The organism is Lactiplantibacillus plajomi (genome assembly GCF_005405405.1).
In the GTDB taxonomy this organism is placed as follows: domain Bacteria; phylum Bacillota; class Bacilli; order Lactobacillales; family Lactobacillaceae; genus Lactiplantibacillus; species Lactiplantibacillus plajomi.
On record NZ_BJDZ01000003.1, the window covers coordinates 1 to 57,671 of the forward strand.

The 57,671-nt window shown below is 50.6% G+C and carries 48 protein-coding genes and 1 riboswitch; of the genes, 18 read left to right on the forward strand and 30 right to left on the reverse strand.

Annotated features, from left to right (window positions below; translation table 11 throughout):
• Window positions 1-206: 206 nt before the first annotated feature.
• Complete coding sequence (locus FFM82_RS13490; RefSeq protein ID WP_170178170.1) at window positions 207-362, reverse strand: hypothetical protein; 156 nt, start codon at window positions 360-362, stop codon at window positions 207-209.
• A gap of 194 nt (window positions 363-556) precedes the next feature.
• Window positions 557-1,270, reverse strand: a complete 714-nt coding sequence (locus tag FFM82_RS01390; RefSeq protein ID WP_137644082.1) for a glucosamine-6-phosphate deaminase — start codon at window positions 1,268-1,270, stop codon at window positions 557-559.
• Window positions 1,271-1,693: 423 nt separating this feature from the next.
• Between FFM82_RS01390 and greA the strand changes: the two genes are divergently transcribed.
• Complete coding sequence (gene greA, locus FFM82_RS01395; protein WP_137644083.1) at window positions 1,694-2,164, forward strand: transcription elongation factor GreA; 471 nt, start codon at window positions 1,694-1,696, stop codon at window positions 2,162-2,164.
• 126 nt (window positions 2,165-2,290) lie between these two features.
• Here greA and FFM82_RS01400 read toward each other — a convergent pair whose 3' ends face one another.
• Together FFM82_RS01400 and FFM82_RS01405 are read right to left on the reverse strand one after the other, a co-directional pair.
• Window positions 2,291-3,124, reverse strand: a complete 834-nt coding sequence (locus FFM82_RS01400; RefSeq protein ID WP_170178171.1) for an aldo/keto reductase — start codon at window positions 3,122-3,124, stop codon at window positions 2,291-2,293.
• Window positions 3,125-3,145: 21 nt separating this feature from the next.
• Window positions 3,146-3,622 carry a glutathione peroxidase gene (locus tag FFM82_RS01405; protein WP_137644084.1) on the reverse strand — a complete coding sequence of 159 codons (477 nt, stop codon included), beginning with the start codon at window positions 3,620-3,622 and terminating at the stop codon, window positions 3,146-3,148.
• Window positions 3,623-3,775: 153 nt separating this feature from the next.
• A riboswitch (TPP riboswitch) is annotated at window positions 3,776-3,870 on the forward strand.
• A gap of 102 nt (window positions 3,871-3,972) precedes the next feature.
• Here FFM82_RS01405 and FFM82_RS01410 point away from each other — a divergent pair.
• From FFM82_RS01410 to FFM82_RS01420, 3 genes are read left to right on the forward strand one after another with little or no spacing between them, the layout of a single operon-like run.
• Window positions 3,973-4,560 (forward strand): ECF transporter S component, encoded by a 588-nt coding sequence (locus FFM82_RS01410; protein WP_137644085.1) that lies wholly within the window; start codon window positions 3,973-3,975, stop codon window positions 4,558-4,560.
• Between the two features lie 18 nt (window positions 4,561-4,578).
• The gene (locus FFM82_RS01415; protein ID WP_137644086.1) at window positions 4,579-6,000 is read left to right on the forward strand and encodes an ABC transporter ATP-binding protein; all 1,422 of its coding nucleotides are present in this window, start codon (window positions 4,579-4,581) and stop codon (window positions 5,998-6,000) included.
• Window positions 5,990-6,649 (forward strand): energy-coupling factor transporter transmembrane component T family protein, encoded by a 660-nt coding sequence (locus FFM82_RS01420; protein WP_137644087.1) that lies wholly within the window; start codon window positions 5,990-5,992, stop codon window positions 6,647-6,649. The genes FFM82_RS01415 and FFM82_RS01420 overlap by 11 nt, the downstream gene beginning before the upstream one ends.
• Before the next feature lie 56 nt (window positions 6,650-6,705).
• Here the strand turns inward: FFM82_RS01420 and FFM82_RS01425 are convergent, their stop codons facing one another.
• Window positions 6,706-8,226 (reverse strand): ABC-F family ATP-binding cassette domain-containing protein, encoded by a 1,521-nt coding sequence (locus FFM82_RS01425; protein ID WP_137644088.1) that lies wholly within the window; start codon window positions 8,224-8,226, stop codon window positions 6,706-6,708.
• Between the two features lie 311 nt (window positions 8,227-8,537).
• On the opposite strand from FFM82_RS01425, the gene FFM82_RS01430 reads away from it, so the two are divergent.
• Window positions 8,538-8,921: a CrcB family protein gene (locus tag FFM82_RS01430; RefSeq protein WP_137644089.1), complete on the forward strand. Its 384-nt coding sequence runs from the start codon at window positions 8,538-8,540 to the stop codon at window positions 8,919-8,921.
• 3 nt (window positions 8,922-8,924) lie between these two features.
• Entirely contained in the window at window positions 8,925-9,284 is a 360-nt protein-coding gene (locus tag FFM82_RS01435) for a fluoride efflux transporter FluC (RefSeq protein WP_137644090.1), read from the forward strand.
• A 48-nt stretch (window positions 9,285-9,332) separates the two neighbouring features.
• Here FFM82_RS01435 and FFM82_RS01440 read toward each other — a convergent pair whose 3' ends face one another.
• Both FFM82_RS01440 and FFM82_RS01445 read right to left on the reverse strand, forming a co-directional pair.
• Window positions 9,333-9,527, reverse strand: a complete 195-nt coding sequence (locus FFM82_RS01440) for a small multidrug resistance protein (RefSeq protein WP_137644091.1) — start codon at window positions 9,525-9,527, stop codon at window positions 9,333-9,335.
• Window positions 9,528-9,646: 119 nt separating this feature from the next.
• A complete protein-coding gene (locus tag FFM82_RS01445; protein WP_137644092.1) occupies window positions 9,647-10,834 on the reverse strand; it encodes an acetate/propionate family kinase in 1,188 nt (395 codons plus the stop codon).
• 108 nt (window positions 10,835-10,942) lie between these two features.
• On the opposite strand from FFM82_RS01445, the gene FFM82_RS01450 reads away from it, so the two are divergent.
• On the forward strand, window positions 10,943-11,818 hold the full coding sequence (locus tag FFM82_RS01450) for an NFACT RNA binding domain-containing protein (RefSeq protein WP_137644093.1): 876 nt from the start codon (window positions 10,943-10,945) through the stop codon (window positions 11,816-11,818).
• An 80-nt stretch (window positions 11,819-11,898) separates the two neighbouring features.
• Here the strand turns inward: FFM82_RS01450 and FFM82_RS01455 are convergent, their stop codons facing one another.
• From FFM82_RS01455 to FFM82_RS01465, 3 genes are all read right to left on the reverse strand, one after another.
• The gene (locus FFM82_RS01455; protein ID WP_137644094.1) at window positions 11,899-12,120 is read right to left on the reverse strand and encodes a hypothetical protein; all 222 of its coding nucleotides are present in this window, start codon (window positions 12,118-12,120) and stop codon (window positions 11,899-11,901) included.
• Between the two features lie 259 nt (window positions 12,121-12,379).
• Complete coding sequence (locus FFM82_RS01460; protein ID WP_137644095.1) at window positions 12,380-13,372, reverse strand: aldo/keto reductase; 993 nt, start codon at window positions 13,370-13,372, stop codon at window positions 12,380-12,382.
• Between the two features lie 82 nt (window positions 13,373-13,454).
• Window positions 13,455-14,078: a histidine phosphatase family protein gene (locus FFM82_RS01465; RefSeq protein ID WP_137644096.1), complete on the reverse strand. Its 624-nt coding sequence runs from the start codon at window positions 14,076-14,078 to the stop codon at window positions 13,455-13,457.
• Window positions 14,079-14,455: 377 nt separating this feature from the next.
• Between FFM82_RS01465 and serC the strand changes: the two genes are divergently transcribed.
• The 5 genes from serC (at window position 14,456) to FFM82_RS01490 (ending at window position 20,159) form a co-directional block, all read left to right on the forward strand.
• Complete coding sequence (gene serC / locus FFM82_RS01470; protein WP_137644097.1) at window positions 14,456-15,532, forward strand: 3-phosphoserine/phosphohydroxythreonine transaminase; 1,077 nt, start codon at window positions 14,456-14,458, stop codon at window positions 15,530-15,532.
• 14 nt (window positions 15,533-15,546) lie between these two features.
• Entirely contained in the window at window positions 15,547-16,716 is a 1,170-nt protein-coding gene (locus FFM82_RS01475; protein WP_137644098.1) for a 3-phosphoglycerate dehydrogenase family protein, read from the forward strand.
• A gap of 183 nt (window positions 16,717-16,899) precedes the next feature.
• The gene (locus FFM82_RS01480; protein WP_137644099.1) at window positions 16,900-18,564 is read left to right on the forward strand and encodes a peptide ABC transporter substrate-binding protein; all 1,665 of its coding nucleotides are present in this window, start codon (window positions 16,900-16,902) and stop codon (window positions 18,562-18,564) included.
• A gap of 172 nt (window positions 18,565-18,736) precedes the next feature.
• A complete protein-coding gene (locus tag FFM82_RS01485; protein WP_137644100.1) occupies window positions 18,737-19,174 on the forward strand; it encodes a GNAT family N-acetyltransferase in 438 nt (145 codons plus the stop codon).
• Window positions 19,175-19,316: 142 nt separating this feature from the next.
• Window positions 19,317-20,159, forward strand: coding sequence for a helix-turn-helix domain-containing protein (locus tag FFM82_RS01490; protein ID WP_137644101.1), 843 nt, complete (start codon window positions 19,317-19,319; stop codon window positions 20,157-20,159).
• A 278-nt stretch (window positions 20,160-20,437) separates the two neighbouring features.
• Here FFM82_RS01490 and FFM82_RS01495 read toward each other — a convergent pair whose 3' ends face one another.
• The gene (locus FFM82_RS01495) at window positions 20,438-23,038 is read right to left on the reverse strand and encodes an MSCRAMM family protein (protein ID WP_137644102.1); all 2,601 of its coding nucleotides are present in this window, start codon (window positions 23,036-23,038) and stop codon (window positions 20,438-20,440) included.
• 1,154 nt (window positions 23,039-24,192) lie between these two features.
• On the opposite strand from FFM82_RS01495, the gene FFM82_RS01500 reads away from it, so the two are divergent.
• Window positions 24,193-25,098 carry a LysR family transcriptional regulator gene (locus tag FFM82_RS01500; protein WP_137644103.1) on the forward strand — a complete coding sequence of 302 codons (906 nt, stop codon included), beginning with the start codon at window positions 24,193-24,195 and terminating at the stop codon, window positions 25,096-25,098.
• Window positions 25,099-25,216: 118 nt separating this feature from the next.
• Here the strand turns inward: FFM82_RS01500 and FFM82_RS01505 are convergent, their stop codons facing one another.
• Window positions 25,217-26,896: a glycoside hydrolase family 13 protein gene (locus tag FFM82_RS01505; protein WP_137644104.1), complete on the reverse strand. Its 1,680-nt coding sequence runs from the start codon at window positions 26,894-26,896 to the stop codon at window positions 25,217-25,219.
• 441 nt (window positions 26,897-27,337) lie between these two features.
• On the opposite strand from FFM82_RS01505, the gene nhaC reads away from it, so the two are divergent.
• Entirely contained in the window at window positions 27,338-28,735 is a 1,398-nt protein-coding gene (gene nhaC / locus FFM82_RS01510) for a Na+/H+ antiporter NhaC (protein WP_137644105.1), read from the forward strand.
• A gap of 181 nt (window positions 28,736-28,916) precedes the next feature.
• Window positions 28,917-29,831 (forward strand): NADP-dependent oxidoreductase, encoded by a 915-nt coding sequence (locus FFM82_RS01515; protein ID WP_137644106.1) that lies wholly within the window; start codon window positions 28,917-28,919, stop codon window positions 29,829-29,831.
• 84 nt (window positions 29,832-29,915) lie between these two features.
• Here the strand turns inward: FFM82_RS01515 and FFM82_RS01520 are convergent, their stop codons facing one another.
• A complete protein-coding gene (locus FFM82_RS01520) occupies window positions 29,916-31,874 on the reverse strand; it encodes a sucrose-specific PTS transporter subunit IIBC (RefSeq protein ID WP_137644107.1) in 1,959 nt (652 codons plus the stop codon).
• A 150-nt stretch (window positions 31,875-32,024) separates the two neighbouring features.
• Here FFM82_RS01520 and FFM82_RS01525 point away from each other — a divergent pair, with 150 nt between their 5' ends.
• Window positions 32,025-33,455, forward strand: coding sequence for a sucrose-6-phosphate hydrolase (locus tag FFM82_RS01525; RefSeq protein ID WP_137644108.1), 1,431 nt, complete (start codon window positions 32,025-32,027; stop codon window positions 33,453-33,455).
• A 16-nt stretch (window positions 33,456-33,471) separates the two neighbouring features.
• Window positions 33,472-34,461: a LacI family DNA-binding transcriptional regulator gene (locus tag FFM82_RS01530; protein ID WP_137644109.1), complete on the forward strand. Its 990-nt coding sequence runs from the start codon at window positions 33,472-33,474 to the stop codon at window positions 34,459-34,461.
• Window positions 34,462-34,658: 197 nt separating this feature from the next.
• On the opposite strand, the gene FFM82_RS01535 is transcribed toward FFM82_RS01530, so the two are convergent.
• The 10 genes from FFM82_RS01535 to FFM82_RS01580 form a co-directional block, all read right to left on the reverse strand.
• Window positions 34,659-36,932, reverse strand: coding sequence for a glycoside hydrolase family 65 protein (locus tag FFM82_RS01535; RefSeq protein WP_137644110.1), 2,274 nt, complete (start codon window positions 36,930-36,932; stop codon window positions 34,659-34,661).
• A gap of 24 nt (window positions 36,933-36,956) precedes the next feature.
• Window positions 36,957-38,063: an ABC transporter ATP-binding protein gene (locus tag FFM82_RS01540; protein WP_137644111.1), complete on the reverse strand. Its 1,107-nt coding sequence runs from the start codon at window positions 38,061-38,063 to the stop codon at window positions 36,957-36,959.
• Between the two features lie 101 nt (window positions 38,064-38,164).
• Window positions 38,165-39,496 (reverse strand): alpha-amylase family glycosyl hydrolase, encoded by a 1,332-nt coding sequence (locus FFM82_RS01545; protein ID WP_137644112.1) that lies wholly within the window; start codon window positions 39,494-39,496, stop codon window positions 38,165-38,167.
• A gap of 36 nt (window positions 39,497-39,532) precedes the next feature.
• Window positions 39,533-40,369: a DUF1189 domain-containing protein gene (locus FFM82_RS01550; protein ID WP_225425574.1), complete on the reverse strand. Its 837-nt coding sequence runs from the start codon at window positions 40,367-40,369 to the stop codon at window positions 39,533-39,535.
• Between the two features lie 27 nt (window positions 40,370-40,396).
• Complete coding sequence (locus FFM82_RS01555) at window positions 40,397-41,278, reverse strand: sugar ABC transporter permease (RefSeq protein ID WP_137644113.1); 882 nt, start codon at window positions 41,276-41,278, stop codon at window positions 40,397-40,399.
• A 4-nt stretch (window positions 41,279-41,282) separates the two neighbouring features.
• On the reverse strand, window positions 41,283-42,572 hold the full coding sequence (locus FFM82_RS01560; RefSeq protein WP_137644114.1) for an ABC transporter permease subunit: 1,290 nt from the start codon (window positions 42,570-42,572) through the stop codon (window positions 41,283-41,285).
• 111 nt (window positions 42,573-42,683) lie between these two features.
• Window positions 42,684-43,943, reverse strand: a complete 1,260-nt coding sequence (locus FFM82_RS01565) for an extracellular solute-binding protein (protein ID WP_137644115.1) — start codon at window positions 43,941-43,943, stop codon at window positions 42,684-42,686.
• 257 nt (window positions 43,944-44,200) lie between these two features.
• A complete protein-coding gene (locus tag FFM82_RS01570) occupies window positions 44,201-45,871 on the reverse strand; it encodes an alpha-glucosidase (protein ID WP_137644116.1) in 1,671 nt (556 codons plus the stop codon).
• A gap of 15 nt (window positions 45,872-45,886) precedes the next feature.
• Complete coding sequence (locus tag FFM82_RS01575) at window positions 45,887-46,837, reverse strand: LacI family DNA-binding transcriptional regulator (RefSeq protein WP_137644117.1); 951 nt, start codon at window positions 46,835-46,837, stop codon at window positions 45,887-45,889.
• A gap of 33 nt (window positions 46,838-46,870) precedes the next feature.
• Window positions 46,871-47,890 carry a LacI family DNA-binding transcriptional regulator gene (locus FFM82_RS01580; protein ID WP_137644118.1) on the reverse strand — a complete coding sequence of 340 codons (1,020 nt, stop codon included), beginning with the start codon at window positions 47,888-47,890 and terminating at the stop codon, window positions 46,871-46,873.
• Between the two features lie 223 nt (window positions 47,891-48,113).
• Here FFM82_RS01580 and FFM82_RS01585 point away from each other — a divergent pair, with 223 nt between their 5' ends.
• The gene (locus tag FFM82_RS01585; protein ID WP_137644119.1) at window positions 48,114-48,632 is read left to right on the forward strand and encodes a folate family ECF transporter S component; all 519 of its coding nucleotides are present in this window, start codon (window positions 48,114-48,116) and stop codon (window positions 48,630-48,632) included.
• Window positions 48,633-48,692: 60 nt separating this feature from the next.
• Here the strand turns inward: FFM82_RS01585 and FFM82_RS01590 are convergent, their stop codons facing one another.
• The 7 genes from FFM82_RS01590 to FFM82_RS01620 all read right to left on the reverse strand — a co-directional run bounded on the left by FFM82_RS01590 (window position 48,693) and on the right by FFM82_RS01620 (window position 57,654).
• Window positions 48,693-50,207 (reverse strand): flavocytochrome c, encoded by a 1,515-nt coding sequence (locus FFM82_RS01590; RefSeq protein ID WP_137644120.1) that lies wholly within the window; start codon window positions 50,205-50,207, stop codon window positions 48,693-48,695.
• Window positions 50,208-51,203: 996 nt separating this feature from the next.
• Window positions 51,204-52,742, reverse strand: coding sequence for an FAD-binding protein (locus tag FFM82_RS01595; protein WP_137644121.1), 1,539 nt, complete (start codon window positions 52,740-52,742; stop codon window positions 51,204-51,206).
• 138 nt (window positions 52,743-52,880) lie between these two features.
• Window positions 52,881-53,522: a TetR/AcrR family transcriptional regulator gene (locus FFM82_RS01600; protein ID WP_137644122.1), complete on the reverse strand. Its 642-nt coding sequence runs from the start codon at window positions 53,520-53,522 to the stop codon at window positions 52,881-52,883.
• 16 nt (window positions 53,523-53,538) lie between these two features.
• Window positions 53,539-55,158 carry an ABC transporter permease gene (locus FFM82_RS01605; RefSeq protein ID WP_137644123.1) on the reverse strand — a complete coding sequence of 540 codons (1,620 nt, stop codon included), beginning with the start codon at window positions 55,156-55,158 and terminating at the stop codon, window positions 53,539-53,541.
• Between the two features lie 5 nt (window positions 55,159-55,163).
• Window positions 55,164-56,078, reverse strand: a complete 915-nt coding sequence (locus FFM82_RS01610) for an ABC transporter ATP-binding protein (RefSeq protein WP_137644124.1) — start codon at window positions 56,076-56,078, stop codon at window positions 55,164-55,166.
• A gap of 148 nt (window positions 56,079-56,226) precedes the next feature.
• Window positions 56,227-57,021 (reverse strand): SDR family NAD(P)-dependent oxidoreductase, encoded by a 795-nt coding sequence (locus FFM82_RS01615; protein ID WP_137644125.1) that lies wholly within the window; start codon window positions 57,019-57,021, stop codon window positions 56,227-56,229.
• Between the two features lie 141 nt (window positions 57,022-57,162).
• Complete coding sequence (locus FFM82_RS01620) at window positions 57,163-57,654, reverse strand: alcohol dehydrogenase (RefSeq protein ID WP_137644126.1); 492 nt, start codon at window positions 57,652-57,654, stop codon at window positions 57,163-57,165.
• Between the last annotated feature and the right edge of the window lie 17 nt (window positions 57,655-57,671).

Below are 57,671 nucleotides of genomic sequence, written 5' to 3' on the forward strand. Positions count from 1 at the left end.
TGCTCTTTTTTTATTTTCTATTATATCAAAAGCAGGTCTGGAAAAATCCGAAGATTTTTCCAGACCTGCTTTGTTTTTAGAGACTTATGTCACAGCCTCTTTTTAGTGCGTCCAGATAATAATAGTTGCAACGTGCACCCAAAGCCAGCCGACTTTGGGTGCATGCGCTTTTTAATAACTTGCTTGATTTTTCGATTTAAACCCGACTATTCTAGGCCGGTCGGTACTGGCGCAACCATGATCCAAACCAAGCCAATGATAATTGCAATCAAAGCCAAACCAGCAACCAACATAATTTGTGGTTGCCGGCGTCGGATACCAACGATTCCAATAATAATCAGGACAACAATTAATAATAACATTACTCCCGCGAGTCCGATGTTCCCCACCCCAATACATTCACTCACCTTAGTCTAGCCGTTCGTCAGTACACAACGCAAGCGTTCTAACAACTATTTACCTTTTATTAGCAAATGACCGCACTTATTAGTTCAACAGACCAAAATACCCGGTGCCAGCAAAAGCGGCACCGGGTATCAACTTAACTTATCCTAAATTAGTATTTTTTGCTTAACTTGCTTGCAGCCGCTTCGTCAATAATAACGGTAACGTCTGGGTGGTTTTGCAAAATACTTGCTGGGCAGTCAACCGTGTCTGGGCCTTCGATCATGCCCTTAACCGCGTCGGCCTTGTTGTCGCCAAAGGCTTCCAACAATAAGTGCTTGCTCTTCATGATTGAAGCCAAGCCCATTGAGAAGGCTTGCTTAGGCACATCGTTTTCGCTAGCGAAGAACCGTGCGTTGGCTTCGATCGTTGAAGGCGTTAAATCAACCACGTGAGTCGTCACGTCACGGGCCGTACCTGGTTCGTTAAAACCAATGTGACCGTTACGGCCAAGGCCTAAGATTTGTAAGTCAATTGGGTTATCATCAATAATTTTGTCATAACGTTTTACTTCGGCTTCTGGGTCTGAAGCCAAACCGTCTGGCAAGTATGATTGCTTGAACGGCTTGTCGTTAAATAAGTTTGATTGCATGAAGTACTTGTAGCTTTGTTCGTTATCTGGTGCGATACCAACATATTCATCCAAGTTAATCGACGTGCAGTTACTGAAGTCTAAGTCACTGTTAACAATTTCCTTATAAGTTGTAATAGGGGTTGAACCAGTTGCTAACCCAAACACCTTAGCACCGTTTGCTAAAGCATCCTTAAATACTTTGTATCCTTCTTTACCGCCGGCAGCTTGATCCTTTACTACAATAACTTTCATAATTAACTGACTCCCTCTTTGTTTGGTATAGTCCAATTGTATATTGGTCTAGACTAAAATTCAAGGGGTTTGTTTCAAATAATTGATTTTAAATTTGGGACCGTTACCATTTGCCGGTTAATCAGGTTTACTTCAACAACAAAAGAATTGTATTTTGAAATCATTTTGCCTATACTTAACTTGTTCGTAACTCCGTAGAGCGTGAGAAACTCTACGACTAGCCAAGGCCTGGAAAGCTTTTGGCTATTTTTTTGCCCATAAATTGTGAGCTGAATATCATAAATCTCTTTATTTCCAATAAGTTTTTCCATTAAATCATCAAGTGTTCACTGACCAAACTAACCCGTGAACCCCCCATTGCATTTTTGCCAACGTGCGGTAAACTATTCCCAGAAAAATCTACACAGACGAGGTTTAACGACTATGGAACCAACTTTTAATAAAATGACCCCCGCGGGTTACCACGCCATCGAACGGGAAATCGAAGCGCTCAAGCAGGACCGGCCACACCGCATCAAGGTTCTCGCCGCCGCAGCCGCTTTGGGTGACCGCTCGGAAAATGCCGAATACACGAACGCCAAGCGTGACTTGGGCCGCTTAGAGAGCCGCTTACGGTTCTTAAATAAGCAGCTCCAATACGCCCAGGTCGTCCATCCGGCCGATAATGATCAGTTAGACATCGGCAAGTTCGTCACCGTCGAATTCATGGACGACCACGACCACTTAACGTACCAGTTAGTGGGCAAACAGGAAGCCAACCTTGACGAAAACAAAATTTCCTTTACGTCACCCATCGGCAAAGCACTGGCCGGCCACCGGGTCAACGACGTGGTGACGGTTGCCGCCCCGAACGGTGATTATCAGGTTAAAATTACGGCGATTAAACGCGACTAACGCAAAAAAAACGGGTGCCACTTTTGGCACCCGTTTCGTTGCTTATCTGGAAATCGAAGTCGTCACTTTTGTTGCGACTTCGATTTTTTTGTTTCGTTCAAAAATGACAATCCGAACTAGTTGCGGCTAAAATTCTTGGTAAACGGCCGGATCCTGATTTTTCAGCCGGCCATCCGCCGTACTGAGGCCGTTGATCGTTGCCATGTCTGATTCAGCAATCTCGAAGTCGAAAATATCAAGGTTCCCCGCCTGCCGACTCGGCGTGGACGACTTCGGAATTGGCAAAGTCCCCAGTTGAACTTCCCACCGCAAAATCAATTGACCCACGTTTTTACGATACTTCGCGGCAATCGTTTGTAACGTTGGGTTTTGTAACATCTCACTAGCACGACCGATTGGGCTCCAATCCTGCGTTAGAATACCATGTGCCTTGTCATAAGTACGCTGAGCTTGTTGGTTAAAATACGGGTGTAGTTCAACCTGATTGATGACCGGTAGCACGCCGGTTTCCTTTTCCAAGCGGTCCAGGTGTTCCGGCAAGAAGTTTGAAACCCCGATCGAACGGATCAAGCCCAATTCTTGTGCATCGATCAACGCCTGCCAAGCTTCCACGTAGTGATCCTCTTTCGGGTTCGGCCAGTGGATCAGATACAAGTCGTAGTAATCTAACCCGGCCCGGTAGAGGGATTCCTGAATCGTGGCAATCGCTTCTTCGTAAGTATGGTGCCGACCTGGTAGCTTAGACGAAATCAGTAGTTCGGAACGCGGAACCGATGAACGCCGGACCGCTTCACCGACCGCCCCTTCGTTTTCATAATTAAACGCCGTGTCTAGTAACCGGTAACCACGGTCAATCGCTGAATCGATCACTTGGACCCCGTGAGCCCCGTTCAACTTATAAGTCCCAAAACCAACCTTGGGAACGGTTAAGCCGTCCCGTAACGTGTATGTTTCCACCATGAAAAAACCTCCTAAAATATTTTAACGATCCGCCAGTGCGTCGCGGATTTCGGTTTCAAACGCCACCGGCCGGGTCGTCGGCGCAAAACGGTTCAGAACTTGGCCATCGCGCCCAATCAAAAACTTCGTAAAGTTCCACTTGATCCGCCCGTGACCGGCCGTTTGCTTGAGGTACGTAAATAGCTGGTCGGCGCCGTCACCATTGACCAACACCCGCTTAGTCATCGGGAACGTCACCCCGTAGTGCCGCTGACAATAGTCCTGCGTGGCCGTATCATCCGCCTTTTCCTGGTGAAACTGGTTTGAAGGCAGGCCGATAATCACCAGCCCCTCCTCCCGATACTTTTGGTACAACGTCTCGAGCCCCTTAAATTGGGGTGCGAGGCCACAATTACTAGCAGTGTTCACAACCAATAGGACCTTGCCGCGATAATCCGCTAAATCCAAAGTCGCACCGCTCATTTCCGTTTCCTTAAAGTCATAAATCGACGTGGTCATTAACGACCCCTCCTAACAAACGTACTGGTCTTTGATTAATTTACTATCTTAAGTTAACCACAAAATCGTGATTTTCTAATGAAGTTTGCTCCCGTTTTCAAAGTTATTGTTTGCGCTTCCTAAAAAAATCCGGTACACTAATTTTATCATCCACAATAGCAACTGGGGTGCCAACTACGGCTGAGATAATACCCATTGAACCTGAATCTGGATAATGCCAGCGCAGGAAGCAATGCTTTATTTTGGGGAACCATCAAAGATGACTTAGCCGCCTACCGCCTTTTCGTGGTAGGCGTTTTTTGCGTCTAACGGGAGCACTGTGGGTGAAAAATATTTAGGGGGTTTTACTCGTGAAGTGGGTAAAAGATTGGTATTTAAGTGACATTATTTTGTTAGCATTAATTGGTGTTTTCTTTGGGATTATTTTCTTGGGGACGAACTACGTCTACGATATTTTAACCGCCGTGTTCGCACCGCTCGGCCTGAGCCAAATTCCAAATGAAATTTTACTCGGTCTCTGGTGCATGCCCGGAATGATTGCCGGCTACATGTTACGGATCAAGGGCGCTTCGGTCCTCGGTGAATTCCTAGCATCGGTCGTTGAAATGCTATTCGGGGGCCAATGGGGTGCTTCCACAATGATTTCTGGCGTCGTTCAGGGGGTCGGTTCCGAACTCGGATTCACGCTGACCCGCTATAAGCACTACGACTGGCTCGGGCTAGCCGCAACCACCGCCACGACCACCATTGTGACCTTTGGCTGGGACTTAGCCCGCAACGGGTACGCTAAATTGCAACTGTGGTTACTGCTATTATTCTTCGTCGTGCGTTTCTGCTCAATGTTTGCCTTCGGGGGCTTACTGACCCGGGCCATCACCAGCTTACTAACGCGTAGCCACGTGCTCAAGTCAACCCATACTAACACGAACGTGAACTAATTTCGGAGGTCCTTTTTCATGGCGTCAATTGCGCTTAAACACTTATCTTATCAATATGAAACGGCGCAAACGCCCATTTTCGACCGCGTGGTCACTGAATTTCCCGCGCACCAATTCACCCTGTTGACCGGGCCGTCCGGGACGGGAAAATCAACGCTTTTGCAACTAATGGCCGGGTTATTACCGTTACCTAAAAATAGTGGCACGATTAGCTACGACCACGTCGCGCTCAGCAGCCTACCAGTCGGTACCCGTTCAAAACGGGTCGCGATGATGTTCCAAAATCCAAACCAACAATTCGCGATGGACACCGTGGAACACGAACTGGTCTTTGCTTTAGAAAACCAGCAAATCGCGGCTGTCGAAATCGAAGACCGCATAATCCAAGCACTAACGTTTGTCGGTATTCAAAAACTCCAACACCGCCAACTCAACCACCTGTCGGGTGGCGAAAAGCAGAAGGTGGCCCTAGCCGTCATCGTGGCCATGGACAGCGACGTCATTTTACTCGACGAACCGTTTGCCAGTGTTGATCCTCAGGCGCGTCAAAGTTTAATCGACCGCTTAGTGGAACTACGCGACCAGTACGGTAAAACCATTATTTTAGCCGATCACGATTATGCCGGTTACGATGCGGTCGTTGACCACGTCGTCCAAATTACCCGTGACCACCAACTAAGGCGCTTACCAAAAACGCAGTGGGCCCAATTTTTTGCGGCTTTCCGACCGCAGTCACTGCCGAGTTGGCCGGCACCCGCTCCTGAACCAACGCCGCTTTTTCAGCTCGATCAAGTCGCATTAACTCAGGGCAATCACCAACTACTCGTGCCAACCACGTTGCAACTGCACGCCCACCGAAACACCCTCATTACGGGTGCGAATGGCACGGGGAAATCAACACTTTTTGAAGCGCTGGTCCGGTTAACGACTTATCAGGGAGCCATTCGATATCAGGGGAAGGATATTCAAAAGAGCCGCCGGAAACGCTACGCCCGCCACGTCGCCCTGCTTTTTCAGGACGCCGAAGCCCAGTTCTTTAACATCACCGTGGCGGAAGAACTCGCCCAAAGCCAAAAATACGCTTATGGCGACTACTTCACCCCCGCTAAAATTAATGATGCGCTGACCCAGCTGAACCTCGCCGGCCGGGATGACCAGGTGATTTACACCCTTAGCGAGGGCCAAAAGAAGAAATTACAAATCTTATTGATGCTGATCATGCAATCACCGGTCCTACTAATGGACGAACCGCTTAAGGGACTCGATTTAAAATCGATCAACGCCCTGGTAACGCTCCTTAAAACGACACTGGCCGCCACTCAGCAAACCTTGATCATTATTAGTCACCAATTAACGGGGCTGACCCCCTTAATCGACTATCACCTGCGGCTGGCCAACCACCAGTTACAGTACATTGGGGGACCAACCAATGAATCCTAGTTTTAAAATCTTATTCGTGCTGATTATCGCCCTCGAGATTTCTTTCACCTCGATCGTCAGCCTGAACGTGGCGTTAATCGTGCTCGCCATCATTTATCTACTTGCGCACCGGGTACCGATTAAAACCTTAGCGTGGTTGCTGATTGTGCCGCTAATTCCAGCAATTGGCCTTTGGAGCACCCAGTACATCAACGGCACGGGGAACAACGACCTGTTTGCTTGGGTCCTCTTCACCCGGATCTACGCCTTCGTCTTCACCGGCGCCGCCTTCACACTAACGACTGACGTTTTGGCCTTAGCCGACTCGCTAGAACAAAACTGCCACCTACCGGCCAAATTCGCGTACGGGGTCCTGGCCGCTTATAACTTGGCACCACGGATCAAACACGAGGTGCAGGTCATCCGCGCCGCCGGCTTAATGCGCGGACAGACGCTATCCTTCTGGTCGCCACAACTTTACTTCAAAGCCATTTTAATTTCAATCAACTGGTCACAGAACCTGGCACAAGCCATGACGTCGCACGGTTTCGTGGAAGACGCGCCGCGCACCCATTTCCGAATAGTGCGGGTCCACACCAAGGACTGGCTATTACTAATTGGTGGCATTCTTTTATTACAAGTCGGGATTTTCTTAGTCCCGTGGCGTTAACCTAAAAGCGGTGCCCCCCGTCCTTCAACTCGGACGGGGGGTACCGCTTTTTAGCATTATTTTTTTGCCGCATCAATTTGGCGTTTCAAAGCCTGTAAGTCAGCAGACTGGGCGTTAGGATCCTGCACCAACTGGTCATACTTAAATTGCAATAGTGCGAGGTCCGCCGTTGCAGCTTTTGCCGGCATTGCCCGGGTTGCGGGGTTCGTAATTTGCCGGTCTTTGATCACCAGTGTTTGATTCGTGACGGCTTGCCGAAACGACGCGTCGTGCGACACAAATAGCACCGTTCCCGGATAAGCTTTGAGGTAGGCCGCCAGCGCGTCCAACGCGTCCACGTCTAAATAGTTAGTCGGTTCATCCAGCATTAAGACGTTATAATGCCCTACTAAAATTCGGACTAATTGCAGCTTAACCAGCTCACCACCACTGAGTTCAGCGACCAGTTGATCGTAAAACCGTGCGGGCAGGCCCAGCGCACCCATGACGTTCCGCAGGGTTTGGTCGGGTAACTGGCTAGCTTGCCGCACCGTTTGCCAAACACGGCGTTGTTGGTCTAAAACCGTCATGTCCTGATTAAAAACGCCGACCTTGGCGCCGGGAGCTAACGACAGTCCGGACGTCTGACCAGCCATGATTGCCCGTAACAGGGTGGTTTTACCACTCCCGTTAGCACCGGTAATGGCCACCCGACTACCGGGTTGAATCGTAAACGTGCCGTCGCGAAAAATGAGCTGACCGTGTGCCCGTAACGTGACGTGCAGTGCCGTCACCACGTTTTTACCCGTAAACGCCGGAAAATCCGTTGCTACCAGCTTAAACCCAGCCGTGGTAAACGGCTTGGCAACGGTAGCTTCCCGCTGACCGCGCTTGACCAACGCCTTCGCCCCGCGGTCCATTTTAGCCGCGGTGGTTTCGCGGAGCGTCCGTGAGTTACTCCGTTCCGCCGGGGTCATCCGGCGACTGCCCTTACGAATGCGATTAGCCTTTTCGTGGCGGGCTTGAACCGCTACTTGCAACTCCCGCTGGTGCTTCACTTGTTGCCGGTAGGCCGTGGTCTGGGTCGCGTAGTCGCGTTGGCGCACCTCATGATAGGCCGTATAGTTGCCCGGGTAAGCGTGGAATTGTTGTTGATCGACCGCCCAAATGGTGGTGGCCACCGCGTCTAATAATTGCCGGTCGTGTGAGATCAACAGTAATAGGCCGTGGTAACGGCGCAGTTGTTGCGCGAGCCACTGCTGGTACGCTTCATCTAAGTTAGAAGACGGCTCATCTAAAATCAAAATTGCGGGTCGTTGACTTAGTGCGGTTCGAATGCGCGCCAACATTGCTTGACCACCACTCTGATCGATTGTCGGCGCGATTTGTGGGACGTACACGACCGCCGCGTCAGCAATCAGTTGACCACTAAAATCCGGGTCGGTTCCCGCTATCATGTGGGCTAGCGTTGATTTACCAGCCCCGTTACGACCGACAATACCAACCCGCGCACCGCTCGTGGCCGTTAAGCGGTCGATTTTAAACAGTAACCGACCGGCCACCAATTTTTCAATTGCTTGTAAAGTTAATTCTGCCATGCTTGATTCCCCCTTATGGGACTTTCAGCATGCTGCTTGAAGCACAAAAAAAGCGTTCTCGATTCGAGAGCGTTGGTTTGGATTCCCAACCAGCACAACTAATTAATCCCAAAAACGACAGACTCTCCCTAATAGTCGGGATAGTGCTGTTCAGTTACTAGAATTAATTAGTTGCGCATTGGCTGAAATCCTCCGTACTTTCATAAATTATTTAATACCTTAGCACGTCGTCCGGCATTTGGCAAGCCACCCTTGCTCAGAATGTCAATTTTCAGTAAACTAAAGGAACTTTCTGAAATTGAGGCGCTCTGATGAAAAAATTACTTGCAATCGCATTCTTCGCCATGTTGGGCGGCGGCTTCCGCGAAGCCCTTAACTTGCTGATTACGTGGCCCCAACAGTTCTGGCTAACGGTCCTGATTAACGTGGTGGGAGCGTTCCTACTCAGTATCGTCACCGGGATTCTGCCCGTCTGGCTACCACTTTCCGAAACGGTCGTCACCGGGATGAGCGTGGGGTTGATCGGTAGCTTTACAACTTTTTCAACTTTCACAACTGAAACGCTACGCTTAGTTCAAACTAGCCATAGCGTTTTAGCCTTGAGCTACCTAACCGTCAGCATTGGTCTTGGCTTAGTTGCTGGTCTTGGCGGCACGCTACTAACTGAAACTTGGCTTAAGCAACGGGAGGTGTAGCGTTTGTTAACCTTGACGCTATTAGCCGGCGGAGGTGCCGCGCTCGGAGCACTGGCCCGTTACGGCATCATGCAACTTGGTCGGCCAGTCAACAACCGCTGGCCGCTGCCCTTAACGACCCTTATTATCAACCTATCAGGGTCCTTTGGCTTGGGACTATTACTGGCTAGTCACTTACCAATCACTTGGCAAGTTCTGCTAGGGACCGGCCTCATGGGTGGCTACACCACTTTTTCAACCATGATCAACGAGGTCGTTTTACTGGCGCGTAATCACCATTGCCGGACCGCAACGTATTACCTCATTTTAAGCATTATCGGCGGAATTGGGTTGGCTTGGTTGGGGACTTATTGCGCATTTTAAAAACACCCGTGCTCAGTCAACCTGAACACGGGTGTCGTTAATTCATCATTAATTTTGAAACGGTAGTGCCAGCAGTGCGATTCCGCCGATTGCGAGAATCGCAACGCCCAGCCACAGAAAGACCCGGATTAAAAACAAACCGATGATGACGGTAAAAATAAGTCCGAGCAATTTAAATCCAATTTTAAAGAAAACTTTTAGCAACCAAAAACCAATTACCAAAGCAATCAAAAAACCGAGCATGTTTGCGCTCTATTTTAGAGCTTCCCTCCTTACAGGTGGCGTATCCGCCCCTCAACTGCTAGTTTACCATGGCCGTTTCCGGGAACCTAATAAGTCACCGCAAGTTAAAAGAAGCTTAATTAATCTTGCAGGGCGGCCACTTGCCGAACCATCGCCAACTCTTCGTTCGTTGGAATCAGTAGGACTTTAATTGCTGAATCAGAACTGCTGATAAGCCCTTCTTGATTGGCCGTATTTAACGCGTCGTCCAACTTCACACCGAAGATCCGTAAACCGTCAATGACTTGTTGCCGAATCTGACTATTATGTTCACCAATGCCACCCGCAAAGACTAACGCGTCGGCAGCGCCTAACTCCGTTAAATAACTGCCCGCGTACTTCACGATGCGGTTAACGAAAATATCGATGGCTAATTGGGCTCGTGGGTTCGTGGCTGCCTGGGCCCGAACTTCGCGCATATCCGACGAAATTCCAGAGACGCCCTGCAACCCCGACTCTTGATTCAACATCATCAACACGTCGTTCGGGTCGCTTAAGTGTTCGACCTGCATCAGGTACGGGACCAGCGCCGGGTCCACGTCACCGGCGCGGGTGCCCATCGTAACCCCGGTCAGCGGGGTAAAGCCCATCGAAGTGTCGTAAGCCCGCCCGTTTTTAACGGCCGCTAATGACGCCCCGCTACCTAAGTGCATGGTAACCAAGTTGACCTGATTACGCGGCCGTTGTAATAATTCCGCCGCCCGACCAGTCAAGTAACCATGTGAAATTCCGTGTTCACCGTAGCGCCGAATCTGATACTTCTGGGTCAGCTCGTAGGGAAGACTGTAAATCGCATTTTTTTCGGGTAAATCAGTAAAAAATTGACTATCAAAAACCGCGTACTGGGTCACGTTCGGCAGTGCTTGGGCCATCGTTTCGATCCCGCGGGCCTCCATCGGGTTATGCAACGGCGCAAAGTTGCTAAGCGCCTGAATTGCTTTTAGAACCGCCGGCGTAACTTCAACGGCTTGTTTAAAGCGCTCGCCGCCAGCCACGACCCGGTGTGCGACCGCCGTAATTTCGTCCAGTGACTGCACAATGTTTAGCCGTTGTAACTCGGTCAACATTAAGGTCGCCGCAGCCCGTTGATCCAGCTGGTCGACCGTTTTTTCAAATTTTTGGTGGTCACCGTACTTCACCGTAAATACCGAACCGGGTAAGTTGATCCGCTCAACTAAGCCACTCGCCACGACCGTTTCGGCCGGCATGGCGAATAGTTGCCACTTCAACGACGAACTACCCGCGTTAATAATCAATGTTTTTTTCATCACCAATTCACTCCCTTACCCTACTAGCATACCGGAATTTTCAGAAAATGGTTAATTTGTTTTCATCAGTTATAATAGACTTAACTAATTAGAGAAAAGGACCTGACCATGCAAATGACTACTGACGCTGAACTCGTAACCAACGGCCTGGCTCACCAAGTTCACCACACCAAAAAACAAATTGAATCCTTAGAAAAAGCACTGGCGCACATGCCGGCCGCTGAAGACCTCCAAGTGAAGGGGACCCTCTTAAAAACTTATGCGAGTCAAATTGACGGCCACCACCACTTCGTCGAGTTGCCCGACTACCGGCGTCCGGGCCAAACGCTGACCATCAAGTTAGACGTGACGAAGACGATCATGGCTAACGCTGAAGATTATTTCCGTCGTTATCGCAAATCGAAGCGCGGCCAAGCCACCGTGCAACATAACTTGGAAACGGCTCACGCCGCCCTGATCCAGCAACACACCCGCCAAGCCGCGTTCGACCCGACTAACGCCGTGCAAGTCGCCGAACTGAAGCGGGCGCTGATTGCCGAAAATGTCATCCACACCCACGTTCTGCATTCATCAAAGGTCCCCGAACCGGCCCACCCACGGCGCTTTTACACCCACGACCACGTCCTAGTCGAAGTCGGTAAAAACAGTTATCAAAACGATCAGTTAACGTTGCACGCCCGCAAAGACTACTACTGGATGCACGCGGGCGGCGAGATTCCCGGTTCACACGTGGTCATTCACAGTACCACGCCCAGTGAACGAACTTTGCAGGAAGCCGCGGCCCTGACCGCCTACTACAGCAAGGGCCGGCAATTAAAGCGTTGCCCGGTCGACTGCCTCAAGGTCGGTCAGATGCGTAAACCAAAGGGCGCTAAATCCGGCTTGGTCACGTTTAGCGGCCACGCCCGCATCATTACGGTCACCCCCGATGCCGATTTAGTTCGGAAACTACGTGAGCCGGTCGATACCGATTTAAACCAATAAATTCAAAAACAAGCGGCACCAATCCTTGTCATAACGAGGATTGGTGCCGCTTGTTTTTTAGTTACTGATGATCTTCAGGATTAACGTTGCCACCACGACTGTTTTAAAAAATCAATCGCCGTTACGGCCCGCAGTGGAATCTGGTTAATGACGCCGGCCTGCTGGTTAAAAAGGAGCGAAGTCCCGTTAATCGCGGCAATTAAGCCACTTGGTCGTTGCCCATCTTCCAGGGTCAACCGGACGACACAATTCAACTCATACGCTTGCAACAACGACGCTTCAATTGGTTTCAACTGTTCCATTCAGATCACCTCATCGAAAATAATAGCTTAATCATAGCACACTTTCAGAACGTACGTTCGCAATTTATCATTACAATTTGATGACGTTGTTAGCTCGGTATTTTGAGCCAATCAGCAATTTCCGGGACTAACCGATAACCCCGTTAACGACCGCGATTTCCGAACATTCTAACTAGTTGAACAATTAATTGGCCGCTTTCGCTACCAACTAAAAATCCGGTTACGACTCATGACCGAGACGTAACCGGATAACTTAAAATTAAGCTGCTAAAATCTTTTTGATTTGGGCCACTTCGTCGTCGCTGAAAGCTAATTGATTCGTTGCTTCCAAGTTGGCGTGTAAGTGATCCACGTTAGTCGTCCCGATAATCACACTCGTAACAATTTGGGACCGTAGTAACCAAGCTAACGCCATTTGCGCTAAGGTTTGGCCACGCTGAACGGCAATCTGATTCAACGCGTTCAACTTTTTCACCACGGCATCCGTACCGTTTGCCAACAAATACTTATTGGTACGGTGAATTGGAAAGTCGGCTGGAATGCCGTCCAAATACCGCTGAGTCAACAACCCTTCCGCTAACGGCCCGTAAGCCACTAAGCCGGCGTTATTTTCACCTAATAAGTCGATCAAGCCGGTCGTTTCGGCTTCTTCGTGCAACATGTTGTACGAAAATTGGTTAACCGTAAACGGCGTGTGCATGTCTTTAAAGTAACCGATCATTTCGGCCGTCTGGTCACGGTCATAGTTGGAGATCCCAACGTAGAGCGCCTTCCCTTGGCGAACGAGTTGGTCAAGCGCCTGGGCCGTTTCTTGCAAATCGGTATCCGGATCCGGACGGTGGGAATAGAACAAGTCAACGTAATCCAAGTGCATCCGTTTCAAACTACGGTCCAGGGAACCGATCAACGTCTTGCGGGAACCAAACGCCCCGTAAGGTCCTGGCCAAGCCGGGTAACCGGCCTTGGTCGTAATCACGAGTTCTTCCCGGTACGGCTTCAAGTCTTCTTGGAAAATCTTGCCAAAAGTTTGTTCCGCGGAACCCTTCGACGGCCCGTAATTATTCGCGAGGTCAAAGCTAAAGACCCCGTTATCGAACGCGTCTAAAACGACTTGCCGTGAATTGGCATAGGGCTGTTCGTCCCCAAAGTTCCGCCAAAGTCCAAGTGACACGGCCGGTAGTTGTAACCCGGTCCGGCCGACCCGGCGAATCGGTAAATTATCATAGCGTGTTGCCGCTGCATCATAAGCCATTATTCAAACACCTCACATGAATTTTCGTTAACGGTTACATTATAGCGCAAAACCCGACCACGTCCCGTTTAGAAGTCGCCCGTTAAAACGCGCAGCGCCGGTTATAATAGCTCAAAAACGCGCGCTGACTAGCCGCATCGACCGTGATCTTTGTCACACTCGTATTCTCCGGTTCCGGCAGGCTCATCGGGTCTTGGGGCTGTAAGACCGCTAGTGCCATCGCTTTAACGGTAAACCCGTGGGTCACCACGATAACGTTATCGGTTGGAAACGCTTTGGCAGTTGCGGTTAAAAAGGCGCGTCCGCGTTGCACAACGTGGTCAAACGTCTCACCAGCGGTCGCCACGTCAACGTAACTAGGTAGCACGTCCTTGAGTAACGGGTCGAAGTACTGCGGGTAAGTCGCCAACAAGTCATCGTTGGATTGACCGTCCCACTGCCCGTACGAAATCTCTAATAATCGCTCATCAGTTGTTAATGGTAAATCGTGACCGTGGTTCAAAATTGCGGCGGTTTCCTTAGTCCGTTCCAGCGGACTACAAATCAAACGGTCCGCAAAGCTAATATCAAAATCCGTGCGCAATTGCTGCGCTTGGCGTTGACCGACCGCGTTCAAGTGCGTAATGGCCGTGTTAATGGTCCCCTGCTTTAAATTTTGCGCGTTCGCGGTCGTTTGCCCGTGGCGGACGATGTAAAAGGTTGTCATGGTAAAAGTTGCCCTCCCGAATTAATTAATTGCTGATTAGCAAAAAAGTTCTTTTCCTAATTATGCCATAGTTCTTTCTCATTTGCCGACTTGACAAAATGAGAACATCTTGCTAAATTGTAATCATGAAATTTAAGGAGTGGCTACGATGGTAATTAATCAAAACGCTAACTTAATCGTCTCCTCCTGGTCTACACAGACATCTGTGTTGGCCTAATTTCGCGTGAGCAAATCAGCCCTAGCATGGATGTTTCCCAACATTCGATGACCAGGGCGTTCAACCAAAACTACTAACCGTCCTGGTGGTCGAAACGACTACCAGGACTTTTTTCTGTTCTAAAATAATGACTAATTAATTTGAAAGTAGGGATTTTTTTATGCCAACGTATAATTTTTCCGCCGGTCCGGCCGTGATGCCCGCCGCCGTTGTTCAACAAATTCAAGCCGAACTACCGTCATTTCAAGGTTCGGGAATGAGTATCATGGAAATCTCCCACCGTTCCGACCTGTTCGACCAAGTGATCAACGATGCGGAACGGGACTTACGCGACCTGATGCAGATTCCGGATAATTATCGGGTGCTCTTCTTCCAAGGGGGCGGGACGCTTCAGTTCACCGCCGCCCCGCTGAACTTAGCCACCGGCCATCACCACATCGGGTTACTCAATAGTGGCCACTGGGCGGAACGGGCAGCGGCGGAAGCTCGCCGGGTCGGGACCCAAGTAGATATTTTAGGCACTAGCGCCGCCAACCACTTCACGGCGCTGCCAACCTTAGATCAGCCAGTGACAGCCGACCTCGATTACGTCCACGTCACGACGAACAACACGATTGAAGGAACCCTGCTGACCCAGTTACCCGCAACTGGAAACGTTCCACTGGTTGCCGACATGTCCTCTAATTTCTTAGGTCACCAGTATAACGTCACCGACTTCGGTATGATCTTTGCCGGCGCGCAAAAGAACTTGGGGCCAGCTGGCTTAACCATCGTTATTGTCCGCGACGATCTCATCGGACACGCTCAGGACTTACCAAGTATGTTAGATTACCAACTCTTTGCGGATAAACGGTCGATGTTCAACACGCCGCCGGTCTTTGCCATTTACGCCGCTGGATTAGTACTAAAATGGTTGAAAGCTCAGGGCGGGCTCGCCGCCATGGCCACCCGCAACCGCGAGAAAGCCGCGTTACTTTACGACTTCCTCGATCAATCGACGTTGTTCACTAATCCGGTCAAACCTAGCGACCGCTCAACAATGAACGTCCCGTTCGTCACCGGTAACGCCGCAACCGATGCCCAAGTGATTGCCGGCGCCGCTGACCGCGGTTTACTGAACTTAAAGGGGCACCGCTTGGTTGGCGGCATGCGGGCCAGTCTGTATAACGCCATGCCAAAAGCTGGGGTTCAAGCCCTGGTTGACTACTTAGCGGCTTTCGAAGCCCACCACGCTTAAGGAGGAACTTTACGATGTATCAAATTAAAACTTATAATGCCATTGCCCAGGCCGGACTGGACCAGTTCACACCCGCCTACACGTTAAACCAAACCGACGACGCCGATGCGTACCTAATTCGGTCGGTTAACTTACACGACCAACCACTACCGAAGTCACTCAAAGTCATCGCCCGCGCCGGTGCCGGGGTCAATAACGTGCCGATCGAACGGGCCACCGTTAACGGCACCGCCGTTTTCAACACCCCCGGTAGTAACGCTAACGCCGTTAAGGAACTGGTCATCGCCCTGCTCGTCATTTCGTCCCGAAACCTACTGGCCGCCGCCAGCTATTCGGCTAAGCACACCGAAGCCGACGTTTCACAACGGACAGAACACGATAAAACCAAGTTTAACGGGACTGAATTAGCCGGTAAGACGCTGGCCGTCATTGGGCTGGGCCACGTGGGATCGTTAGTCGCCAACGCCGCCCTCAACCTCGGGATGACCGTTATCGGCTACGACCCGTACCTGTCAGCGGACGCCGCCTGGAACATTTCCAAGCAGGTCCAACGCGCCGCAACCTTAACGGCCGCCGTTAAAAACGCCGATTACGTTACCGTCCACGTCCCTAAAAATGACGACACCGTCGACCTGATTGGCAGCGCCGAAATTGCCGCCATGCCAGCCGGTACCACCCTGTTCAACTACTCGCGAATCGGCATCGTCAATAACGCCGCGGCGGTTGATGCGCTAAATCAAGGACAACTCCGGCACTACTACACCGACTTTGGTGAACCGCAAATCGCTAACCGTGAGGATGTGACGGTCACCCCACACATCGGTGGTTCAACGATCGAAGCCGAAGTGAACGGCGCCACCCAGGCCGCCCGCACGATTATGACCTATCTAGAAACCGGCAATGTCAAGGCGGCCATCAACTTACCGGACCTGACCGTTCCGTTCAACGCCGCCTACCGGTTCACGGTCATTCACGACAACGTTCCGAACATGGTCAGCCAAATCACCCAAAAAATTGCCGCAGCCAACCTAAACATCGCCACCATGGCTAACGCTGCTAAGCAGGGCACGGCCTACACCATTATTGATGTCGACGACCTCGACCACCAAAGTAGTCAGCAATTGATCAAAACCCTAACTGCTATTCCGGCGGTTGCGCGGGTTCGGTTGCTTACCCATAAATAGGTATTTTAATAATCAAAAATAATTTTCTAACTTTAAGCAAGCGCGTCAGTCAGTGATGCGCTTGCTTTTTGTGTCGTCAAGCAATCAATAAATTAAAAAATAGCTATTGATTTTAATTTAATTTTAATGTATTCTCATTTTTGTATTAAAACATAGGTCAATCGAATTAGGGGGTACATACTAATGAAATGGAAATTTTTAGCAACGGCAGCCGCGGTCACGGTGGCGGCCAGCGGTTTACTAGTCGGTTGTGGTAGTAAATCCAGCTCCAGCGCCAACAATGCTGGGAATACTAAAGCTAACATGGCTAAGACCCAGGTCCTCAACTGGTCAGAAAACGGCCAGGACATCACCACCTTGGATCCATCCAAGGCAACTGACGTCATCAGCGGGACCATGATCAGTAACTCGCAGGAAGGGCTTTATCGCCTCGGTAAGAATAGTAAGGCAACCCCGGGGATTGCCACGAGCACCAAGGTTTCTAAGGGTAAGAAGACCTACACGTTCACCCTGCGTAAAAATGCAAAGTGGAGTAACGGCGATAAGGTAACGGCGCAAGACTTCGTTTATGGCTGGCGCCGGACGGTCAACCCGAAGACCGCGTCCCAATACGCCTACCTCTATTCCGGCATTAAAAACGCTGATAAAATCACGAAGGGTAAGGCCAAGCCATCAACCTTGGGTATCAAAGCCGATGGTAAGTATAAGCTGACCGTTACCTTGGAAAAACCAATGCAGTACTTTAAATTACTGATGGGCTTCGTGGTCTTCTTCCCACAAAACCAACACGCCGTTGAAAAGTACGGCAAGGATTACGGGACTAGTGCCAGCAAGATGGTTTACAACGGGCCGTTCAAGATGACCGGTTGGAAGGGCACCAACTCGACCTGGAGTTTAGTTCGGAACTCCTCATACTGGGATAAGAAGCACGTTTACCTGACTAAGATCAACGACCAAGTGGTTAAGTCCACGACGACCGCCTTCAACCTCTTCCAGAGTGGTAAGTTGGACGCCGCCGTCCTATCCGGTCAACAAGTTAAAAACGAAAAGAATAACAACAAGCTGGTCATCCGTAAATCAAGTCGTTTGAACTACTTGGAATACAATCAAAAGAAGGTTAAGGCGCTCGCTAACAAGAACGTCCGCAAGGCGATGTCGTTAACTTTGAACCGTAAACAACTGGTCAACAACGTCTTAGGTGACGGTTCCGTTACCCCTAAGGGCTTCGTAACCGCCGGCCTGGCCAAGGATCCAACCACGGGCAAGGACTTCGCCACTAGCACGATGGTCAAGGATTCGGTTACGCAGGATACGACTAAGGCTAAGCAGCTTTGGAAGACTGGCCTTAAGGAACTCGGTAAGAAATCCTTAACGGTCACGTTGACTCACGACGATACCGACCAAATGAAGGCCCTCTCCGAATACGTTCAGGGACAACTCGAAAAGGAACTTCCAGGCTTAAAGGTCAAGAGTGTCACAGTCCCTTACAAGACCCGGATTTCCCGTGAATTAGCTGGGAACTTCCAACTCGTCATCTCCGCATGGCAAGCCGACTTCGCTGACCCGGTATCCGACCTTGGCATCATGACTTCGGATAACGACTACAACTTTGGTAAGTGGAACAACCCGACCTTCGACCAAGCCATCGAAACGGCTAACAGCACCACCAGCACGAAAGCACGCTGGGCTGCGTTAGCTAAGGCTGAACAAACCATCGGGACCGATCAAGGGGTGGCGCCACTTTCTCAAAACGTCATTGCCCAAATGGTTAACCCGAAGTTGAAAGGGCTCGTTTATAACACTGCCGGCATCAACTACAACTTTAAGAGTGCTTACATGGCAAAATAGGCCGTGTTGAAACCCATTAATCAGGTCGCCTACAACCAATTGTTGTGGGTGACCTGATTTTTTGGCATTAAAAAAATATGCTACCATTAAATCACGTAACTAATTAGTGGCAGTTACTGTCCACCAATCACACCGCAACCGAAAACCAGCCGTTGCGATTAAGGAAAGATGTATGCAAATTCAAGAATTGACCCACCCCACCGCGGCCGAACTCGATCAACTAATGACGATTTGGCTAACCGGCAATATCAGCGGCCACCCGTTTATTAAACCCGATTATTGGCGCAAACAAGCGCCGGCAGTTCGGCAGGCGTTACCACAAGCCAATTTATTAGTTGCCCGTGATGCGCACGCCACCATTATCGGCTTTCTCGGCCTTCAAAAAGATTACATCGCCGGTATTTTCGTTAGGGAAGACGCCCGTAAACGCGGTATCGGCACCGCCCTACTAACCGCGGCTAAGCAACGGAAACCCAAACTATGCCTCTCAGTCTACGTGGCTAACCGCACCGCGGTCGCCTTTTACCACCACAGCGGCTTCACGGTGCACGCCCAGGCCATCGATAAGCCAACTAACCAACCGGAATACACGATGCGGTGGCACCACTAGGCGGCATTTTTCTTCATCATATAATTTTAGAATATTTCCAATTACGTATAGATATTGACAAGATTATACTATTAATGTTTAATTAATAGTGAAAGCGGTTAAAAAAGGCCGCTCTAGATCGTAAAAAAAAGGAAGTGTCGTCTTGAACATCGAGCTTTTTATCGCCCGGCGAAAGGCTCTCGGCTTATCGCAAAAAGCGCTTGCCGAGGGAATCTGCACCCAGGCGACCCTTAGTAAATTTGAAAATAACGGTAAGGCGCCCGCAATTCGGATTGTCGCCCAACTTTGCCAGCGGCTTAACCTCCAATTAGAGGACGTTTTTCCAACCGAGCGGGTCGCTGATGCCGCCGTTCTAAAGGTTTTGGAGCAAGTTGAATTTGACTTGATTACCAGCGAATTTCGCAACGCCGAAACGCTGCTTACCAAAATTGCGGATAAACCCCGTCACGACCGTGAGACCAACTTACAATATTGTTATTTAAAGGGGTACGTTTCCGCACTCACGAACCATCCGATCAGTGATGTGTTGTTCAATTTCGACCAAATCATCACCGACCTGGATGAATCCCACACGACGATTTATACCCAACTCGCTTATTGTGGCACCGGGATTGCCTACCAATTCAACGAAGACAACAACAAGGCCCAGTACTACTTTGAAAAGGTCCGCCACGCCCTGCCCGATTTACCACTTGAGAATACGGCCAGCGTTTGGCGGGTCATCAATCTGGCTTACTACACGGGTAATTTCTACGCCAGCATCGGTCAGTCGGAACAAGCCCTCAAGCTTTTGGATTACGGCATTAAGATTTGTTCCCAGTACCACGTGACCTACTACGCAGCTTGGATCAAGTTCTTACAATCCCAGCTGATTGAAGACCCAGATCAAGCAGCGGAGTATTTAAACGACGCTGGCGCGTTCGCCAGAATCAACAATAACCGTCAATTACTTAAAAAAATCTCAAGTTATTCAAGTTCTCGTTAACCTTGGGTCAATTAATTGCATTTCGTTCGGCCATCCTCTAAACTGCAAGTATCAAAGACGAGTTTGCCAACAATCAAGGAGGTTTTGACCATGTTACTAGCCGGTCTTTTAACCGCGGCCGGGTTAGCCGTACTCGCTGGCGCCGCAGCCAGCAGTTCGGTCCCCGCTGCACAACCTGTCAAAATCAAACGTGAACGTCATCAACGTTAATCATGACGTCAAAAATAAACGCGTATTCGCTAGACGAAGTTAGTCTAATGAATACTCGTTTTTTTTAGCTATAATAACCGTTTGCGTAAACCGTAACCCGCGCCTAGGAGAAGCGTCATTAACAATAATCCGAATCCGACTAACCAGCCGTTAGTTAGTGCCGCGTTCGTTTGCGGCAACCGGCTAGCACTAGCCGTTACGGGTTTAGGGGCCGTTGGTTGCGTCGGCTGACTGACCTTGGTCGGTACCGGCGTTGCCACTGGCCGTTTCGTTACCGGTGACTGAACTGGATCCGTCTTCGGTTGCGTTACTGGTAATTGCGGGGTGGTCGGGTCAACTGGATCAGTTGGGTCAACTGGGTCAGTCGGGTCAACTGGATCAGTTGGATCAACCGGGTCAGTCGGATCAACTGGATCAGTTGGATCAACCGGGTCGGTTGGATCAACCGGTTTAGCCGTATCCGACACCGTAACTAACGCATCGTAAGTGGTGTACGGGCTCAACGTAACTGGCCACGACGTCGCATTCAACGCATAGCCGTCTGGCGCGACCGTTTCTTGAATGGTGTATTCGCCTTGCGCCAAACCGCTAAGCTGGGCACGGCCGTTTTGATCAGTCGTTAAGGTTGCAACGACCTTACCCGTGACATCAGTGACCTTAAAGGTTGCGCCGACCAACGGTTGTTGGTTCGCCTGGTCAACCTTTTGAATAGTCAGCGATGCTAACTGGTAAGTATTAGTCAAAGTAACCGTATCGCCGGTCGTGGTTTGGGTCGCAACGTACCCATCCAGTGGCGTTTCCACCACCGTGTAACGGTAAGTCGTCCCGTTGGCGTCACTGACCGCTAAATCCGTAAACGCGCCGCGGTACTGGTTGGCCGCCGTCAAAGTTAACGTTTGGACGGCTTGACCATCCCGTTGTAACGTGACGACCACGTCGGGCCGCGTCACGCTGGCCGGAACGTTTTGCCAAACTTTAACCACGTTCACTTGGGTCCGCGCAATTTTCGCATCGGCGACCGGTAACGTAACCCGGGCATCGGTAGCGTTAGCAGCATCAACGACCACCTGATGCGACTGCGGATCGAGTAAGTACCCGGCCGGCGCAGCCGTTTCCTTAATGGTATAGGTCCCTGCCGATAAATTGTCAACGTAAATCCGGCCCTGCGCATCGGTGACCAAGTCGTCACGGAGTAGCTGGCCGTTGGCATCTAACAACTGGTAAGTTGCGTCCGCCAACGCTTGGTCGTCTTCACCGGTCTTCACAATGATTAACTGGTACGGTTGGTCATCGTAACTCCCCTGAATACCGTAGCCTAAGGCCGCGTTAGCCTGCTTATTTTCAGGTTCGGTCGTCCCGGGGTTTTCGGGATCAGACGGTGTGCCGTCCGGTGTATAGGTCACATCAGCATTGTTCGTGTATAAGTGACCCTTGGTAACCGTTACTGAATAAAATAAATTAATTGCAGTCGTAATATCGTCAAAATGAATGGTCAGCTGATTACCCGCTTGCGTGAAACGAATATTATCCGCAGCGCCCCCGGCAGCCGGCGTAAACTGGTTGGTCTCAAAATTAAAAGTTCCCAACGTGGTTTCTTTTTGAAAGGCACCGTCGACGTAGTGACCACTTTCAAGCGTCAGGTCGCTATCATGCGTCTGGTACAATCCCAGTTGATCAACAATCTCAACGTTTTGCCAATGTTCACTGCCAATGTTAGCAACAACTTGCCAGTACAGGCGCGAAGGAACACCATCTTCGTCAGTCGAATTAGCGTCCGCCCAACCGACTTTATTGATTTTAGCGGTACTATCACTCGCATCGTTATCGGTGCCGGTCACGTAAATTGCGAAGGACCCGTTACGTTTATCGTAATCATGCGTTGCAAAGTAATCACCAAAGGTTAGCGTCCCGGTCGTTGTCCCGTTGGTCATTTTCAACGTGGCTACCGGTTGGCCATCCTTCATGAGCGTCTCAGTTCCGCCGGTCGACAAGACGTTGGCTGGTAACGTCAACGTTGCCGTATCACCAGGATTAATCTTTTCACCATCCGGAATCGACCAGTTATAAGTCGCCTTGTAAGAAACGTAGCGACTTAGCGAATCGCTCGCATCGTACGTTGTTTGACCATCGGTACTGGTCAAAACGGCATCTTCAGCACCAATGCCATTCACAACGACCGCTTGTTTGACCGTCCGTTTTGGCTGGGTGGCAGCATCGCTCGACGCGTCAGTGTCATCCCCCGCTGGCGAGTCGTGACTAGTTGTCACCGCATCGTACATCTGCGTCGTCGTTTGGTGGTTCGCCGTCGTTGCCGTCGTTGCTTTGGTCTTGGCACTGACCCGCCGCTTAGCGGATTGCTGTTGATCAGTAACGTCCGACTGACTTTCGTTGGCCGTCGTATCGGCACTACTCGTTGTCGTTACCGCTGCCGGGGTCGGTGTCGTAACCGGCGTTTGACTAGCTGACGGTGCCGCCTTAGTTGACGCGGCAGACGATTTTAACGTGACTTGCTTAGCTGGTTTTGCAGCCTTAGAACTGGTGGTCACGACGTCCGCGTCCGCTTGCGCCGGCGTATCGGTCGCAGCGTGGACGTGAACATTAGTCGTGACCAACATCGTTAATAACGTTGCCGTCCCGGCTAACCAGGTCGTTAAGTGTTTGCGTTGCATTTAATTCCCTCCCTCCAAGAGTTTTATAACCAAATGACAAGCAAATGATTATCCCCTTTAATTATAAGCTACCTTGCGCTAATTACGTATAAAAACATAATTTTATTAATAAACAGGGACATTGGTTTACGAAATCAATTTTTTAAGGTTGTTGACTTGCAAGCGTTCTCCCAATTACAATGACGCCAACGTTAAAAATCACCCACCGCTTTAGCGTAGTAGGTGGGGTTGGCTCGAATTTATGTATTATAAATAATTATAGTTAACAAATTAACTTGCCTTTATTTAGCTGTTTTAGGTATTTAATTTAGATTTAGTATTATAATTAATTATAACGATGGTTTGTTTACCCGTACTTTCCTAGTTAACCCCCCACTCAATTAGTTAAGGGACGCCATGGTGACGATCAATTTATAACAACCGTTTAACTAATAACTTATATTTATGCCAATTTAGCGCTTTTTATATTATTTTTAACGTACTGGTACAATTTACCATTATTAGCATTCGTTTACCTTATAACTTAAAGGGGTTGATCTTTGGTGCCATTATTAGCGGTTAATCGTTTAAAAGCGCCCGCTTTCAACGTTACACGCTAACCTAGACCAATATTTCATTTATCAACCGATATCCAACAGCACCTTAACTGATAATTATTTTTTATAACCTGATAGGTGAAACAAGCCGTCTAAATATTTAAGCACTTTAATTTAGCAATGACGCCTATAAGCAACGTTTATCCATTAAGCCCTTTAACCTTAGCCGCAGGACTTTCGGATTAACGTTAACTCGGTTAAAATTAACGGGAAGAACTGTCAGCTACTAGGCAACTGCAGCAATCTGACTGTAACAACCCCTTAACTGATAACTAAATCCAATGGCCGTTAACCGAAAAATCACTGGCAACAACCGATAGACCAATTAAGCAAGCTCAGCTATTACTATCATTTATAGTTTCAGGCGCTTAACCATTTTCTTTGACAGTTCCCGTAAATAACCGCTATGATAATCAGTAATACTTCAAATCGTTTTATCTGGCCGTCCGCGATCAGTCCGGGACCCTTTTATTTTGGAATTTTTACTTTGTTCTAGCCTGTTTACTAGCGGTTCGAATCGCTAAAGCACCATTCATAATTTTATGGAGGCTACTTTTCATGAATATTAAAGATTTATACTATTTTCAACGATTGATCAGTACCCAGAGCTATACCCAAACCGCGGCTGATTTTCACGTTAGTCAGCCAACTATTTCGCAGGCCATTAAGCGGCTCGAACGGCACTTTCAAACCACCCTGTTCTTCCGGCAAGCCAAAACCAAGGCACTGGTACTAACTCCGAGTGGGCAGCAACTACTACTGGCCGCTAACGACATCATCGCGAACTGGCAACACGTTAACGAATCAATCAGTCACTTACGCCAACATACGTTGCGGCTGGGAATCGAACCGTCCGTCAGTGAACATTACTTACCGGCCCTGACCAAGCCGATTTTAGAACAAGACTTACTTAGTAGCATCCACACGGTTGAAATGAGTGCCAATTCGCTCGTCAAGCAGGTTTTAGGTGGCCAACTCGACCTCGCCATCAGCGGGAACCTTGACCAAACGTTGGACGAACGGCTGGCGGTCACGCCGTTACGCCCGTTCCAATTTAAAATCTTAGCCAGTCCGGACCACCCGCTGACGAAGATGGACCACCCAACTTTTGCCGAAGCGTTAAAGTCCCCATTCGTAATTTTAAACGCGACGTACCTGAACAAGCTGGTGTTCCACCAACTCGCCGAACAGTTATCGATCAAGCCGCAAGTCCTCTTTGAATCCGACAGCAGTACCCTGATCAACGGGTTAGTGCGGGAAAACTTGGCGCTCGGGTTCGTCTCGGACATTACGACGCCTAACGATGACGACCTGGTTGAAATTCCAATTGACGACGTTCAACTACCAAGCGTGCACATTAACTTGATCCGACGGGCGCACCAGTTCCCAATCGGGTTATTCAAGCAAGTGATGGACATTATCGAAAAAACCTTTAAAAATGATCCGGCAACGCCGGAAGACTAACCAATAGTAATAAAGCGCGCATTCAAAGTCGGCCAGCTAACTTTGAATGCGCGTTTCGACTATTATGATCCGGACGCGTTAAAAAAGCCGTGACTTTGGTCACGGCTTTTCGTTTCACCTAAAACAGATAAACTTTGGCTTCGTAAGCGCGCAAGACGTCGCCCTGATCATCATCGTAATTGCTGATCAGTAACGGCGCGGCTGGTGGTCGTTGCTCAAAATGCCGACTCTGGGTTTCAGCCGTGAAGTTGCAAATCACCAGTAAGGTTTGGTGCCCGTCACGACGCGTATAGGCGTAAACTGACTGGTCGTCCGGCATCAGCAGGTGATACCGTCCGGTTCGAATCAACGGTAGCCGGTGGCGTAACGCCACTAGCCGTTGGTAGTAGTGATAAACTGAGCCCGGCGTGGTTTGCGCCCGCTGCGCGTTGATCCGCGGATAATTGGGGTTTACGGCCAGCCACGGCGTTCCAGTGGTAAAGCCGGCGTGTGGCGCGTCTTGCCACTGCATCGGCGTACGAGCGTTGTCGCGTGACGTATGGGCCAAGTAGGCGAGCATCGTTGCCGAATCGGTCGCACCTTCCACCTCAACGTAGTGGTGATAGGCGTTAAGCGACTCCAAGTCCCGGTAATCATCCAAGCGGGTGAAGTGAGCATTGGTCATCCCCAGCTCCTCACCTTGATAAATAAAGGGCGTTCCCTGCATAAAGTGTAACAAGGTGGCCAACATTTTCGCGGAACGGGTCCGGTAAGCCGGGCGGTCATCGCCAAAACGGGAGACAATCCGCGGCTGATCATGGTTATTCCAATATAAACTGTTCCACGCCTGGTCGTGTAAACCGGTCTGCCACTTCGACAAGCTGTGCTTTAAGGTTACTAATTGCACCGGCTGGTCGTTCCACTTACCAAAGCGTGGGTCGGGATTACCATCCAAACTGACGTGTTCAAATTGAAAGACCATGTTCAACTCGTGACTGTTACGGCCGGCCAACTGCTGAGCATCCGCTACGCTAGCCCCCGGAGTTTCGCCAACCGTCATCAACGCCCGCCCGGCAAAGACCTGGGCGTACATTTCCTGCAAGAATTCGTGTAGTCGCGGACCGTTAGCTTCGATGGCGCCAATCGACGCGTACGGCTCGCCGTCAGCGACCGGACCATCCACGAAGACGGTCGGTTTTGAAATCGAATTAATGACGTCTAAGCGGAAACCGTCTACGCCCCGGTCCACCCAGAAGTTCATCATGTCGTAGACCGCTTGCCGCAACCGCGGGCTTTCCCAATTCAAGTCGGGCTGTTCCACGGCAAACGAATGTAGGTAATACTGCTGCCGGCTCGCCACGTACTCCCACGCCGAACCGCCAAACAGCGCGCCCCAATTCGTCGGCGCGTGGCCGTCGACCGGATCACGCCAAATATAGTAGTCGGCGTACGGATTGTCGCGACTGCTGGCACTTTCTTTAAACCACGCGTTTTGATCCGACGAATGGTTAACGACGATGTCCATCATTAGCTTTAAGCCCTTAGCGTGTGCCGCCGTTAACAGTGCGTCAAAGTCAGCCATGGTGCCGAATTTTGGATCAATATCATAATAATCACTAATGTCGTAGCCGTTATCAACGCCCGGCGACCGGTAGATCGGGTTCAACCAGATAACGTCGACTCCCAGTTGTTTGACGTAATCCAAGCGCTGGGTAATCCCAGGTAAGTCACCGATGCCGTCACCATTCGAATCTTGAAACGACCGCGGATAAATTTGATAAACAACGGCGGATTGCCACCACTGCGTCGAAGTTGTCACAAGTCATCACTGCCTTTCTTTAACCTAACTAAATATTAATAGTGTTACCGATTTCAATCACCTTCATTTTAGCATGGCGCCTCCTCAACGACTAGGGGGATACCAACCATTTCAGAAACCAGTTCCGGTTGACGAATAGCGGGTGGCGTGCTATCATCACACGTATTCATATAAACGAACGAAGGGTCCTACCCCAAGTAACGGATTAGCTGGGTGTCAGAAAGTCGGTGGTTGCTGCGAACCGATCAGGCTAAGCACGCTGAAATACAGTAGGACGTGTCCGGGGTCACCCGGCGGATAATAACTAGACCCGTTAACTGCTAGTGAGAGGCGCACTTTTAACGCGCAATCTGGGTGGTACCACGGTCTAATCAATCGTCCCTGTTGTCAAATCGACAACGGGGACGATTTTTTTATACTCAATTAAAGGAGCGTTTAATCATGAAAAAGTCAGCAACTTGGCGACCGGTCCAACTACCGGAAGCCCTCACGATTTTGTTCGTTATGTTAGCAATCATGGGCATTGCGGTCATCAAATTCGGTCTGTCACCGCAGACCCCGGTCATTCTAGTCATTGCGTTAGTCATCCTGTGGGCCCACCTGCGCGGCGCCAGTTGGGACACCATTCACGGTGGGATTACCGATGGCATTAAAACCGGGATTATTCCGATTTTCATTTTTATTTTAATCGGTGCGTTGATCAGTGTCTGGATTGCCGCCGGAATCATTCCGTCAATGATGGTTTTTGGGTTCCATTTAATTTCTGCCCGCTGGTTTGTGCCCTCGGTCTTCTTAGTTTGCGCCATTATCGGTACGTCAATTGGGAGCGCCTTTACGATCGTTTCCACGATTGGGATCGCCCTCTTCGGAATCGGCACGACCATGGGCATCAACCCCGCTTTGATAGCCGGTGCGATTATTTCCGGCGCCATTTTTGGCGATAAAACTTCACCGTTGTCCGATTCAACCAACTTGGCGGCCGCCATTGCGGAAAGCGACCTTTTCAGTCACATTCGCAACTTAATGTGGTCAACGATTCCGGCCTTCATTGTTTCACTAATTGGCTACACGATCCTCGGCAACGGTGCGGCCACCACCAGTCACCTGGGGAAAATTCAGTCGACCCTGACCGCCCTCAACCAGAACTTTTCAATCAGCTGGTGGGCAGCCCTCCCGCTTGCCCTGATGTTCGCCTGCGCCTTTATGAAGATTCCGGCAATTCCGACCCTGCTGTTAAACATCGGCTTAGCCATCGGGATGTTAGTGCTTCAACAGCCGCACATTCAAATCGCCAAAATCGCGACGATGATTGAAAGCGGCTTTGTGGCCAAAACCGGCAACGCCAGCGTGGACGCCCTCCTGTCCCGCGGGGGGATCAGTGCCATGATGGGGACCGTCTCACTGATTTTACTAACGCTGGCACTCGGGGGCCTGTTAATGAAATTCAACTTGATTCAAACGGCAATGGTGCCACTCGCAAAGCGGTTAAACGGCGCGGGCGCCACCGTGACGGCCACGATTTTAGCCGGCATTGGCGTCAACATCTTCGTTGGGGAACAGTACCTTTCCGTCATTTTACCCGGTAAGGCCTTCAAGCCGACCTTTAACCAGCGCGGCCTTGCAAACCTAGCACTTAGTCGGGTGCTGGAAGACGGCGGGACGGTCATCAACTACCTGATTCCTTGGGGCGTCGCCGGGGCGTTTGCGGCCAACACGCTGGGCGTTTCCACACTAGCCTACCTGCCATTTTGTTTCTTCAGCCTGTCATCACCAATCTTCTCAATTATCAGCGGCTTTACCGGCTGGGGATTAAAACGCCAAGCACCCGCTGGCAACTAAAAACACTCCATTTATTATTCACTAAACATAAGGTCGCCGATAATCGTTCCTACTTGTACTTTCAACGGCTCCCCCACTAAAATAAAAGCACGCATGGACGGCCCGACCGTTCAGAAGATTAACTGATTTAATTGGAGCTAGGGTTTTGATCAGCGGATCAAGGCCTAGGAGGGGGATTGAAATGCTTGCTTTTGGTTATCGTAAATTTGGGGGACCCGCAGTTTTTGAAGCGATGGCACAACCGGGGTTGAAGCCAACTGGCAACCAGATTTTAATTGAAACGTTGGCGGTTAATTTAAACGACGAAGACCGCAACGAACGCTTGGGAACTAACACCCAACTCGCGTTACCGTTGATACCGGGACACGACGTGGTGGGTCAGATCATCGAAATCGGGCCAGCGGTCACCGGTTTTGAAGTCGGCACGGTGATTGCCGCGCACACTCAGCACACTTACGCCGAACAGGTGTTACTGGATAGTGACCTAGCCGTAACCGTCCCAACCGATTTAACGCCCGCCCAGGCGGTCAGCCTGGTCACACCAGGGATCATTGCTTATAAAACGGTCCGCTACTTTGCGGACGTGCAGCGTGACCAAACGGTAATCATTCGCGGTGCTGAAAATTCGATCGGCATGTTGGCGGTTCAACTCGCACAACGGTTAGGTGCGCAGGTCATCGCCATCGCGCCGAACCGCTTTAGCGACCGCTTAACGGCACTCGGGGTTCACCAGGTCGTGGCCCCCGACCGCCAAAACCCGAACCACGTCCTCGCCGATCAGGGTGACGTGGTCATCGACTTAACGCGCCAGGGCGAACACGGCAAGGACAACCTAGCCGTGGCCAAGTTCGACGCGACCATCGCGTCGTTTGCGCCGAGCTTACCGGCCACCAGTAAGTCGATTCGTTTCCAGTCGATTCACCCGACCAACGTCATTTCCGACCAGGCGACGCTACAGATGCTCTTTAAACTACTACGGACCGGTCAGTTGACCGTCGCCATTGCCCAGCAGTTGCCGTTTACCCTAAACGGCTTTATCCAGGGCCACACGCTGTTAGACGCGCCCCACGATGGCCAGCTGGTCGTCGCGAAATAACCAAACTAAAAACGGCAATCCCGTTCGTTCGCCCCGGTTACTACCGAGGACGTTCGACTTGGATTGCCGTTTTAATCGTTTTAGTTAAGCTTCCGTCATGGCGACGCTAGCCGCTTGGTCGGGCTTCGTCAGTGCCACCACGTCGTCACCGGCCTGCACGGTTTGAACGTCGATCCGGTCAACGCTGGCGTACTCGGTCGTGTTAGTGACGACCACCATTACCGTCGGGTCGTAACCGGCCGTTTGAATGGCCGCCACGTCGAAGCTCCCGAGTTGGTCGCCCTGCGCAACGTGTTGCCCCGCCGTAACCTTTGTCTCAAAGTGCTGGCCGTCGAGCTTGACGGTATCGAGGCCCAAGTGGATCAGGACTTCAGCACCGTTGTCGGCCTTTAAGCCGTAAGCGTGCTTGGTCGGGTAAGCGACCGTGATTGTTCCGGCAACCGGTGCGTAAACCCCGTTGTCACTAGGAATCACTGCGACCCCCTTCCCCATCATTTCGCTGGAGAAAACTTGGTCGGCAACCGTTTTTAAGCTAACCGCCTGACCACTGACCGGTGCGGCGACCGTCCCGTCCGCAACCGTCACTTCGGTCACGGTCGGTTCCACAACCTGGTCGTCGTCCGGTTCGTTCGCCATGACCCGTTTTCCGTAGACGTACGTCCCGATGAAGGCCACGATCATGCTAACAATCAGTGCCATGAAGAATTGCAGGTAGAACTTAACGGGCAGGGAGATAAACCCTAACAAACCGGCTGCACCCAGCGCGGACGAGCGGATACCGAAGAGACCCACGAAGAAACAACCGACCGCACTCCCAATCATCCCGATAAAGAACGGGAAGCGCCGCTTTAAGTTGACCCCGAAAATAGCTGGTTCAGTAATCCCAAGTAACGCCGAGACGCCGGCTGAAGAAGCGAGGCCCTTTTCTTTTTTACTCCGCGAAAGGAAGAAGATAGCTAAACAAGCCGCCCCCTGTGCCGCGTTAGCCATGGAAGCGATTGGGAAAAAGAGGTCGCCACCGGTTTTAGCAACGTCCGCCAATAACTGCGTTTCGATGGCCGGGAAGCTTTGATGCAGCCCGGTGATGACGATTGGCGAGTAAACCAGGCCGAAAATTGTCGACCCAATAAAACCGGAACGGTCGTACAAGAAGACAATGCCGTCGGTTAAGCCGTTCCCAACGATCCGCAGTACCGGACCAACGAAAGCAAAGGTAATGAAGGCCACGAAAATAATACTGATCATCGGCGTAAAGATAAAGTCGAGCGTCGCCGGCATCTTTTTATGCAACCAACTTTCGACCTTAGCCAGGATGAAGGCGACCGCTAATACCGGTAGCACTTGCCCCTGATAGCCGGCCTGGGCGATGTACCAACCGAAAATGTTCCAGTAGGTCATCGAGCCGTCCGCCAAGGCGGCCGAAACGTTATAACCGTTGACTAACGCCGGCATAACCATGATCATCCCCATGGTTGCCCCGAGGTAGGCGTTACCTCCAAAGCGGCGGGTTGCCGAAAACCCTAATAGGATCGGCAGGAAGGTAAACGGCGCCGATGCAAAGGTGTTGATCATTTCGGCAATCCCCTTAATACCGGGGTACATGCCGACCAGCGACTGAGCACCAAACAGGCCCTTCGACGTCAACACGTTGTTTAACGCCATCAGTAACCCACCGGCAACCAACGCCGGAATCAACGGAACAAAAATATCGGACAAGACTTTGACTAACGCCATTAACGGGTTCGGTTTCTTGCCGTTTTCTGCGACCGCTTTCAAATCATCGGGAGTAACTTCCTTTAAACCGGTCATGGCAATGAGCTGATCGTAGACTTTGTCAACGTCACCAGGGCCGATGATAATTTGAAATTGGCCGTTCACGCGGAACGTTCCCTTAACGGCCGGATTATTGTCCAGGCCCTTCTGGTCGATCTTACTGTCATCTTTTACCACTAACCGCAGGCGCGTCGCACAGTGGGCGGCGGCAATGATGTTATCACGACCAACTTGCACGAGGATGTCTTGCGCTGCTTGTTTATGATCCATGGGTCTTCCCTCCAAGGTTGTTTTCGAATTTGTGACCCAATTGTAACCGCTATCTTTTAAATTGTCAAACGTTTATCAATTTCGTGCAAAAACTAATCATCCGTGCTATGATAGCGATATCAAACGTTAATCATATAGGAGCGAAGACTGATGAAAAAATGGACGACAGCCCAACGGTACGCCGCGTATTCGACTTATTCGGACGCGACCCTAACACAGTTAATTGCAGCGCAACGAACTTCCCGTTGGCACTTAAACTACCACGTGCAACCACGGTCGGGACTATTGAATGACCCGAACGGCTTTAGTTACTTTAATTCGCGCTGGCACTTGTTTTACCAAAACTTTCCGTTCGGCGGGGTCCACGGGTTAAAATCGTGGCGGCACGTCAGTTCTAGTGACCTGTTCAATTGGCAAGAAGACGACTTAAGCTTGTTACCGCAAGCACCGTACAGTACCCAGGGGGTTTACTCCGGTTCGGCCATTCCCATCAACGACCAGTTATTTCTAATGTATACCGGTAACGTCCGCACCGATGACGGCGGTCGCATCAGTACTCAGTTAGGTGCTTGGGTCGACGCCAATCAACACTTAACTACGACCGACCTGCCACTAATCAACCAGGCAACCGGCTACACCGCCCACTTCCGCGACCCACAAATTTTACACGTCGACGGTCACTACTACGCCATCCTGGGCGCCCAGCGCGCGGATCTGCAAGGCCAAATTTTAGTATACCGTGCGGACACCGCCACCGGTCCGTGGTCACTGGTTGGCCCGCTCGACCTCGGTCACCGCGACCTTGGCTACATGATCGAATGCCCCAACTTAGCCTTCGTTGACGGCCACGTGGTGTTGCTCTTCTGTCCCCAAGGATTGGACCGCGAGCGGGTCCCGTACGCCAACGTTTACCCAAACATGGCAATTGTCGCCGACGACATCGACTGGCAAACCGCCCGGCTGATCAATCCCGGTCCGCTAACTAACTTAGACTTAGGTTTTGATAGTTACGCCACTCAGGTGGTTAATGGTCCGGACGGCCAGGCCCACACCATCAGCTGGTTAGGCTTACCAGACACAACTTACCCGAGCGATGCTGAAGGATGGCAGGGCTGCTTAAGCCTCGTCAAGACGTTACACGTCATCGACGGTCAGCTGCAACAAAAGCCGGTTGCGTTTCCGGAAAGCGACGTACCTTTCGACCCGTTCCGTGATACACTTAAGGGACAAGAAGTCCTGTACGTTGACTTACCGGCCGCAGTTAACGGCCAACTCACGCTTGGTAACGCCAAGGAACGGTTGGTTCTGAACGTAACGGCCGGACAACTGACCATTGACCGTCACGCCGCCGGTGCCGCCGTGGGTTCCACTTTCGGCGATACGCGGACGCTCCCGCTAAGTGCGGGTCCTCACCACTTGGCACTTTACCTGGACCGTTCCACCTTCGAGCTCTTTATCGATGATGGCGCACAGGTCGCCTCCGGTAGGTTCTTCCCGCAAGACGACACCCCCTGGCACTTAACGTCCACCCTGAATACGCCGGTGCGGCTGACGGGTCAGCGACTTCCAACTCTTTACTAAACTGGAGGTCTCCCCCATGGCAAAATTATCAGACGTTGCGGCCCTAGCCGGCGTTTCCGTTACCACGGTCTCGCGAGTCATCAATAATTACGGCTCGCTCTCCGAAAAAACCAAGCAAAAGGTGTTCGCCGCGATGCGCGACTTGAATTACCAACCCAACAGCTTGGCCCGTTCCTTACAAGGCAAACAGACCAAACTAATCGGCCTCATTTTTCCCGGCGTCAGCCACCCCTTCTTCGGCGAACTCGTTCAGGATTTGGAGGACCAACTGTTCAAGCACGGCTACCGGGTAATTCTTTGTAACGCGTCGGCCGGTGACGCCGAAAAGGAACGGGACTACGTGCGAATGCTGCAGGCAAACCAAGTTGACGGCATCATCGCGGGGGCCCACAACATGCCGGTTCCGGAATATCAAAAGATCAACGCTCCGTTAATTTCTTTTGACCGCTACTTGGGCGATAATATTCCAATCGTTAGCTCCGACAATTACGCCGGCGCACGCTTGGCAACCAGCGCCTTGCTCGATACCGGTGCCCGCGACGTGTGGGTCCTGACCGGCGCTAACCGTCCGGGTAACCCGACTAACGACCGGCTGCGCGGTTATCAGGACGTGATGGCCGAAAAGGGATTGACCCCGCACGCCGTTGAGATTCCGTTCAGTACCGCGCCCGAGGTAAAGTGGGCCACGATCAAGCGGATGCTGAGCAGTCACGTTCCCGAAGGCGTCTTCGCAACCGACGACATGACCGCCATCATGGTCATGCAAATTGCCCGCACGCTGGGAATCCAAATTCCGCAACAACTGCGGGTAATTGGTTACGACGGCACGGTGCTGACCCGGAACTATTACCCGGAACTGGCCACGATCGTGCAACCGATCACCGCCATCAGCTCCTTAATGATCGACCTACTCATGCAACGGATTAAGGATGCGGACGCTCAGCTAGAGGCGCGCTACGTCTTACCAGTACGGCCGTACGCCGCCCGCTCACTACTAGGCGAATAACCCCTAATTCGTACACTTTAATTAAAGTGTTCAGCAAAACGCTATGGCGAAAAGTCGTCATAGCGTTTTGTCATAGCGTTAAAAAAGGTCCGTGCAAACATTGCACGGGCCCCTTTAGGAGTAGGTTAGAATGAAGTGGTATCATCCTAGGTTGTGACTTGATTCCAACCAGTTACGGTCAGGTTGAAATCAAGGGATTAGTTTTGACTCGTCACGCTGGTGGCTAAGTCAACTCGTTGCTGATTTAATTCAATAGCCAGTGGATCGCCGGAAACCAAGGTCACGGTCGTCCCCTGCTGGTCGACATCGACCTTTAACAAGCGACCCCGGAAGTTCACGTGGAACTGATAGTGCTGCCAAGCTTTCGGTACGAACGGTGCAAAGGCCAGCGTGTCATCGTGAACCCGCATACCGGCAAAGCCTTGCACGATTGCTAACCACGAGCCGGTCATCGACGTAATGTGTAAACCGTCGACCGTGTCGTTGTTGTAGTTATCGAGATCGAGGCGGGCCGTCCGTTCGTACATTTCAACCGCCTTGTCTTCCTTATGCAGGTCGGCCGCTAAAACGGCGTGAACGGCTGGTGACAGGCTTGATTCGTGGACCGTCAACGGTTCGTAAAAGTCGAAGTTTGCCCGCTTTTGTTCCGGTGTAAAGCGGTCCATGAAATAGTAAATCCCTTGGAGAACGTCGGCTTGTTTGATGTACGGTGACCGTAAAATGTGGTCCCACGACCAGTGTTGATTAATTGGCCGTTGATTGGCCGGAATCGATGATACCGGTTTCAAATCCTTATCCAAGAACGTATCGTTTTGAATAAAGATGCCCAACTTGTCATCGTGTGGGAAGTACATCCGGTCAACGATGTCCTGCCAGTGCGCGCATTCCTCGTCACTAATCGCTAAATCTTCACGTTTAGCGGCGCTTACTTTCTGCAAGCTCGCTAACGTGTATTTCAACGTCCAGCGGGCCATCAAGTTAGTATACCAGTTATTATTCACGTTGTTTTCATACTCGTTCGGTCCGGTAACGCCGTGGATCATGTACTGTTGCTTGCGTTGTGAAAAATGGACCCGGTCCGCCCAGAAACGCGAAATTGCGGTCAAGACGTCGATGCCCTTGGTCTTCAAGTAGGTCTCATCGCTGGTATAACGGGTGTAATTAAAGATGGCGTAAGCAATCGAGCCGTTGCGGTGAATTTCTTCAAAGGTGATTTCCCATTCGTTATGGCATTCGATACCGTTAAAGGTCACCATTGGGAACAACGCACCGGCTAAGCCCTGTTGCTTGGCGTTATGGAACGCGCCAGCCAACTGGTTATACCGGTATTCCAACAAGTTTTCAGTGACTTGCGGGTCTGCCAGTGATAAGTAGAACGGAACGCCGAACGCTTCGGTGTCCCAGTAAGTGGCACCACCGTACTTTTCACCGGTAAAGCCCTTCGGCCCCAGGTTCAGGCGTTTATCTTCGCCATAATAAGTGCTAAATAACTGGAATAAGTTAAAGCGAATCCCCTGTTGCGCCGCAGCGTCACCGTCGATTACCACGTCGGCTAATTGCCAACGTTGGTGCCAAACGTCGACGTGAGCTTGCCGTAAATCGGCGTAGGCCTGCTGACTAATCGTTTCACTCAGACTAGCCAGGGCACCACGAAGGGCCGGCTCATCGTCGTAGTCACGTGACGTGACCACAACGACCCGTTTTTCAAAGGTCGTGCGTTCGTCCGGCGCTAACGTACCGCGGAAAATGTTGGTGACCGCCTTGTCCGTTTCCGGCGCTGCCACCGCTTCAAAGTCGGTTTGGTGCATCATTTGCATCCCCAGCGTAAACCGCGGGGTCCCAAAGGCGTTCGGCTTGGTTTCAGCGACCATGCTGCCGCCACTCAGGGCGTGCGACTTCGACAGTACTTGCCAGAACTGTTCGTCATAGTTAGCGTCTTCGTTGAACACGTCGGCGTCGATTTGCGAAATAAACCCGATTTGAACCGGATCTGCCCCCAGATTATGCACCTGGTAATGAACGTCAAAGAGTTCCTTCTGGGCGCCACTTACGAAGCGGTCGATCACGAAGCGTACCTGCTTAGCCCCCTTCGTGACGGTAAAGGCCCGCCGTAAAATACCGGTCTGCATGTCCAAGTCTAACGTGAAATCACTAATGTTATCCTTGGCTAAGTCGACCTGGTCGCCGTCAATCGTCAAGTTGACTTTGATGAAATTAACGGCGTTGACGACCTTGCCGAAGTAATCCGGGTAGCCGTTTTTCCACCAGCCGACCCGCGTCTTGTCCGGGTACCAGACGCCGCCAATGTAGATGCCCTTTAAGGTATCGCCCGAATAATGTTCTTCAAACATCCCGCGCATCCCCATGTAGCCGTTACCGATACTCGTCATACTTTCCTGTAACCGTTTATCCGCTGGGACTAATTCGTGGCTAACCACGTGCCACGGATCCACTTCAAAAATTCGTTTCATGTTGCTGCTCCTCCCCCGGATAAATTAACGAATAACGTCCTTAGTTTCTGGATCAAAGAAGTGCGCCTTGGTCATTTCAAACGCCACTTCAACGTTTTCGCCCGGTTCATGGTAATCACGAGCGTCAACCTTGGCGGTGAACTTCGACTGTCCGGCCGTGCAGTAAAGCATCGTTTCAGCCCCTAAGAATTCGGAAACCATCACCTTGGTGTGAACGACCGAATCCGGCATTGCGGCCAACGCCACTTGTTCGGCGTGGATGTCTTCCGGTCGAATCCCGACGATCATTTGCTTTTGGTCGTAACCTTTCGACTTCAAAATCTTCAACTGGCCTTCTGGTACGGCAACGTCTAAGCCCTTACCGTCAGTGACCCGGCCATCGTGTAAGGTGGCGTCAAAGAAGTTCATCGATGGCGACCCCATGAACCCGGCAACGAACTGGTTGACCGGTTCGTTATAAAGTTCGTGCGGCGTCCCAACTTGCATAATCTTACCGTCGTTCATAATCACGATCCGGTCCGCCATGGTCATCGCTTCGATTTGGTCGTGGGTCACGTAGATCATGTTAGTCTTTAAGCGTTGGTGCATTTGGGCAATCGTCGTCCGCATGTCGACCCGCAGCTTAGCATCCAAGTTAGATAGCGGCTCGTCCAGCAGGAACGTGCCGGCATCGCGCACGATGGCCCGCCCTAAAGCGACCCGTTGCCGTTGCCCACCGGATAAGTTGGCGGGTTTGCGTTGCAAATAGTCAGTTAAGCCTAATTGTTCGGCGGCGTTGTCGACCCGCTTCTTAATTTCCGCGTTGCTATAAGTCTTACGAATTTTCAGTCCAAAGGCCATGTTGTCAAAGACCGACATGTTCGGGTATAACGCGTAAGTTTGGAACACCATCGCAATATCGCGATTCTTAGGTTCCACGTCGTTCATGACCTGGCCGTTCATCTTCAAGTCACCCTTAGAAATATCTTCCAAACCGGCAATCATCCGCAACGTAGTCGACTTCCCACAACCAGACGGGCCGATGAAGAAGATAAACTCGCCATCTTTAATATCCAAGTTCATATCGGTAACGGAATAGTTGGCGTTACCGCTGTATTTTTTGTAAATGTGTTCGAGATTCATTTCAACCATCGAAATCCACTCCCCTGTTTTCTCACTAAGCTACTTCCTAATTTTGCAACCGACCGCAACCGGTTGCTTTTACTGTCAAAAATTAAAGCTGCGTCAACAGCTTAATTCGATTGGTCGGCCACCTGGGTTGGGGCCGCGTCCACGTGGTACTTGATAATGACGGGCTGGCCGTTGACGGCTAACTGACCGTCATTGACCGCGACGTCCGCATCCGTCAACAAGTTTTGGTAAGTGCCGGCCGTCAAATCACTATGAACCGCCGTCACTTGGCCCCTGAGTGGTACCCAGGCAACCAACGCGTCACCAGAACCATCGGCACTCCGGTAAGTTACGCGGATCACGCCGTTTTCAACGACCGCTAAATCGTAAGCCGCCGCCCGCATTACGGGTAGTTGCTTAATTTTTGCCAGCCGTTGGATCAGACGCGTCACGTCGCCGTGGCGGTCGTTAACAATCACGTCCTTATCGAAAAGCGATGGGTGGTGTTCGGCTAAGAATTCTTGGCCGTTATAAACCTGGGCGATTCCCCGTTGCAGGAAGGTCCACGTCAAGTGATTAATGGCTTCCGGTTCGCTATGCAAATAGCTCATCATCCGTTCGTTATCGTGATTTTCAAGGAACCGCATCTTGACGTAGTTCGCTGGGAAGGTCGCGTCCTGACGCTTCAAAAGGTCCACGTACCGTTCAACCGTTGTTGCACCTTGGCAATAAGCTTGGTAGTCACTGAAAACGTCGTAATCGTAGGTCATATCAAACGCCTGGTAGAGTTCACTGTCAGACAACCCGACGTAGCCCTGACCGCGTAATTCTTCAATGAAGCCACTACCTGAAGATTCTGCCAGCCAGAGGGTGCCCGGATGAGCCGCGTTAACTTGGCGACGGGCTTCCAACCAGAAGTCTAACGGCACTAGCGGCGCAACGTCACAACGGAAACCGTCCACAAATTGGGTCCAGTATAGCAACGTATCGATCTGGTACTGCCACAAGTCGTGATGGCCATAATCGAGGTCCTTCACGTCGCTCCAATCACCGACCTTGTTCGTCAGCGCACCACTTTCATCGTGATAAAACCATTCGGGATGGGTCGTAGCTAACACGGAATCGGGGGACGTGTGATTATAAACGATGTCCAACATCACTTTCATCCCGAGGGCGTGGGCTTTATCCGTTAACGCTTGAAAATCCGCTAACGTCCCGTATTCCGGGTTGATGCCGCGGTAATCTTTAATCGCGTACGGTGAGCCCAAGGTGCCCTTACGGTTAACTTCGCCGATCGGGTTGATTGGGAGTAACCACAAAATGTCAGTTCCCAAATCCTTGATTCGTTGTAAATCAGCCGTAACCGCCGCAAAGGTGCCGGCTTCCGAATAATTACGTACAAAGACACAATAGATCATGTCGTTGCGTAACGTTGTTTGTGTTTCACGTGCCATTAATCTTCCCCATTTCTCTAATGCTGATGGCCAGGGTTAGAACACCCCGGTTTCATCAACTTCCGGATCTTTAAATTTCGTTTTCAAGTAAACCCACAACACGACGAAGGCTAAGGTCAGCGACTGGATGGTCAGTTCAATCGTGACATCAAAGTGAATCAACCCGATCACCATCGCTAGCAAACTGCCAATCCCCATCATCATCAGGGCTAGGTTGACCGCCTCACGGTAGTTGCGAATATGCGTAATTTTGTTATGCCGCGACAAGAATAAGAAGAACGCCGCGCCGTTAACCAGGATCAAGTTGACCCCGACGATAATCAGACCGAGCGTCATTAACATGAACAGGCCGATCATCACTTTGTTACTTTGGTACCACGAGCTGACCAAGAAACCGTGCGCGTCCGTCTTTTGACTGATCAACGGCACGTACTTGGCATCGAAGGTACTACCTACTGAACGAACTTCAAAGGATTTGGCGTGCAAGTTCAGCACGTTTTCGCGTCCAGCCATGTCCGCAGCACTCAGGTTGAAGCCGGCGACGTTGTTCGCCGTTTTAGTAATGACCTGGCGTTTCACGTGGTGGAACTGCTGGTTGCTGAAGTCCGCGTCCTTAAGTGCCGTCTGCATCTCCGCACTCGCCGCCATCTGGTCAACGGCCGGCATGAACGGCTTCAAGTTATAGCTGGTTTGCTGGTTATAGTAGAACGGAATCGGGATCAGCATCACCGCCGTTAAGAATAGGAACAGGACGATGATTTGTAACCAGTTAAACTTCGCACGGTTGGCAAACATTCTTCGAGGTGAGAAGAGGCTGCCAAAAAACCGGACCGGAAACGCGACGGTTCCTTCCTTTTTTGCTGTCATCTGCATCTAAAGTCACCCCTACTAAAATTTGATTTAACCCTTGCTCCCACCAGCGAGTAAGCCGGATACGAAGAACCGTTGCAGGTAGAAGAACAAGCAAGCAATTGGTAACGCGATCAAAATGGCCCCGGCGGAGAAGAGTACCACCTGTTGATTTTGCGCGTTGTTAATAAACGTTTGTAACCCCACGGCAACCGTGTAATGCGATTCGGTCGTGAGTAAGAACTTGGCCATCAGGTAGTCTTGAACTGGCGACATGAATGCCCAGAGTGCTTGAACCGCGATCATTGGCTTGACCAGCGGCAAAACGATCGACCAAAAAATCTTGAAGTTACCGGCACCGTCCAACTTGGCGGATTCGTCCAAGTCGTACGGTACGTTGTCAAAGTACCCCTTCATCAACCAAGTGTTTTGTGGAATCCCACCACCAATGTAGATGGCGGTCAAGAACCAGTAGTGGTCCAACGCGTTCAGCATGTTGGCCAAAACGTAGTAAGCCGTTAAGGCGGCCATCGTTGGCACCATTTGGATAACGATGAAGAACGTCAAACTAAACTTCTTACCGGCAAAGCGGTACCGACTGTAAACGTAACCGGCTAACGTCACAACAATAACCTGGATCACCATGCAGGAAATCGAGATGACCATCGTGTTCAAGTACCAGCTACCGTAAAGTGAATCGGTGAAGAGCGCTTTGAAGTTTGCTAACGTCCATTCACCACCGAAGTCGAGGACGAATGCCTGTACGTTGGCGTTTTTGAACGCCGTGATGAAGGTGATCAACACCGGATAAATAATAATGATGGCGAGAATCACCATGTACAGGTAGGTGAAGAATTGTTTCCAAAAACGGTGACGACGGGCGCTATTTTGTTTGGAATTTGCATTTTTTGGTACTGCAGTCGTATTTTCCATAACGTTAGTCCCCCATTTCAAACGCGTGCGTCTTCTTGAAGACGATTAGCGAAACCCCGATGACCAAGACGGAAATAATCAACGTAACGGCGGCCGCAAGTGAGTACTGTGGCGACGTCCCGGTCGTTAACTTGTAAATCCAAGAAATCAGGATATCCGTCCCACCGGCGTTGGCCCCCACGTCACCGGGACCCCCTTGGTTGAACAGGTAGATCATCGAGAAGTTGTTGAAGTTAAACGTGTATTGCGTAACGAAGATCGGGGCGGCGATGGCAAAAATCGTTGGCAAGGTAATCTTATTGAACTTTTGCATCACGGTCGCGCCATCCAGCGTTGCGGCTTCGTATAAGTCGTCCGGAATGGCTTGCAAGATCCCGGTAATCATCACGTAGATGTATGGGAACCCGAGCCACCCTTGAATCATAATGATGGCAACCTTCGTCCAGAAAGTGTCGGTCATCCAATGAATCGGCGCGATGTGGGCGAATGGGAATAAACTGTTCCAAAGGCCAATCACCTGAACGTTGATCGCACCGGCAGAGTCGTTGAAAATGTTCGAGAAACTCATGATCGAAACGAACGCTGGAATCGCCCACGGTAACAGGAAAATAACCCCGAAGAACCGTTTCCCCTTAATAAAGTTTTGGTTGGCGATAACCGCCGTTGCAATCCCAATCACGATTTGTAAGGTTGTCGCGCAGACCGTCCAAATCACGGTCCAGCCAAAGACGGCGTTAAAGGTTGCCCGGTAACTACTGAGGAAGAACATCGAAGTGAAGTTCTTCAAACCAATCCAATCCAGCAACATGGCCGGTGGAATGTGGGCAAAGTCGTAGTTGGTAAAGGCCATCAGCAGGGTGACCAGTACCGGGAAGACGATCGTGAAGATCATCAAGAAGTAGGCCGGTGTGGTCAGCAGGTAAGCAAACCCACCGTCCAGTAAGTTCGCACCTAGTTCCTTGAACGTGTGCGAAACCTTTTTACCGTTATTAATCAGTTGTGCGACGTGCTTGGCATCGTACAAGTTCGCAATCCAGAAAATGAAGAAAACAATTGTGAGTAAAATTTGTAACGTCCCGTAAATCATCATAAACAAGGAGTTATCTTCCATTGACACGGAGCCTAAGGTGAACAGGTTCGCAAAGGCGCTGACCCCTACGAACGCGAACTCTGCGACAAAGGCTAATAGAATGATGATGAAGAGGACACCCTTTAGTTTTTGGCCGTTATAAAATTGACCTAACCCGGGAATAATTGACAGGCGTTGCGCTTTTTTCGCATCTTTTGTTTGCATGTCGCCCGTCCCCCTTTCCTAATAAATCCAAAATAAAGTGCATTTTTCTTTTTAAAAAGGCTGAGACAAAACGAATTTTGTTTCAGCCCCCTTAATGCTATTGACTAATCATTATTTATCGTATTTCTGAGAAATATTAGTTGAGATGGTCTTTTGTGCCTTGTTAGCAGCTTGCTTTGGTGTCATCTTGCCACTAGCAGCGTTAGTAACCATCGTTTGTGCAGGTGTCCAAACTTCAGCCATTTGTGGCAAGTTGATCAGCGGAACATCCTTATCGTATTGCTTAGAAACGGCTTTAGCCATGTCGTTGCCAGTTGATACGGCGTACTTCCGTGCGGCCGTGTTGGCTGGAATTTCGTTAGCTGAGTTGTACAGCTTCTTCTGACTAGCGTCGTTTGACAAGTAGTCTAACCAAGCTTGTGCAGCGGTCTTGTGCTTAGAGTAGTTGGAAATTGCCCAGGCTTTCCCACCGGCAAACGCTTGATAATCCTTACCATTTGGTAACGTTGGTAATACGGCAACCCCGTAATCAACTTTGGACTTCTTGTAAGTGGCAGCCATCCAAGGACCGTCGATAACGGCCGCTGTCTTGCCAGACGTAAATTGGGACGTCACAAAGTTTTCGTTTGAGGTAACGTTTTGCATACCACTTGGCCAGTACTTCGTGAACCACTTGGTCATGTAGGTCAATCCGTCAACCGCACCGGAGTTGTTCAAGCCGAGTTTCTTGTAGTTGGTGTTGTTGTCGCCAAAGACGTAGCCGCCATAACCTTTAATGACCCCAAAGGAATTATAGAAGTTGGTCCATTGCGTCAAGAAGGCAACCGACTTGCTCTTATCATTAGCGTAAGCGTATTTCTTATCCTTCGCTAATTTTTCAAGTTCCGTAAAGGTCTTCGGCGCGTTCTTGATCAACTTCTTGTTGTAATACAAGACGTCGGATTCGATCGTTACCGGAGCAGCGTAAACCTTACCTTTATAGGTAACGGATTCTTTCCCAGTATCGTTGTAACGACCCTTAACTAACTTAGCCGTTGCCAATTGACCTTGCGAAGCCATTTGACCAACCCGGTCGTAAGGGGCCATTAAGACGTCGGGACCCTTGCCGGAAGGACCGTCCAACTTCAAAGCGTCGTCTTCATCAAGCATGGCCTTGTATGAAACCTTCACCTTAACGTTGTACTTCTTTTCAAACTTTGGAATCACTGACTTCATATAAGATTTATACGACGGGTCAGCGGAAACCTTTAACGTCTTGTCCATCTTTGATGAAGAGCTGGACGAAGATGATTTACTATTACCACAACCTACGAGTGTGAGTGCTAAACCAGTGGCTAACGCACCCATCCCCAACTTTTTCCAAGTACTCATAGTGCTTCCTCCTTGCGAAGTAACTTAATTCATTTACCATCATCATTATGCAACCGTGCAAACGTTTTTGCAAGCGTTTTCGTAATGTTAACGTTAACAAAATTTGTTAAAAAATAAATCTCAGTTATATAAATAACTGAGATTTATTGATATAACAACGTTTATACCAGTTTAAAAAATGTTAACGCTTTTTGTTACGTCCCACGCGATTTAATTTGCCTATACCAATTTCACATAAGCCATGAATTATTTTTAACTTAGTTGGCAACCACCAAACTACTCCACGCTGGCAGACTGACCGTCAAGCCGTCAACTTGCGCCCCCGCTTGGGTCAATAAGACCCGTTTGCCTGCAAACGGTAACGTATAAGTTTGCGACCGCGGCGTTAAGTTGCAGACGATTGCCGCCTGCTGGGTGCCATCGTCGATCAGGTACGTGAAGAGCGTCTGGTCGCTTGGCAGCATGACGAACTGCCCGGTTGCAAACGGCGCTTGACGCTTCAAGGCTAATAATTGCCGGTAATAATTCCAAACACTTGCGGAATCCGCCATTTCTTCGGCCGCGTTCATCGTATCGGTATCCCCGTGTTTCCACGGTAAATGGTCGGAAAAGCCGTGGTACTTGCTAGTATCCCACTGCATTGGTCCGCGCCCCGCCATCTTGTGGGTCCGGTTCAACATGCCGAGAATCGTCGGCAACGACTGGCCCGCCCGCTGTGCACTCGCCACGAAGTCCGCCACGGTTTGATCCTCAAAATCAGCCAGCTCGTGGTAACAGATGTTGGTCAAGCCCAATTCTTCACCGTAGTAAATAATTGGCGTCCCGCGCTGTAAGTACAGGGCGGTTGCCAGCGACTTGGCACTAGCGAGTGGGTAGTCCGGATCACCGTAGCGGGTCGCCACCCGCGCCATGTCGTGATTATTCCAGTACAGCGTCGGTAAACTAGTTCCCGCTAAGGCCGCTTGAATGCCGACAGTGTGCTGTTTATAAGTCGTAACGTCGATTGGCCGCGGTTGAAAGGCGTTCGAAAAGCTCGGGTCGTCGCCACTTTCATCGTCCGCGAAGGTCTTAAAAGTGATTACTTGGTCACACTCATCCGTACCGGGGGTCGTGTAGTCGACCATTAAGTGTGGATCGGCCGAGGAAGCCTCACCAACCACGTAAACGTCGGGGTGCTGGGCTTTAATGGCCGCCACAAAGTCGTGCAAATAGCGGTGAACTAACGGTAAGTGGGCGTAAAACATGTCGCTGATTACTGGTGTTTGGTCGCCGTCCGCACTCGGATAAGTTTGGCGGAAATCGGCTTTGGCCAGGTGGATAAAGGCGTCTAACCGCAAGCCGTCGACCCCCTTTTCGACCCAGAACAACGCCACTTGTTGCATGGCTTTTTGAACCGCCGGATTTTGCCAATTCAGATCCGGCATCCGTTTATCGAATAAGTGGAAGTAGTACTGGTCCCCACCGGCAGGATCCTTTTCCCAAACGCTGCCGCCAAAAAACGAGCCCCAGTTATTGGGCCGCCCACCATCTGGCGCGGGATTTTGCCAAAGGTAGTAGTCCCGGTACGGACCGGTCGGATCAGCCAGCGCCTGCTGGAACCAGGGGTGCTGATCGGAGGTATGGTTCAAGACGAAGTCAAAAATCAGGTACATGCCGTTATCGTGGACGGTCTTGATCAAAGTCTCCACGTCGGCCATCGTTCCTAGGCTGGGATCGACCTGGTAGTAATCGGACACGTCGTAACCGTTATCCACTTGTGGGGACTGGTAGATTGGGTTAAGCCAGAGCGTCGTTACCCCGAGTTGCTTTAAATACGGTACTTTCGCCGTGATACCGGCAATGTCGCCGATGCCATCGTGATTACTATCGTTAAAACTCTTTGGATAAATTTGATAAATCATCTGTTGGTCATACCAATGTTGTTGCATCGTACCATTCCTCACTTAACGGGTCGATTCGGAGATCGATAGCCGTGAATTAATAATAATTTTTTCTTGTTCAGTCGTCTGCGGGTGGGCGATTTTAGCCAGTAATAACCGCGCGGCGGCTCGGCCCATCACTTCCAGTGGTTGTTTCATCGTCGTTAACCGCTTCGATGCAATCTGATTTAAGAAGACCCCGTCAAAGCCGACTACCCCATAATCGTTCGGCACGTTGCCGCCCTGCTGGATAATGCCGTCTTCAATCCCGATCGCCAACCGGTCACTCGCACAAATGAAGGCCGTATTTTTGGGGAACTCCAACCAGTGCTGGCGCAGATAATCGGTCGCGATGTGGCCGTGGTTCGCCAACCGGATGACCCTTGAATGGAGATGATTCTCACCGACAAAGTCCTGAAAGCCGCGTTCACGGTCAAGTTCAAACGGTGCATCGACCGCAATGCCGACAAACACCAGATTATCGTAGCCACACTGCACGGCGTAGGCGACGCTGTCTTGAATCGCCTGATAATTATCCGTATCAACGTAGTCATAATCCTGATAAGTCCGGCCAAAAAAGACGACCGGCTGGGAAAGTTGCTCAACCCAGGCGTAGTTTTTTTCGCGAATCCCGGTCAATATATAACCGTCACATTCGCCAACTTTGTAACTATTACTCGTTGCTAGTTGTAGCGCGTACTGGTGCTGGTTCAACTCATTAGAGATTCCAGCTAGTAACATCATGTAATACGGTTCGGTCGTATCCATATCCTCAAAAATCGTTAGCTTGACCACCCGCGTCCGCCGGCTAACTAGTGCTCGGGCGGCCGCGTTTGGTTGGTAGTTCAGTTCGGCCATGACGTTTAAAATGTTGGTCCGTAATTCTGGCCGGACTTGCCCCGGATGATTAATCGCCCGCGAGACCGTCATTTTAGAAACGTTGGCTCGCTTAGCGACGTCGTGTAGCGTTGCCATTGCCTAACCTCCCCCTGATTATTTATTAGCACACTATTTTAACGAGGCAATCGGGTGAACCGAATGCCGTTCGATAATTTGATGGGGCACGATCACCGCCGTGGTCAACTCATCGGCCGGATGATCCGCCATAACAATTTTGGCCGCTTCTTCGCCTAAGCGCTGTGGAAAGACGGCCACCGACGTCAACGTTGGGTGCGCCAAGTCGGAGAAAATCGAATTATTAAAACCAATTAGTGAAAACTGGCGGACTTTCCAATCCGGATCGTTATGCAACACTTGTTGCAATTTTAGCGCCAGCATATCATCGACCGCCACGAAACCGGTCACGTCCGGGTGCGCCTTAAAGAACTTTTTCAGGGCAGTCACTCCAGCCGCGTGGTTTTCAAAGCGTTCGCCCAGTAAAATGCTTGGTAGTTGCTTTTGCATCATCGCCCGCTGGTAGCCCAAAATTCGGTCACTTTGAACCATCTTAGTCAGGTCCGAATATAAGAAACAAATTTTTCGGTGACCGTGGTCGATCAAGTACTGGGTCGCGTCGGTACCGGCCTGAATGTTGTCGTTATCAACGTAGGAGGTCCGATTAACTTCCTGATACGGCTTACCGATGACGACGTACTGCACGTCAAAGTGGTTCAAACGGGTAACGACCGGATCATTTTTTTCTGAATATAATAAAATAAAATTACGAATATGGCCTTGTGCAATCATCACGTCGATATTGTGAACGAGCTCCTCACTGGAAATACCGGTGGCCAGCGTCGTCATGGCGCCGTTTTGACTACAAACCTGATTAATGCCGCGAATCATTTCTAAGAAAAACGGGTTCGAAAAGATCTCGTGATGGTCGACCGGTAAAACGACCCCGATCGTATTACTAGCCTTCGTTGCTAAGTTTTGCGCGTTGAAGTCCGGCGCGTAGTTCAGCTCACGGGCCGCCTTAACGACTTTATCCCGCGTTGGCTTACTGATCATACTACTGCCATGCATGGCGCGGGATGCCGTGGATGCCGACACCCCCGCGCGCTTGGCAACATCCTTAATGGTTGCCATGTTATTCCCCCCGATCTGATTCTTCTACAAGCTTTAATATAAAACGTTTTCATTTTAATTGCAAGCGATTGCATAAATTTTGCACAACGCCTTTCCAGACCCTTAATTTAATAAAATTATTGATATTCATCCCCGTGGTCATCCGCTTCTTCCTTGAAAAACTGGCATAACCCCACGCTTTCCCTTAAAATACTAACTATCAATCACTTAGGGGGCTTGTTCCATGTCAACACAATCATTAGTCAAGAAGCTGTCGTTACTCGGCGTCCTGACTGCTATGAACCTAATTTTAGGAAGTTTACTCTCAGTTCAGTTTTTAACGACCAAAATTTCGTTCGCCTTTATCATCGTCGCACTAACGGCGCGGCTCTTCTCACCACTAGTTACCGCCGGCGCCACCGGCCTAGCCTACTTTCTCGGGATGGTGCTCTTTCCAAAATTCACCTTTTTCCCCGGCTTTATCTTAACGGCCGCACTAACCGGTTTAACGTTTGGGCTCGCGTTCCAACACCAGCAAACGCTACTCCGAATCTTAGCCGCCAACTTCATCGTCGTTTTCATCTGGAATTTCATTTTAAATAGTCTATGGTTGCACATAATGTACCAGATTCCGTGGCCGGTCCTGCTGACGACCCGCTTTATTCAGGAAATCGTGACCTACGTCATTTACACGGCCGTATTAGTCGTACTCTTCAAAGTACCGATTTTAAACCAGCTAACAACTAAGTTTAAAATCCAATAAAGAAATGGCGGCTCCCGAAAATTACGGGTACCGCCATTTTTAACCTAATGTGCGTTTTAGTTACTTCACGTACTTCGCAACTTGGGTCCCGGCTTGGCGACCAAAGATAACGATTTCCGCAACGGAGTTCCCACCGATCCGGTTATCACCGTGTAACCCACCGGTGACTTCACCCGCAGCGTAGAGCCCTGGAATCGTCTCACCGGACTTCTTCAACACTTCGGTTTGTGGGTTGATCTTAACGCCACCCATCGTGTAGTGGATTCCCGGTGCAATCTTAATTGCGTAGTACTTCGGCGTCTTCAACTGGTTATCCATCCCGGTCGTCCGCTTGTACTGGCTGTCCTTCTTATTCTTGACATCCTGGTTCCAAGTCTTAACCGTCGCGTTCAGTTTAGCTGCTGGAACGTCCAACTTCTTCGCTAACGCGTCTAAGCTGTCAGCACCAACCACCATCTTCTTCTTCTGGTACTGGTTAATGGCCTTGACCCGGTCCTTCACGCCACCGTCAAACAGTACGTAGGCGTACTTCCCGTCCTGCTTATTAATTGCGGCGGAAACTACGTCACGGGTGCCCATTTCGTTAGTGAACCGTTGCCCGTTCTTGTTGATCAAAATACCGCCTTCACCACGGACCGCTTCACCGACCAAGTACGGTGGCTTTTGGAATACCGTTGGGTGAATCTGAATTTTATCCATTCCAACCGTGTAGCCGCCCAGTGCCGTAATCATCTTAATCCCGTCACCAGTACTCCCTTCTTGGTTGGTCGTCACGTACTTAGCCAAGTCCGGCCGGTACTTCTTGATCATTGCCTTGCTGGCACCAAAGCCCCCGGTCGTCACAATGACGGCCTTCGAACTAATGGTCTTGGTCTTATCCTGGTTAAAGGTAACCTTTACGCCATCAACTTTGCCTGACTTTTCGTTGATTTTCGTCACGTCAGCATTAACGTAAATTGGAATGTTATTTTTCTTAACGTTCTTGAGCAAGCCGTTCACCAAGTAACCCCCGACTGCGGAACCGTCGGCCGGCCGGTGCGTCCGTTTCACGCTCATCCCACCGGTAATCGTCAGGTTCGTCAGCTTGATACCCATACCGTCTAACCAATCCACAGCACTCGCCGAATGGTCAACGAAGAAACGTAACATCTTCTTATCATTAGTCCCGTGACCACCCTTAAGTGTTTCGTCATAGAACTTATCGTTACTATCCTTAATGCCATCCTTTTTCTGCACGGACGTTTCCGAAGCGTTCATCCCGGAAGATGCCTTCAAGGTATTCCCCCCGGCTACCGGCATTTTCTCCAAGATAACCGGCTTTAGTCCTTTTTCCTTGGCCGCTAACGCCGCGGACATCCCGGCACCACCGGCACCCACAACGACCACGTCATACTTCGACTTCAAGTCCGACATCGACGAATATTCCGTCTTAGAGGCCCCGGACGTAACCGCCGTCTTCTTCGCACTACTACTGCTACTACTTGCCTTTTTCGTGCTATTCGAATTGCCACAACCACTCAAACTAGCCGCAACCATCGTTAGCGTTGCCACTACTGAAAAAAGTCGGGTCTTCATAATAAATTCCCCCTGTATAAATATAATATTGTGAATATATTAATTAAATTGTATCACGCGGATTCCAGATTCAATACCCCTATTTCGCTAATCTCACCATATGCTAATGATAATTCGCGACCGATATTCAGTATTTTTTCACAAGGCTTCCACTTACACAAAAATAAAGCCGTAAACGCGCGACTTGTCGGTTCCTCCGCCTGCCAAGAAAGTAAAGATTTGCGGGGAAGTGCTCATTCCCGGTCCCTACGCCTACACGAAAGCAAGGCTGTGGGCACGTTCGGAAGCCAATTCAAAACCCGAATCGTCTCCCAAGTCGGCCTTGTTGTAATTCGCCAAGAGACGGCGACCAACAACAATTTCACAGCCATGTTTCGAAGGGCTCCGAGACCTCGATAACATCACTATAACTAATAACATGACAGTTTTAATGAATTGGCCACACAGTTAGTAGGCAATTCACTAATTTTGGACATCTTAGTAGAATATCGCTTTAGACCTCACTGATAACTAACCTTGATCAGTGATTCTAGATGCCTGGATTCAGAAGCGCCGAGTTTCATAAATAGTGACCACCATTCAATAATTAATCACCAGACTAACGCAATCTGTTCATAAAAATTAACGTATTAGTGCCCGCCAACGACCGATTCAGGCCAGGCGGGAAAGCGGGAACAGTCCCAGCGGTGAAATTTCACTTGGTCGTCGGTCTTTGGCGAGTTAGTGAAAGCCCGGTGGTTAAGACCTGAACTTTGGGCTTAACCCCGTGGCCACCGCGTTCCGGACTGAGTCCCGCTGACCGGAGGGCTGGCAAGAGAATACTAGCTTGGAATCGAGTACAACCAATAAACATGATGTATCGTTATTCAGCTGTTTAACATGATTAACGCTATGTCGACTGGCAGATAGCTATAACAGCGAGTTCTAAACGAATTGAATAATAAAAAGCCGCCCCCATCAGTTAGTCCAATGTGGGACGGCTTAAAAATAATCAGTTTAATTTAGAGCGGCGACCATGCCGGCTAAGAAATCTTTGACCGTTCCGACGAAGACTTCTTGGGAAACGGTCATGACGGGGGCGGTCACGTCTTGGTTGACGGAAAGGACGTGGTGGGCGCCCGCCATGCCGGCTAAGTAGTGTTCGTCGCCGGAAACACCCAGGTTGATGAGTACTTCCGGGGCAATCGTGACGGCGTTGTCACCAATCTGTTGTTCGACGCTGAATTGTTCTAGCGCGGTCAACGGTTGGGTGACCGCAATTGCGGCACCAATCCACTTGGCGAGTTGTTGTGCTTGCAACAGGGTGGCCGGTTCGAGGGCGCCCCGTCCTAGGGCAACGACCCGTTTGGCGGTGGCGATACTGCCGACGTTGACCGGAACGTCTTTGGTGAGGTGCAGCCGTTTGACGACCCGGTGAAGGTCGGATACTTCAATTTGGACCGATTCAACGTGGGCTTTTTCAGTGTTAGCCGGTTCGCTCAGGGTGCTGATGGCGAAGTCCTTGGCGAGTTCACCCGGGGTACCCATCAAGAAGGGTAAGGTCTGGAGATCGCGGTTGAGAGCCATCAGTGGTGAGCGGTCGTTGTAAGCTAAGTTACCGATTAATTTAGTGACCGAATTGAGCCGAGCGACGCTGTATTGACTGGCGGTAAAGCCGGTCAACGCGGCGGCTTTCGTAAACGGTAGTTTCAAATCGGCTTGGCTGGCGGTTGAGAGTACGTCTAAACCGAGTGAACGACTAAAGGCCAGTAACGGTGTTAGTTGAATCAGCGGTGGTTGTTCCGTGAAAGCTAACCGTTGAATTTGTTGACTGGCATTTTCTAACGTTCCGGCACTGACCGCGGCAAGTAAGAATTGACCGACACTTTCAGCCCGTTGGCGCACGGCGATGCCGCCCCCCAACGCTCCTAACCGGTTGGCGGCGGTCACTTGGACATGATCAAGCGTGAGGTCCGCAATCGTCAGCCCGTGGAGACCGACCGGTGCGAACGGGCTGGTGACTGTAAGTCCCGGAGCATCCGCCGCAACCAGAAAAGCGTTGACCACGCCCGGTTCCGTTTCCGCCGTAACTAGGTAAGCCGCGGCTAACCCAGCGTGAATAACGTGACTAACCGTGCCCGTCAGTTGCCAGCCAGCCGGCACAATCTTCGCCGTGAGCGGTGGGTTAACACTAGCTTCCGCTCCTGTTGCGGGCAGGCCTAACAATTGGAGTGGCGTTAAGTACGTCTGCCACTGCTGGTCGGTTCCGTACGTCACAACGGCATCGGCGACCTGCCACCACGTTGCCAGCAACGTTGCTAAACTGGCAGACTGCTGGGCAACCGCTAGTACCGTTAGGGCTTGATCACTCAGCCGACTGCTGCTGGCGGGTAGGCCGGTCTGGGAAATGCTATGCTGTTGTAGCGTTTGTAAAACAGTTGTATCGATTGAGCCCGCCGCTTCAACTTTAGTCGTTAGCGGTTGCAATTCATCCGCCAGTAACGTGTTCAACCAGTGCCAGCGCTGGGCCTGCTTAGCAGTTAAATTCAATTCCATAACGGTCCTCACCTCGATAATTAATTACCTTTAACTTACCACACTTTGATGAATTTGCCCCTGAAAACTAATGAACGGGGGTTACAACACTGGTCGGCAAAAAACCGGCAAACGGTTCCCCATTTACCGGTTTAAGGCCTATCGCTGAACAAAGCCGTGTTCGAGAATTTCCATGTAAGCTTTCGCTCGTTCGACGACCCACTGCACGTCGGCCATCGATTGCGCATCGTGGTGCTTCGCCATGTGGGCTTGAAACTCTGAAAACACCTGGTTATATACACCGACAATCAGGTCCACCACGGTCGCTTCATCCAATTCCGGCCGGAGCGGCATCTGCTTTAAGACGTTGCGAATCATTTGCCGCGACGTCGCAATCGTTTGATCGTAGAGCGCCCGCATCTGTTTCTGAACGGCCGCGGGTAAGTGCGCACTCTCGCCGTACGCGTTAATCAGTAAACGCATTTCGTCTGGATGACTGCGGCCAAAGTCACTTTTATACTTGGTCCCGCGCACGATCATGTCAACTAGGTCGGCGGGAACGTCGTAAATTGCCGGGTCAATCGTATCAATAATCACTTGGGTCGTGTGCTGGATCGTCGCCACGTATAACCCCTGTTTACTGCCATAGTAGTGGAAAATCAATCCCTTTGAAACGTCCGCATCCGCGGCAATAACGTCCGTTTTAGCCCCCCGGTAACCGGCCGTGGCAAAAGCGTGACAGGCCGCCTGCATAATTCGGGCCACCTTTTGTGGGTCCTTTGGAATCTCTTTTTTCGTCATAAGTCGGTCCTCCCCGTTACTGCGCCAGGTCGCGGCGTCGGTAACCAATTGCTGCTAATCCTAATAGTAGCACAGTTAACCCCAGGCACCACCAACTGACCGACCAATCAATCGCTTTAACTGGGACCCGGTCAACAAAGCCTAGTGGACTTAGGTGCTGGGCCCACTCCGGCAACGTTAAAAGGGTCCCGAGGTAGACGGCGAAGAAACTGTACCCGAGCCAGCCCCACGCAAGGTAGCGCCACTTAGGTAACCAGCCCACAAGCAGACTGGCAACGGCAATCATCACCAGCATGGCCGGCAAGTACGCTAACCAGACGTGCCAGTATGACGCCCAGGCTAACGAGTCGTTCATCGTGATGGCACCCATCACCGCCATGCCCGCTAACCCCGCTAGTAAAACGGCTGCGCCGGCCAGCGCGCCCCAGCCCGTATAAGCGGCCCAAACGTGCCACCGTGCCGCGGCGGTCGCGCCAACTTGATGTAGGTAACCTTTTTGCTCATCACCAACTAGTTTCAGCGTCAACTGAATGGCGGGAATCAACGCAATAATTACCATCACGATGGCAAGGACCGCCACAAAATTTTTCACCACTAAGCGGTTAGCCGCCGCCAGTGCCGAAGTCCCCAGCAGTTGCTTGATCATCGGGTTAGTCTTCGCTAGGTCGCCAATCGTGTTGAACACTGAGCCGTAAGCCGCACCCAGTACAAAGTTCGCCACCAGCCAGGCGACTAGTCCCCCGCGGGCTTGCCGCCAAACTAAACCGACTGGTCCCCGTAACCACCAGCTCGCGCGTTGGCGGCCCCGGCGCGTCGCAATTACGCCGGCCCCCAGGTCCCGCCGCAAACGAATAACGATGGCAAGAACGGCTAACAGTAATCCCAACAATAAGTAGGCCCACACCGGCGCCCAGTCATTGGCCTGGTAAGCACTAATTTTTTCAACCCAACCAAACGGGACCCACCACGTTAGCTGCGGGTCACTAACGTCGGTACTCATTCGCAACACAAATAGCAAGCCTAAAACGGCAAAGCTTAGCCGGCTAGTTCCACCGGCACTGTCCGCTAGTTGCGCCATGACGAGCGTCAGCATCCCGAACGCCCAGCCCACCGCAGCCAGACCGAAACCAATCAGCCAGTTACCCGTCGAATCGGCGCCCGGCATCGCCGCCAGTTGCAGGCCGAGGCCGTAGCCGCACCCTAAAATCAAGTTTAGTCCCGTTAATTCAACAATGGCGGCTAGTAACGGCGCCCCGCGTCCAACCGCGTGGGCGGTCACTAATTCGGTTAAGCCGGCGTCTTCGTCATGACGGGTGGCCCGTACGCCGATGATCACGTTCATAATGACCATAAACAACGCCATAAAGACCAACATTTCGGCTGCAAATACTGCTGCCGTTGTGTACGGTGGCTTAGCCGTCATCGGTCCAAATAGGGCGACCATTGCGGGGGTTTTTAACGTTTTGACGATTTCATTAAGCGCCCGCTGGCTGCCGTAAATCTGGTCGAACTTGGCGGCCACCGCCGTCATCAAGCCTGCCAATACGACGCACCACAAAACCAGTTGGGTCCAATCGCGGCGTAAGTTAAGCTTGACCAACGCACTGGTACGTGTAAACCACTTCGTTAACGTCATTCGGCTCACTTCCCATCTACTGCTTGGTCGGCGCCTTGGTAATAGCGCATGAACAAGTCTTCCAACGTCGGCGGCGTAGTTGTCAGTGCCACGAGCCCCTTCTCAGTTAGGAACGCCATAATGGCCGTCAACTGATCCGCGTCCACCGCAAAGGTCACGTGGTGATCAGTTTCGACGGTTACCCCGTGAACCCCGGCTAGTGCCGCCACGTCCGTAACCGGTGCCGTTGTTTGCACATCAACCGTTGTGCGGGTCAGGTGCCGCATGTCGGCCAGGGTACCCGTTTCAACGATGCGCCCCTCACGAATAATGCCAATGCGATCACACATTTTTTCCACCTCGGATAAGATATGACTCGACAATAACACGCTCTTCCCACGCGCTTTTAATGCAAGTACTTCCGCCTGAAAAGTCTGCTCGTTGAGCGGGTCTAAACCCGAAGTTGGTTCATCAAAAATGTAAAAGTCGGCGTCCATTGAAAATGCCGCGATTAAGGCCACCTTCTGCCGATTCCCTTTTGAATACGTCCGCGCCTTTTTCCGCGGATCCAAGCCGAACTTTTTAATCAGCGTCTCCGTTTTGTCGCTATGCCGATCACCATTTAGTCGCAAAAACATATCGATAATTTCGCCACCACTCATATTCGGCCACAGGGTGACGTCGCCAGGAACGTAGGCGATGCGGCGATGAATCGCCACGCTATCACGCCAAACATCCTGACCAAAGAGCGTCGCCTGCCCACCACTCGCGCGAATTAGCCCTAATAAGATGCGAATTGTCGTTGATTTACCGGCCCCGTTGGGACCAATAAAACCAAAAACTTCGCCGGGGTAAATTTTAAAATCCACGTCGGTTAACGCGTGAAATTGACCAAACTTTTTTTGTAAATGGTGCACATTTAATAATGGTGCTTGTGCCATACCGCTCACTCCTAACCCGTTTTATTTGAATTCAGCACTATCATAATCATTGTTGACCAGAAAGTCAATGACTGGCGAGTCAATTCTTGAGTTAATAAAAACACCCGCCATAATCCGGGTGTTTGCTAAGTAATCAAACTTATTCACGTTAATAAATCGTCGGGACGAGGCCGCCATCCGCCCGAATGGCCGCACCCGAAAAGCTGCTAGCTAGCGGACTGGCAACGAAGACCGTCAGCCGGCCGATTTCTTCCGGCCGAATCAGCCGTTGGATTTGCGACAACGGCCGGTGGTGAACCATAAAATCATGTTCCCAGGCTTCTCGTGGTAACTCGGAATCCGCGTACATCGTGTCTAACATCTGCTGAACCCCTTCCGTTAAGGTCGAACCGGGCATAATCGTGTTAATCGTCACGTGACTACCAACAGTTAACTTCGATAAACTCTTCGCCAAGGATAGGTTCATCGTCTTGGTCATTGAATACTGGGGCATTTCCCCAGACGGCATGATGGCTTCTTCGCTCGCAATAAAAATGATCCGACCAAAATCGTTGGCCAACATCGCGGGTAGGTAGTGCTTGGCTAAGCGGTTACCCGCCAACACGTTAACGTTAAAAAAGTGTTCCCAGGTGGCATCATCAATCTCGGCGTACGCCATCGGCTTAAAAATTCCCATATTATTAACTAAAATATCAACCGTGGGCACCCGTTCAAACAGCGCGGTGGCTTGGTCGGGGTCACTAATATCAAACGGTGCGGCTAACGGGGTCGTTGCTGGGTAATCGCTGGCAAGCTGGTCAACGACTGCTTGAACCGTGGTCGCACTCCGCCCGTTAATCACCACGTCCGCGCCCTCTTGCGCAAAGGCCGTGGCAATGGCGCGGCCGATTCCCTTAGTGGAGCCGGTCACCAATACCCGTTTATGGGCTAATTGCATTTCCATCTCTAATTAAATCCTCCGCTTTCAACGTAATTGAGGCTTAAGTCTACTCGTACCACTGCCAAAAGCCAATTAATTAGTCCCAGTATTTCCCGGGAAATAAAAAATCACCAACTGGGAAAAATTCCCAATCAGTGGTTAATCTTATTCAGCACTTGTTTTTTCGTATTCAGCCAAAACTGGCATTACGTAATGCTTTTCCGCCTGTTTACGTGCCATGATTGCGTCATCCATGTCCGCAAATTGCTGGTTCAAGACCAGTTTACCGCGGTACATCAACCGTGCGACCCATTTTTGGGAACAGCGATCAAACGAAACCCCGATCACACCACTGCGGTTCCGGCTATTCGGCTTTAACCGGTTGACCGACGTTCCCTGATATAACGGTAAGTTATCACTACGACCCATATTTTTACGGGTCTTTGGATTTTCAAAAATATTTTTACGACTGATATCTGCCCGTAGGCACCCACAACTCTTAGTGATGCCTTTCCGCAGCCGGTAGCTGTCTACGACGACTTGGCGTCCGCACGTGCATTGACACAACCACCGCGCGTTGCCGTTTGGTGCACTTTCAGCCCGTTCCACTACTGTTAGACGGCTGAACGTTTCACCCGTTAAATCTTTTAGTCGCATCAAATCACCTCGTTAAT

What these genes read in the sequence shown, in the direction of transcription:
- FFM82_RS13490 (WP_170178170.1), bottom strand. Translation starts at nt 362, where the DNA reads ATGTTATTATTAATTGTTGTCCTGATTATTATTGGAATCGTTGGTATC.
- FFM82_RS01390 (WP_137644082.1), bottom strand. Translation starts at nt 1,270, where the DNA reads ATGAAAGTTATTGTAGTAAAGGATCAAGCTGCCGGCGGTAAAGAAGGA.
- greA (WP_137644083.1), top strand. Translation starts at nt 1,694, where the DNA reads ATGGAACCAACTTTTAATAAAATGACCCCCGCGGGTTACCACGCCATC.
- FFM82_RS01400 (WP_170178171.1), bottom strand. Translation starts at nt 3,124, where the DNA reads ATGGTGGAAACATACACGTTACGGGACGGCTTAACCGTTCCCAAGGTT.
- FFM82_RS01405 (WP_137644084.1), bottom strand. Translation starts at nt 3,622, where the DNA reads ATGACCACGTCGATTTATGACTTTAAGGAAACGGAAATGAGCGGTGCG.
- FFM82_RS01415 (WP_137644086.1), top strand. Translation starts at nt 4,579, where the DNA reads ATGGCGTCAATTGCGCTTAAACACTTATCTTATCAATATGAAACGGCG.
- FFM82_RS01420 (WP_137644087.1), top strand. Translation starts at nt 5,990, where the DNA reads ATGAATCCTAGTTTTAAAATCTTATTCGTGCTGATTATCGCCCTCGAG.
- FFM82_RS01425 (WP_137644088.1), bottom strand. Translation starts at nt 8,226, where the DNA reads ATGGCAGAATTAACTTTACAAGCAATTGAAAAATTGGTGGCCGGTCGG.
- FFM82_RS01430 (WP_137644089.1), top strand. Translation starts at nt 8,538, where the DNA reads ATGAAAAAATTACTTGCAATCGCATTCTTCGCCATGTTGGGCGGCGGC.
- FFM82_RS01440 (WP_137644091.1), bottom strand. Translation starts at nt 9,527, where the DNA reads ATGCTCGGTTTTTTGATTGCTTTGGTAATTGGTTTTTGGTTGCTAAAA.
- FFM82_RS01445 (WP_137644092.1), bottom strand. Translation starts at nt 10,834, where the DNA reads ATGAAAAAAACATTGATTATTAACGCGGGTAGTTCGTCGTTGAAGTGG.
- FFM82_RS01450 (WP_137644093.1), top strand. Translation starts at nt 10,943, where the DNA reads ATGCAAATGACTACTGACGCTGAACTCGTAACCAACGGCCTGGCTCAC.
- FFM82_RS01455 (WP_137644094.1), bottom strand. Translation starts at nt 12,120, where the DNA reads ATGGAACAGTTGAAACCAATTGAAGCGTCGTTGTTGCAAGCGTATGAG.
- FFM82_RS01460 (WP_137644095.1), bottom strand. Translation starts at nt 13,372, where the DNA reads ATGGCTTATGATGCAGCGGCAACACGCTATGATAATTTACCGATTCGC.
- FFM82_RS01465 (WP_137644096.1), bottom strand. Translation starts at nt 14,078, where the DNA reads ATGACAACCTTTTACATCGTCCGCCACGGGCAAACGACCGCGAACGCG.
- serC (WP_137644097.1), top strand. Translation starts at nt 14,456, where the DNA reads ATGCCAACGTATAATTTTTCCGCCGGTCCGGCCGTGATGCCCGCCGCC.
- FFM82_RS01475 (WP_137644098.1), top strand. Translation starts at nt 15,547, where the DNA reads ATGTATCAAATTAAAACTTATAATGCCATTGCCCAGGCCGGACTGGAC.
- FFM82_RS01480 (WP_137644099.1), top strand. Translation starts at nt 16,900, where the DNA reads ATGAAATGGAAATTTTTAGCAACGGCAGCCGCGGTCACGGTGGCGGCC.
- FFM82_RS01485 (WP_137644100.1), top strand. Translation starts at nt 18,737, where the DNA reads ATGCAAATTCAAGAATTGACCCACCCCACCGCGGCCGAACTCGATCAA.
- FFM82_RS01495 (WP_137644102.1), bottom strand. Translation starts at nt 23,038, where the DNA reads ATGCAACGCAAACACTTAACGACCTGGTTAGCCGGGACGGCAACGTTA.
- FFM82_RS01500 (WP_137644103.1), top strand. Translation starts at nt 24,193, where the DNA reads ATGAATATTAAAGATTTATACTATTTTCAACGATTGATCAGTACCCAG.
- nhaC (WP_137644105.1), top strand. Translation starts at nt 27,338, where the DNA reads ATGAAAAAGTCAGCAACTTGGCGACCGGTCCAACTACCGGAAGCCCTC.
- FFM82_RS01515 (WP_137644106.1), top strand. Translation starts at nt 28,917, where the DNA reads ATGCTTGCTTTTGGTTATCGTAAATTTGGGGGACCCGCAGTTTTTGAA.
- FFM82_RS01520 (WP_137644107.1), bottom strand. Translation starts at nt 31,874, where the DNA reads ATGGATCATAAACAAGCAGCGCAAGACATCCTCGTGCAAGTTGGTCGT.
- FFM82_RS01525 (WP_137644108.1), top strand. Translation starts at nt 32,025, where the DNA reads ATGAAAAAATGGACGACAGCCCAACGGTACGCCGCGTATTCGACTTAT.
- FFM82_RS01530 (WP_137644109.1), top strand. Translation starts at nt 33,472, where the DNA reads ATGGCAAAATTATCAGACGTTGCGGCCCTAGCCGGCGTTTCCGTTACC.
- FFM82_RS01535 (WP_137644110.1), bottom strand. Translation starts at nt 36,932, where the DNA reads ATGAAACGAATTTTTGAAGTGGATCCGTGGCACGTGGTTAGCCACGAA.
- FFM82_RS01540 (WP_137644111.1), bottom strand. Translation starts at nt 38,063, where the DNA reads ATGGTTGAAATGAATCTCGAACACATTTACAAAAAATACAGCGGTAAC.
- FFM82_RS01545 (WP_137644112.1), bottom strand. Translation starts at nt 39,496, where the DNA reads ATGGCACGTGAAACACAAACAACGTTACGCAACGACATGATCTATTGT.
- FFM82_RS01550 (WP_225425574.1), bottom strand. Translation starts at nt 40,369, where the DNA reads ATGCAGATGACAGCAAAAAAGGAAGGAACCGTCGCGTTTCCGGTCCGG.
- FFM82_RS01555 (WP_137644113.1), bottom strand. Translation starts at nt 41,278, where the DNA reads ATGGAAAATACGACTGCAGTACCAAAAAATGCAAATTCCAAACAAAAT.
- FFM82_RS01560 (WP_137644114.1), bottom strand. Translation starts at nt 42,572, where the DNA reads ATGCAAACAAAAGATGCGAAAAAAGCGCAACGCCTGTCAATTATTCCC.
- FFM82_RS01565 (WP_137644115.1), bottom strand. Translation starts at nt 43,943, where the DNA reads ATGAGTACTTGGAAAAAGTTGGGGATGGGTGCGTTAGCCACTGGTTTA.
- FFM82_RS01570 (WP_137644116.1), bottom strand. Translation starts at nt 45,871, where the DNA reads ATGCAACAACATTGGTATGACCAACAGATGATTTATCAAATTTATCCA.
- FFM82_RS01575 (WP_137644117.1), bottom strand. Translation starts at nt 46,837, where the DNA reads ATGGCAACGCTACACGACGTCGCTAAGCGAGCCAACGTTTCTAAAATG.
- FFM82_RS01580 (WP_137644118.1), bottom strand. Translation starts at nt 47,890, where the DNA reads ATGGCAACCATTAAGGATGTTGCCAAGCGCGCGGGGGTGTCGGCATCC.
- FFM82_RS01585 (WP_137644119.1), top strand. Translation starts at nt 48,114, where the DNA reads ATGTCAACACAATCATTAGTCAAGAAGCTGTCGTTACTCGGCGTCCTG.
- FFM82_RS01590 (WP_137644120.1), bottom strand. Translation starts at nt 50,207, where the DNA reads ATGAAGACCCGACTTTTTTCAGTAGTGGCAACGCTAACGATGGTTGCG.
- FFM82_RS01595 (WP_137644121.1), bottom strand. Translation starts at nt 52,742, where the DNA reads ATGGAATTGAATTTAACTGCTAAGCAGGCCCAGCGCTGGCACTGGTTG.
- FFM82_RS01600 (WP_137644122.1), bottom strand. Translation starts at nt 53,522, where the DNA reads ATGACGAAAAAAGAGATTCCAAAGGACCCACAAAAGGTGGCCCGAATT.
- FFM82_RS01605 (WP_137644123.1), bottom strand. Translation starts at nt 55,158, where the DNA reads ATGACGTTAACGAAGTGGTTTACACGTACCAGTGCGTTGGTCAAGCTT.
- FFM82_RS01610 (WP_137644124.1), bottom strand. Translation starts at nt 56,078, where the DNA reads ATGGCACAAGCACCATTATTAAATGTGCACCATTTACAAAAAAAGTTT.
- FFM82_RS01615 (WP_137644125.1), bottom strand. Translation starts at nt 57,021, where the DNA reads ATGGAAATGCAATTAGCCCATAAACGGGTATTGGTGACCGGCTCCACT.
- FFM82_RS01620 (WP_137644126.1), bottom strand. Translation starts at nt 57,654, where the DNA reads ATGCGACTAAAAGATTTAACGGGTGAAACGTTCAGCCGTCTAACAGTA.